Source organism: Roseomonas genomospecies 6, from assembly GCF_008365375.1.
Taxonomy (GTDB): domain Bacteria; phylum Pseudomonadota; class Alphaproteobacteria; order Azospirillales; family Azospirillaceae; genus Azospirillum.
In genome coordinates, this window is the sequence record NZ_QOKW01000012.1 from 111980 (window position 1) to 168241 (window position 56262).

The 56262-nt window shown below is 67.9% G+C and carries 56 protein-coding genes (1 of these 56 running past the window's edge); 34 read left to right on the top strand and 22 right to left on the bottom strand.

The window, feature by feature from the left end:
- From DS843_RS16440 to DS843_RS16475, 8 genes are all read left to right on the top strand, one after another.
- On the top strand, positions 1–290 hold the 3' end of the coding sequence (locus DS843_RS16440) for a sensor histidine kinase (RefSeq protein ID WP_286192141.1). Its footprint begins 1636 nt before the window's first position; only the last 290 of its 1926 coding nucleotides appear in the window; the start codon falls outside the window, past its left edge; it ends in the stop codon at positions 288–290.
- Positions 283–891, top strand: a complete 609-nt coding sequence (locus DS843_RS16445) for a response regulator transcription factor (RefSeq protein WP_149469961.1) — start codon at positions 283–285, stop codon at positions 889–891. The genes DS843_RS16440 and DS843_RS16445 overlap by 8 nt, the downstream gene beginning before the upstream one ends.
- A 175-nt stretch (positions 892–1066) precedes the next feature.
- Positions 1067–1816 (top strand): sulfate reduction electron transfer complex DsrMKJOP subunit DsrO, encoded by a 750-nt coding sequence (gene dsrO, locus DS843_RS16450; RefSeq protein WP_149469962.1) that lies wholly within the window; start codon positions 1067–1069, stop codon positions 1814–1816.
- On the top strand, positions 1813–2949 hold the full coding sequence (nrfD, locus tag DS843_RS16455) for an NrfD/PsrC family molybdoenzyme membrane anchor subunit (protein ID WP_208852258.1): 1137 nt from the start codon (positions 1813–1815) through the stop codon (positions 2947–2949). Before dsrO ends, nrfD begins: the two co-directional genes overlap by 4 nt.
- A 29-nt stretch (positions 2950–2978) precedes the next feature.
- Positions 2979–6086, top strand: coding sequence for a molybdopterin dinucleotide binding domain-containing protein (locus tag DS843_RS16460; RefSeq protein ID WP_149469963.1), 3108 nt, complete (start codon positions 2979–2981; stop codon positions 6084–6086).
- Positions 6087–6166: 80 nt separating this feature from the next.
- Positions 6167–6607, top strand: coding sequence for a plastocyanin/azurin family copper-binding protein (locus tag DS843_RS16465; RefSeq protein WP_149164657.1), 441 nt, complete (start codon positions 6167–6169; stop codon positions 6605–6607).
- Positions 6608–6853: 246 nt separating this feature from the next.
- On the top strand, positions 6854–7858 hold the full coding sequence (locus tag DS843_RS16470; RefSeq protein ID WP_149469964.1) for a c-type cytochrome: 1005 nt from the start codon (positions 6854–6856) through the stop codon (positions 7856–7858).
- 272 nt (positions 7859–8130) lie between these two features.
- On the top strand, positions 8131–9831 hold the full coding sequence (locus tag DS843_RS16475) for a methyl-accepting chemotaxis protein (RefSeq protein ID WP_149469965.1): 1701 nt from the start codon (positions 8131–8133) through the stop codon (positions 9829–9831).
- A gap of 279 nt (positions 9832–10110) precedes the next feature.
- On the opposite strand, the gene DS843_RS16480 is transcribed toward DS843_RS16475, so the two are convergent.
- The 9 genes from DS843_RS16480 to DS843_RS16520 form a co-directional block, all read right to left on the bottom strand.
- Complete coding sequence (locus tag DS843_RS16480) at positions 10111–10386, bottom strand: hypothetical protein (RefSeq protein ID WP_149469966.1); 276 nt, start codon at positions 10384–10386, stop codon at positions 10111–10113.
- A gap of 163 nt (positions 10387–10549) precedes the next feature.
- Positions 10550–11362, bottom strand: coding sequence for a DUF2243 domain-containing protein (locus tag DS843_RS16485; protein ID WP_149469967.1), 813 nt, complete (start codon positions 11360–11362; stop codon positions 10550–10552).
- On the bottom strand, positions 11359–12120 hold the full coding sequence (locus tag DS843_RS16490) for an MBL fold metallo-hydrolase (protein ID WP_149469968.1): 762 nt from the start codon (positions 12118–12120) through the stop codon (positions 11359–11361). Before DS843_RS16490 ends, DS843_RS16485 begins: the two co-directional genes overlap by 4 nt.
- Positions 12117–12584: a protein tyrosine phosphatase family protein gene (locus DS843_RS16495; protein ID WP_149469969.1), complete on the bottom strand. Its 468-nt coding sequence runs from the start codon at positions 12582–12584 to the stop codon at positions 12117–12119. Before DS843_RS16495 ends, DS843_RS16490 begins: the two co-directional genes overlap by 4 nt.
- A 70-nt stretch (positions 12585–12654) precedes the next feature.
- Complete coding sequence (locus DS843_RS16500) at positions 12655–13119, bottom strand: DUF2892 domain-containing protein (RefSeq protein WP_208852259.1); 465 nt, start codon at positions 13117–13119, stop codon at positions 12655–12657.
- 69 nt (positions 13120–13188) lie between these two features.
- Positions 13189–13662, bottom strand: coding sequence for a hypothetical protein (locus DS843_RS16505; protein WP_149469970.1), 474 nt, complete (start codon positions 13660–13662; stop codon positions 13189–13191).
- 6 nt (positions 13663–13668) lie between these two features.
- Complete coding sequence (locus DS843_RS16510; protein ID WP_149469971.1) at positions 13669–14352, bottom strand: DsbA family protein; 684 nt, start codon at positions 14350–14352, stop codon at positions 13669–13671.
- A gap of 197 nt (positions 14353–14549) precedes the next feature.
- Positions 14550–16703 carry a protein-disulfide reductase DsbD family protein gene (locus DS843_RS16515; RefSeq protein ID WP_149469972.1) on the bottom strand — a complete coding sequence of 718 codons (2154 nt, stop codon included), beginning with the start codon at positions 16701–16703 and terminating at the stop codon, positions 14550–14552.
- A gap of 127 nt (positions 16704–16830) precedes the next feature.
- Positions 16831–17274: a hypothetical protein gene (locus DS843_RS16520; RefSeq protein WP_149469973.1), complete on the bottom strand. Its 444-nt coding sequence runs from the start codon at positions 17272–17274 to the stop codon at positions 16831–16833.
- Between the two features lie 209 nt (positions 17275–17483).
- Between DS843_RS16520 and DS843_RS16525 the strand changes: the two genes are divergently transcribed.
- The 13 genes from DS843_RS16525 (at position 17484) to DS843_RS16585 (ending at position 29135) form a co-directional block, all read left to right on the top strand.
- Positions 17484–17882 (top strand): DUF302 domain-containing protein, encoded by a 399-nt coding sequence (locus tag DS843_RS16525; protein WP_149469974.1) that lies wholly within the window; start codon positions 17484–17486, stop codon positions 17880–17882.
- A gap of 32 nt (positions 17883–17914) precedes the next feature.
- Entirely contained in the window at positions 17915–19315 is a 1401-nt protein-coding gene (locus DS843_RS16530) for an MBL fold metallo-hydrolase (RefSeq protein ID WP_149469975.1), read from the top strand.
- A 49-nt stretch (positions 19316–19364) separates the two neighbouring features.
- The gene (locus DS843_RS16535) at positions 19365–20960 is read left to right on the top strand and encodes a bifunctional metallophosphatase/5'-nucleotidase (RefSeq protein ID WP_167525342.1); all 1596 of its coding nucleotides are present in this window, start codon (positions 19365–19367) and stop codon (positions 20958–20960) included.
- A gap of 18 nt (positions 20961–20978) precedes the next feature.
- The gene (locus tag DS843_RS16540) at positions 20979–21476 is read left to right on the top strand and encodes a DsrE family protein (protein ID WP_167525343.1); all 498 of its coding nucleotides are present in this window, start codon (positions 20979–20981) and stop codon (positions 21474–21476) included.
- Between the two features lie 55 nt (positions 21477–21531).
- On the top strand, positions 21532–22152 hold the full coding sequence (locus DS843_RS16545; RefSeq protein ID WP_149469978.1) for a class I SAM-dependent methyltransferase: 621 nt from the start codon (positions 21532–21534) through the stop codon (positions 22150–22152).
- A 126-nt stretch (positions 22153–22278) separates the two neighbouring features.
- Complete coding sequence (locus tag DS843_RS31235; RefSeq protein WP_167525344.1) at positions 22279–22479, top strand: heavy-metal-associated domain-containing protein; 201 nt, start codon at positions 22279–22281, stop codon at positions 22477–22479.
- Positions 22480–22490: 11 nt separating this feature from the next.
- Complete coding sequence (locus DS843_RS16555; RefSeq protein WP_149469980.1) at positions 22491–23309, top strand: DUF305 domain-containing protein; 819 nt, start codon at positions 22491–22493, stop codon at positions 23307–23309.
- 73 nt (positions 23310–23382) lie between these two features.
- Positions 23383–23808, top strand: coding sequence for a Cu(I)-responsive transcriptional regulator (cueR, locus tag DS843_RS16560; RefSeq protein WP_149469981.1), 426 nt, complete (start codon positions 23383–23385; stop codon positions 23806–23808).
- 260 nt (positions 23809–24068) lie between these two features.
- Positions 24069–24797 (top strand): helix-turn-helix domain-containing protein, encoded by a 729-nt coding sequence (locus tag DS843_RS16565; protein ID WP_149469982.1) that lies wholly within the window; start codon positions 24069–24071, stop codon positions 24795–24797.
- Between the two features lie 51 nt (positions 24798–24848).
- Entirely contained in the window at positions 24849–25577 is a 729-nt protein-coding gene (locus DS843_RS16570; RefSeq protein WP_149469983.1) for a hypothetical protein, read from the top strand.
- A 14-nt stretch (positions 25578–25591) separates the two neighbouring features.
- Positions 25592–26077 carry a hypothetical protein gene (locus tag DS843_RS16575; RefSeq protein WP_149469984.1) on the top strand — a complete coding sequence of 162 codons (486 nt, stop codon included), beginning with the start codon at positions 25592–25594 and terminating at the stop codon, positions 26075–26077.
- A 31-nt stretch (positions 26078–26108) separates the two neighbouring features.
- Positions 26109–27182 carry a hypothetical protein gene (locus DS843_RS16580; RefSeq protein ID WP_149469985.1) on the top strand — a complete coding sequence of 358 codons (1074 nt, stop codon included), beginning with the start codon at positions 26109–26111 and terminating at the stop codon, positions 27180–27182.
- 120 nt (positions 27183–27302) lie between these two features.
- Entirely contained in the window at positions 27303–29135 is a 1833-nt protein-coding gene (locus DS843_RS16585; protein WP_149469986.1) for a competence protein CoiA family protein, read from the top strand.
- Positions 29136–29257: 122 nt separating this feature from the next.
- Here DS843_RS16585 and DS843_RS16590 read toward each other — a convergent pair whose 3' ends face one another.
- A complete protein-coding gene (locus tag DS843_RS16590) occupies positions 29258–30721 on the bottom strand; it encodes a nucleotidyltransferase (protein ID WP_149469987.1) in 1464 nt (487 codons plus the stop codon).
- Positions 30722–30856: 135 nt separating this feature from the next.
- Here DS843_RS16590 and DS843_RS16595 point away from each other — a divergent pair, with 135 nt between their 5' ends.
- The 3 genes from DS843_RS16595 to DS843_RS16605 all read left to right on the top strand — a co-directional run bounded on the left by DS843_RS16595 (position 30857) and on the right by DS843_RS16605 (position 32884).
- Positions 30857–31990 (top strand): SAVED domain-containing protein, encoded by a 1134-nt coding sequence (locus DS843_RS16595; RefSeq protein WP_149469988.1) that lies wholly within the window; start codon positions 30857–30859, stop codon positions 31988–31990.
- A gap of 141 nt (positions 31991–32131) precedes the next feature.
- Positions 32132–32410, top strand: a complete 279-nt coding sequence (locus DS843_RS31590) for a FitA-like ribbon-helix-helix domain-containing protein (RefSeq protein ID WP_208852260.1) — start codon at positions 32132–32134, stop codon at positions 32408–32410.
- Positions 32411–32413: 3 nt separating this feature from the next.
- Positions 32414–32884, top strand: coding sequence for a type II toxin-antitoxin system VapC family toxin (locus DS843_RS16605; protein ID WP_149164809.1), 471 nt, complete (start codon positions 32414–32416; stop codon positions 32882–32884).
- A 253-nt stretch (positions 32885–33137) separates the two neighbouring features.
- Here DS843_RS16605 and DS843_RS16610 read toward each other — a convergent pair whose 3' ends face one another.
- Genes DS843_RS16610 through DS843_RS16620 form a run of 3 tightly spaced genes read right to left on the bottom strand, consistent with a single transcriptional unit; the run spans position 33138 to position 36888 of the window.
- Positions 33138–35087: an AAA family ATPase gene (locus tag DS843_RS16610; RefSeq protein WP_149164808.1), complete on the bottom strand. Its 1950-nt coding sequence runs from the start codon at positions 35085–35087 to the stop codon at positions 33138–33140.
- The gene (locus tag DS843_RS16615) at positions 35084–35635 is read right to left on the bottom strand and encodes a hypothetical protein (RefSeq protein ID WP_149469989.1); all 552 of its coding nucleotides are present in this window, start codon (positions 35633–35635) and stop codon (positions 35084–35086) included. Before DS843_RS16615 ends, DS843_RS16610 begins: the two co-directional genes overlap by 4 nt.
- Complete coding sequence (locus tag DS843_RS16620; RefSeq protein WP_149469990.1) at positions 35632–36888, bottom strand: dsDNA nuclease domain-containing protein; 1257 nt, start codon at positions 36886–36888, stop codon at positions 35632–35634. Before DS843_RS16620 ends, DS843_RS16615 begins: the two co-directional genes overlap by 4 nt.
- A gap of 207 nt (positions 36889–37095) precedes the next feature.
- Here DS843_RS16620 and DS843_RS31790 point away from each other — a divergent pair, with 207 nt between their 5' ends.
- The 4 genes from DS843_RS31790 to DS843_RS16635 all read left to right on the top strand — a co-directional run bounded on the left by DS843_RS31790 (position 37096) and on the right by DS843_RS16635 (position 38077).
- A complete protein-coding gene (locus tag DS843_RS31790) occupies positions 37096–37230 on the top strand; it encodes a hypothetical protein (protein ID WP_282187565.1) in 135 nt (44 codons plus the stop codon).
- A gap of 75 nt (positions 37231–37305) precedes the next feature.
- Positions 37306–37491, top strand: a complete 186-nt coding sequence (locus DS843_RS32045) for a hypothetical protein (protein ID WP_353618359.1) — start codon at positions 37306–37308, stop codon at positions 37489–37491.
- Complete coding sequence (locus tag DS843_RS16630; protein WP_149469991.1) at positions 37416–37613, top strand: hypothetical protein; 198 nt, start codon at positions 37416–37418, stop codon at positions 37611–37613. The genes DS843_RS32045 and DS843_RS16630 overlap by 76 nt, the downstream gene beginning before the upstream one ends.
- A gap of 161 nt (positions 37614–37774) precedes the next feature.
- Positions 37775–38077: a hypothetical protein gene (locus tag DS843_RS16635; RefSeq protein ID WP_149164805.1), complete on the top strand. Its 303-nt coding sequence runs from the start codon at positions 37775–37777 to the stop codon at positions 38075–38077.
- Positions 38078–38336: 259 nt separating this feature from the next.
- Here DS843_RS16635 and DS843_RS16640 read toward each other — a convergent pair whose 3' ends face one another.
- Positions 38337–39017, bottom strand: a complete 681-nt coding sequence (locus tag DS843_RS16640; protein ID WP_149164804.1) for a hypothetical protein — start codon at positions 39015–39017, stop codon at positions 38337–38339.
- A gap of 452 nt (positions 39018–39469) precedes the next feature.
- Entirely contained in the window at positions 39470–40030 is a 561-nt protein-coding gene (locus tag DS843_RS31240; protein ID WP_167525345.1) for a helix-turn-helix domain-containing protein, read from the bottom strand.
- A 213-nt stretch (positions 40031–40243) separates the two neighbouring features.
- On the opposite strand from DS843_RS31240, the gene DS843_RS31245 reads away from it, so the two are divergent.
- Both DS843_RS31245 and DS843_RS16655 read left to right on the top strand, forming a co-directional pair.
- Positions 40244–41668, top strand: a complete 1425-nt coding sequence (locus DS843_RS31245; protein ID WP_167525346.1) for a hypothetical protein — start codon at positions 40244–40246, stop codon at positions 41666–41668.
- Between the two features lie 1765 nt (positions 41669–43433).
- Complete coding sequence (locus tag DS843_RS16655) at positions 43434–44078, top strand: hypothetical protein (RefSeq protein WP_149164800.1); 645 nt, start codon at positions 43434–43436, stop codon at positions 44076–44078.
- On the opposite strand, the gene DS843_RS16660 is transcribed toward DS843_RS16655, so the two are convergent.
- The 3 genes from DS843_RS16660 to DS843_RS16670 form a co-directional block, all read right to left on the bottom strand.
- Positions 44063–44533 carry a hypothetical protein gene (locus DS843_RS16660; RefSeq protein WP_149469994.1) on the bottom strand — a complete coding sequence of 157 codons (471 nt, stop codon included), beginning with the start codon at positions 44531–44533 and terminating at the stop codon, positions 44063–44065. The genes DS843_RS16655 and DS843_RS16660 overlap by 16 nt on opposite strands.
- A gap of 578 nt (positions 44534–45111) precedes the next feature.
- Positions 45112–46605: a hypothetical protein gene (locus DS843_RS16665; RefSeq protein ID WP_149469995.1), complete on the bottom strand. Its 1494-nt coding sequence runs from the start codon at positions 46603–46605 to the stop codon at positions 45112–45114.
- Between the two features lie 192 nt (positions 46606–46797).
- Complete coding sequence (locus tag DS843_RS16670) at positions 46798–49710, bottom strand: relaxase domain-containing protein (RefSeq protein WP_167525347.1); 2913 nt, start codon at positions 49708–49710, stop codon at positions 46798–46800.
- A 559-nt stretch (positions 49711–50269) separates the two neighbouring features.
- On the opposite strand from DS843_RS16670, the gene DS843_RS16675 reads away from it, so the two are divergent.
- Both DS843_RS16675 and DS843_RS16680 read left to right on the top strand, forming a co-directional pair.
- Positions 50270–50887 (top strand): hypothetical protein, encoded by a 618-nt coding sequence (locus DS843_RS16675; protein WP_149469997.1) that lies wholly within the window; start codon positions 50270–50272, stop codon positions 50885–50887.
- 52 nt (positions 50888–50939) lie between these two features.
- A complete protein-coding gene (locus DS843_RS16680) occupies positions 50940–51359 on the top strand; it encodes a hypothetical protein (RefSeq protein ID WP_149469998.1) in 420 nt (139 codons plus the stop codon).
- Between the two features lie 52 nt (positions 51360–51411).
- Here DS843_RS16680 and DS843_RS16685 read toward each other — a convergent pair whose 3' ends face one another.
- The gene (locus DS843_RS16685; RefSeq protein WP_149164794.1) at positions 51412–51603 is read right to left on the bottom strand and encodes a hypothetical protein; all 192 of its coding nucleotides are present in this window, start codon (positions 51601–51603) and stop codon (positions 51412–51414) included.
- Between the two features lie 311 nt (positions 51604–51914).
- Positions 51915–53234, bottom strand: coding sequence for a competence protein CoiA family protein (locus DS843_RS16690; RefSeq protein WP_167525348.1), 1320 nt, complete (start codon positions 53232–53234; stop codon positions 51915–51917).
- Positions 53235–53565: 331 nt separating this feature from the next.
- On the opposite strand from DS843_RS16690, the gene DS843_RS16695 reads away from it, so the two are divergent.
- On the top strand, positions 53566–54015 hold the full coding sequence (locus DS843_RS16695; RefSeq protein ID WP_149470000.1) for a hypothetical protein: 450 nt from the start codon (positions 53566–53568) through the stop codon (positions 54013–54015).
- Positions 54015–54743: a hypothetical protein gene (locus DS843_RS16700; RefSeq protein ID WP_149164791.1), complete on the top strand. Its 729-nt coding sequence runs from the start codon at positions 54015–54017 to the stop codon at positions 54741–54743. The genes DS843_RS16695 and DS843_RS16700 overlap by 1 nt, the downstream gene beginning before the upstream one ends.
- A gap of 103 nt (positions 54744–54846) precedes the next feature.
- Here DS843_RS16700 and DS843_RS16705 read toward each other — a convergent pair whose 3' ends face one another.
- Together DS843_RS16705 and DS843_RS16710 are read right to left on the bottom strand one after the other, a co-directional pair.
- Positions 54847–55530, bottom strand: coding sequence for a hypothetical protein (locus tag DS843_RS16705; protein WP_149470001.1), 684 nt, complete (start codon positions 55528–55530; stop codon positions 54847–54849).
- Positions 55523–55831: a hypothetical protein gene (locus DS843_RS16710; RefSeq protein ID WP_149470002.1), complete on the bottom strand. Its 309-nt coding sequence runs from the start codon at positions 55829–55831 to the stop codon at positions 55523–55525. Before DS843_RS16710 ends, DS843_RS16705 begins: the two co-directional genes overlap by 8 nt.
- Positions 55832–56262: the final 431 nt, after the last annotated feature.

The window sequence follows — 56262 nt, forward strand, 5'->3', positions numbered from 1 at the left end:
CCGTGACCGTCCATTCTGGTCGTGATGAAGAGGGGCGGGTCGCGGTCGCCGTGGTCGACCAGGGGCATGGGATTTCCGAAGAGGCACGGGCGCGGCTGTTTGACCCCTTCTTCACCACCAAATCCGGTGGCATGGGCCTGGGCTTGTCGATCTGCCGCACCATCGTGGAGACGCACGGCGGCCATCTCTGGGCGACGGACAACGCTGGCGGCGGTGTCGTCATGCGCTTTACCTTGCCCATTGTGAACGAGGCCCGGCGGGCCGGAAAGGAGGAACAGCCCCATGGCTGACCCGGAGCGCACGGTCTATGTCGTGGATGACGATCCCGCGATGCGGCACTCGCTGACGTGGCTGATCGGCTCACTCGGGGTGCACGTCGAAGCCTTCGCCTCGGGCGAGGAGTTGCTCCATGCCCTCCGGCCGGACAAACCGGGCTGTCTGGTGACCGACGTGCGCATGCCCGGCATGAGCGGGCTGGAGTTGCAGGAAACGCTCGCCCGAGCCGGGTCGCTGCTGTCGGTCATCGTCATCAGCGGTCATGCCGACGTTCCGATGGCCGCCCGGGCCTTCCGGGCGGGCGCTGTCGACGTCATCGAGAAGCCCTTCAACGACCAGGTGTTGCTGGATCGGGTCCATGAGGCGCTCGAGAAGTCCTTCCGCGCTTGGGAGGGGCATGCCCGCAAGGCCCATGTCCGCTCGTTGCTGGCGCGCTTGACCCCGCGGGAGAGGCAGGTCGCCGACCTGGTCGTCGCGGGCAAGCCGAGCAAGGTCATTGCCGCGGAGATCAACCTCAGCCTGAAGACGGTCGAGGTTCACCGGCACAACGTCATGGAGAAGCTCGAGGTCGGCTCGGTGGCGGACCTGACGCGGCTCCTGCTCGAGGCCGGGTGACACCTCTCGCCTTGCACCGGTCCTATCTTTATCCCCGCGTCATGATGTCACTGGGGAAAACCCTAAGAAGTCTAGGATTCGCCCCAATGGGACCCTGATACCGGTCCGACTATCCTTCGCACGAGAAAGCCCGCGGAATGCCGCGGGCCACGGAATACGTGCGAAGGGGCCCGTCATGGACCGATCACGACGCAACTTCGTCCTGGGCGTCGGCGCCGCCACAGTGGGGGCGGCGACACTGGCCCCGGCACCGGCCGAGGCCGCCGAGGCACGCAAGGGCGGCGATGCGGCGCACCGCTGGGGCATGGTGGTGGACGTGCGCAAGTGCGTCGGCTGCCAAGCCTGCACGGTCGCCTGCATCATGGAGAACGATGTCCCGGAGAACAGCTTCCGCACCATCGTCTCGACCTACGAGGTGACCGAGCAGGGCAAGACCGGCACCTACATGCTGCCGCGCCTGTGCAACCACTGCGAGGACGCCCCCTGCATCCCGGTCTGCCCGACCGGCGCCACCTTCCAGCGCAAGGACGGCATCGTGGTGGTGGACAACACGGTGTGCGTCGGCTGCGCCTACTGCGTCCAGGCGTGCCCGTACGACGCGCGCTTCATCAACCACGAGACCCAGACCGCCGACAAATGCACCTTCTGCGTCCACCGCGTGGATGCCGGGCTGCTGCCCGCCTGCGTGGAGACCTGCGTCGGCGGTGCGCGCATCTTCGGCGACCTGAACGACCCGGATAGCACGGTGTCCAAGCTGATCCGCGAGGAGAATCCGAAGGTGCTGAAGCCGGAGCAGGGCACCCAGCCGCGGGTCTTCTACATCGGTCTGGATCCGAAGTTTCAAGGCAAGGTGGACGGTACGCCGACCCTGTGGCGCCCGAGCGCGCACACGGAACGGTCCCACGCCGAGAAGGAGCACGCATGATGGACACCAACATCGTTGAGGTCATCAACGTGACCCGCGAGGTCGCGTGGCTTCCCTGGGCCGTCCAGTATTTCTTCCTGATCGGCTTGTCGGTGGGCGGTGTGCTTCTCAGCCTGCCCGGTTATGCCTTCGCACGGGAGGACTGGCGCAAACTCGGCCGCGTGGCGCTGCTGGTCGCGCTGACCTGCGGGCTGGCGGCACCGGTGGCGCTGCTCTCCGACCTGCACCAGCCCGGCCGCTTCTGGCACTTCTACGTCGTGGTCCGTCCGACGTCCTGGATGTGGTGGGGCTCGCTCATCATCCCCTTCTACGTGACCGGGCTGCTGGTCTACGCCTGGGCCTGCTTCCGCGAGGAATTCCAGGAGCAGGGCCGGGTGGACAGCCGCCTCGCGGTGCTGTACCGGCTGGCCGCCCTGGGCGGTGGCCGCAACGACCGGCTGATCCGGGTCACGGGCCTCGTCGTCCTCGCCGGGGCCGCCTTGGTCGCGCTCTACACGGGCACCGAGGTCGCCGTGGTCAAGGCGCGCCCGCTGTGGCACACGCCGTTCCTGCCGGTCCAGTTCCTCACCACTGCCCTGGTCGGGGCCGCCGGTCTGGTGCTCATCCTGAACCGTTTTGCGGCAGACAGTGACCGCGATGTTGAGGTGCGGGCGAACCGTCTGCTCGCCAGCTTCCTGGGAGCGGTGATGGTGTTCGGCGGCCTGTGGCTGGCGCTGGGGCTGTTCGGGATCGACCGCACCCATGCCGAGGCGCTGGACAGCGTATCGACCTCCGAGGCCTGGCGCGTGACCGCCGTCTGGGCCGTGCTGGCCGCCGTGGTCCCCTTCGTCATCGCCGTGGGCAAGCCCATGGGCACCGGCCTGCTGACCGGCCTGATTGCCGTGCACAGCGCCTGGATGTTCCGCTGGACGGTGTTCATCGGCGGCCAGACCGTGCCGAAGACCGGCGCCGGGTTCTACGAGTACGCGCTCCCGGCCGGTCCGGACGGCCTGCTCGGCATTATTGGCACCGCGGGCCTATGGTTCTTCCTGCTCCTCGTCATCACCGCCTTCCTTCCGACGCCGCTCCGTCCGGCGCCCCATCCGGTCCGCGCCGTCATGGCTGCCGACCGTGTCGTGGCCGCCGCCGAATGACCGCCCGCAGGGCCTCCGGAGACACCGCCATGTCCATCACCCGTCGCCTCCTCCTGAAGACCTCCGCCGCGGGCGGCGCGTTTGCCGCATTCGTCGGCGGCTTCTCCGAAACCGGCCGCAAGCTCGTCAAGGGCGCCTGGGCCGGGGAAAAGCCCGAGAACGCCATCTCCGGCAACGCACCCAAGCCCGAGTTCCGCGTCGATCCCCACAGCGGCGACATCACGCTGACCCCCGGCCAGGTTGTCGCCTACACCGGCTGCATCGGCTGCACGACCCTGTGCGGCGTGCGGGTGCGCGTGGACACCGAAAAGAACAAGGTGCTGCGCGTCGCGGGCAACCCCTACACCCCGATGTCCACCGACCCCTTCCTGCCCTACGGCACCCCGGTCAAGGAGAGCTTCAAGGCGCTGTCGCGCTTCCAGGAAAAGGGGCTGAACGGCCGCTCCACGGCGTGCGGCCGCGGCAACGCGGTGCTGGAGAACGTTACCTCACCGTTCCGCATCACTACGCCGCTGAAGCGCGTCGGCCCACGCGGGTCGGGCCAGTGGGAGCCGATCGCCTTCGACCAGCTGGTCCGCGAGGTGTGCGACGGCGGCGACCTCTTCGGCGAGGGGCCGGTGGAGGGCCTCAAGGCCTTGCGCGACCTCAAGACGCCCATCGACCTGGCGGCACCGGAATTGGGACCCCGGGTCAACCAGGTGGCCATGATCACCGGCGTGCCCGACGGACGGGAATCGCTGGTGCAGCGCTTCTTCCAGCAGGCTTACGGCAGCATCAATTATGTCGGCCATGGCTCCTACTGCGGGGGCGTGTACCGGGCCGGATCGGGTGCGGTGTTCGGCGACACCAAGAAGCAGCCGCACGCCAAGCCGGACATCGCCAACGCCGAGTTCGTGGTCTTTATCGGCACCGCCCCGTCGAATGCGGGCAACCCATTCAAGCGCCAGGCGACCCTGATTGCAAAGGCACGCACGAGCGGCGCTCTGCGCTACGTGGTCGTCGATCCGGTGCTGACCAACGCCAAGGCCGCGGCGGCCGGGGAGCGCGCCGACTGGATCCCGATCCGGCCGGGCACCGACGGCGCCTTCGCCATGGGCATCATCCGCTGGATGTTCGAGAACGGGCGCATCGACGACCGGTACCTGTCCCAGCCCAACGGCAAGGCGGCCGAGGCGGCGGGCGAGGCGGGCTGGTGCAACGCCACGCACTTGGTCGTCGTGCAGAAGGGCCACCCGCGGGAGGGGCGCCTGCTGCGCGCCTCCGACCTGGGTTGGGTGACTCTGGACGAGAAGGAGCGCTACGGCGACAAGGACGCCTTCGTCGTCCTCGATCCCGCGACGGGCGCCCCGGTGGCGCACGACGCCCTGACGACCGCGGCCACGCTGTTCCACGAGGGGATGGTAGCAACCGGGACCGGCGACCTCGCCGTGAAGACCAGCCTCACGCTGCTGCGCGAGGACGCCATGCGGCTCGACCTGCGGGCCTACAGCGACGCCTGCGGCGTGCCTGCCGACGTGATCGCGGGTCTGGCCCGCGAACTGACCAGCCACGGCAAGAAGGCCGCCGTGAACGCGCACGGCGGCATGATGTCGGGCAACGGCTTCTACAACGCCTTCGCGGTCGTCACCATCAACACGCTGCTCGGCAACCTGAACTGGAAGGGCGGCACTATCGTCGGTGGCGGGCGCTTCCCGGAGAACGGCGACGGGCCGCGCTACAAGCTCGCCAGCTTCCCCGGCCAGGTGAAGCCGTCGGGCATGCCGCTCGGCCGCAACGTGCCTTACGAGAAGACGTCCGAGTTCCAGGCGAAGAAACAGGCGGGCAAGCCGTATCCGGCCAAGGCGCCCTGGTACCCGACCGCGCCCGGCCTGACGACGGAATGGGTGTCCAGCGGCATCGCGGACGGCTACCCCTACCCGGTGAAGGCCCTGCTGCTGTGGAACGCCAACCCGGTCTACGGCATCCCCGGCGCGCACCGCTTCACCGAACGGCTGGCCGACCCGAAGACGGTGCCGCTGATCGTCGCCATCGACCCCTTCATCAACGAGACCTCGGCGCTCGCCGATTACATCGTGCCCGACACGGTGCTGTACGAGACCTGGGGCTGGACCTCGGCCTGGGGCGGGGTGCCGACCAAGATGACCACGGCCCGCTGGCCGGTGCTGGCCCCGCGCACTGCAACCCTGACGGACGGCCAGCCGATCCAGCTGGAGCCGTTCCTGATCGCGCTCGCCAAGCGCCTCGGCCTGCCGGGCTTCGGCCCCGGCGCCATCCAGGACATGGAGGGCAACAGCCACCCGCTGGAGACCGCCGAGGATTGGCACCTGCGCGCGGGCGCCAACATCGCCTGGCTCGGCAAGCAGCCGGTGCCGGACGCCAGTGACGAGGACATCGCCTTTTCCGGCGTCGGCCGCGTGCTTCCCGCGCTGAAGGCGACGCTGAAGGAGGAAGAATGGCGCAAGGTCGCCTTCATCCTCGCCCGCGGCGGCCGCTACCAGAACCAGGCCGAGGGCTTCGAGGGCGACAAGGCCGCCCACCGCTTCGTCAAGCCGCTTCAGGTCTACAACGAGGCGGTCGGCACGTCGAAGAGCAGCATCACCGGCAGGTGCTGGCCGGGAACGGCCACCTGGATGCCCCCGGTCTTCGCCGACGGCACGCCGGTGAACCGCGTTCACACGCCCGAGGACTGGCCCTTCCAGCTGGTCAGTTCCAAGTCGGTGCTGGTCAGCGCCTACACGATCGGGGCGACGCGGCTGCGCCACCTGCACCCGGAGAACCCCGTCGGCGTGAACGTCGAGGACGCCCGGCGGCTGGGCATCCAGACCGGCGACCGCATCCGCATCGCCACGCCGGGTGGGGCCGAACTGGCGACGGCCATCGTCCGCCACGGTGTCATGGCGGGCGTCCTCGCGGTGGAGCATGGCTTCGGGCACAAGGAATACGGCGCCCGCGCCCACGTGATCGGCGACCACCGGCAGCCGGACGCGCCCGAGATCGCCGCGGGCATCAACCTGAACGACCTCGGCCTCGTCGACCCGACCCGGGCGGGTGCCTCGGTGTGGGTTGACCCGGTCGCTGGAACCGCGGTGCGCCAGGGCATTCCCGCCAAGCTCGAGCGCGTCTCCGCCGCTGCATAATCCCAACCGTGTGGGGCGGGTGCCCTGAGCCGCTTGGCTCGCAGGAGCACCCGGCCCGACCGGCAACGTTGGAGCATCCGATGATCCCTCTGTCACGCTACCTGCTGGCCGCCACGGTTGGGGCTATGCTGTCGACGATGTCCGCTTGGGGCGCCGAACGCACCGTCGACCTGTTTCCGCGTGGCCCGGCACACCGGGTTTCGCAGGACGTGGTGGAGGTGGCTCCGGGCGACACGATCCGGTTCGTTGTGGCCGAAGGCCACCGCGTGGAGTCCATCCGTGGCATGCAGCCGCCGGGCGGCGTCGAGTTCCACGGCCAGCCGGGACAGGACCTCGTGGTAACCTTCGACAAGCCGGGCGTCTACGCCTACCGCTGCAAGGAACACTACGCGCAAGGCGAGGTTGGCCTGATTGTGGTCGGTGACACGCGCAACATCGTCTCCGCCGCGGCCGTCCGCCACCCCGGCGAGGCGCAGAAGGTTTTCGAAAAGCTCTTCCGGAGATGGCGCGCCGAAGGGTGACGAGGGCGACGGACGCACCGCGAAAGCGTCCGTAGCGCCTGTGAAACGACCGGTGCGGGAGCAGGGGGGCCAGACCGTGGCCTCCCTGCTTCAACGTCTGCGGGCCTTGGTAACGCACACAGACTGGTGCTAGATTAGCATTTACTCATAAGATGGGCTGGGTGTATGTAACGGTCAACGGATAGTGATGCGGCGAAACGCCGCATGTGGCTGAAACAAAAAAGAACCTTACAGGAGGGTAGACCCATGAAGAGCATCAACGCCCTGGTTGGTGCGCTGGCCGCTCTGGCCATCGGCACGGCTATACACCCGCCGTCGCGCGCGGCACAGGCTGCGGAACCACAGTCGCAGGCCGTCGACCTGACCAAGTGGACGCCACCGGATCTGGCGACGGTGAAGGACGACGACCTCGGCAAGCTCATCAAATACGGCTACGCCCTGACGACCGAGACATACAAGCATTTGGGCCCGGAGGTCGCCGACCCGGCCAAGCGCTACTCCGGCAACAACCTGGCCTGCCAAAGCTGCCACCTGAACGCCGGGACCCAGCCCTACGCTATGCCGTGGACCGGCGTGCACGCGGTGTTTCCGATGTACCGGGCGCGCGAGGACGGCATCAGCACGATCGAGGAGCGCGTCAACGGCTGCATGCAGCGGAGCATGAACGGCAAGGCTCTGCCGTTGGACAGCACCGAGATGAAGGCGTTCGTCGCCTACATGAAGTGGCTGTCCACCGGCATCCCGGTCGGAGCGAAGATCGAGGGGGCGGGCACCAAGGCTATCAAGGAACCGGGGCGCGCCGCCAACCCGGACCGTGGCCGCCAAGTCTACGCCGAGGTCTGCGCCGCCTGCCACCAGCCGGACGGCCAGGGTGTGCGCAAGGGCCAAGTTGGCGACGCCGGGGGCTACCAGTTCCCGCCGCTGTGGGGGCCGGACAGCTACAACGACGGCGCGGGCATGTACCGCGGCCTGACCGCGGCGGCGTTCGTCCACAACAACATGCCGCTCGGCACGACCCACGAAGCGCCGGTGCTGTCGGATGAGGACGCCTACGACGTCATCGCCTTCGTCAACAGCCAGCCGCGCCCCCACAAGGAGGGCGTGGAGAAGGACTTCCCGAACCGCCTGCGCAAGCCCGTGGACATGCCGTTCCCGCCGTTCGCGGACGGCTTTTCGGCAGAACAGCACAAGTACGGACCCTATGACCCGATCCGCGCGAAGCTGAAGGAACTGCAACAGGCGACGCAGTAATCAGGAGTAAATTCAGCGGGGGAGTTTTCGGACTTCCCCGTCATCTTTGTCAGACCCTTGAGAGACATGTCAGGAGCGCGCCTTTTTGGGCGCATGAGCATCGTCAACCGGTCGGCCGCAGCCCTGGTCAGGAGCAGTTGAAACGGCGTGCAAAACTCCCGAAATACTGTCGAATGTAAACTGACCAGCAACAATTGCGTTCGACACTGACATCAGAGTGTGCAGCCCGTACTCCCACCGTCCGGCTGATTGAGTTCAAAAAGGTGCTTCCCATGTCCGTGTCGCTCACCCGAACCCGCCTTGTTACCAAGATCATCGGCCCGTCGCTGCTGCTGGCCGCCATCGCCGTTGGTATTGCGGTGTACGGTCTGGCATCGCTGTCCGCCTTGCACGAGCGGAACGTGCAATTGGTAGAGCGCGATGCGGCACGTTTGGAGATGGCGCTGCGCCTGAACAGCGAATTGAACGTCACGGCGATTGCCACATCGAACGCCGTGCTCGCCGCCAAGCCAGAGGATGTGAAAACCATCCGCGGGCGCTATCAGCAGCGCTTCGCCGCGATGCTGGACTTTGCGGCACGGATATTGGCGACTAGCCCTGCGCCTGCCATTGCAACGCCCGCAAGGGACATTCAGGCCCTGTCGAGCGAGTACGACCGGTTGGCGCAGCGGGCCATCGCTCTATCGGCTGAAAGCAAGAAGGACGAGGCGTTCCAGGTGATCTTCGGTGAGATGCGCGACGTGCGCTTCAAGATCACCGGCGAGGCGGAGAAGCTGGTCGCGGCCGCCAAGGAGGAGATGCAGGCTGCCCAAAGCAGCGGCGAGGCCGTCTACAACGCCGCTGTGTTCTGGCAGTCTCTGGGGTCGGTGCTTGGAATTGCGCTGTCGTTGGGGCTGCTGGTCTGGATCGTCCAGCGTCACGTCTCTCGCCCGCTGAACCGCCTGACGTCGGCGACCGAGCGGCTGTCGCGTGGCGACCTGGAGGTCGAATTGGAGGCTCTCGACGACGGGCGCCGCGACGAGGTCGGCACGCTGGCGCACGCGCTCCACATCTTCCGCGACAACGCCCGCGCGATGCGCCGTCTGGAGGCACAGCAGCATGAGGAGGAGGCGCTGAAGGACCGGCGCCGCCAGACCGTAGACGGGCTGATCGCCGACTTCGAGAACGGCATCACCGGGCAACTCGAGGTGCTGACCAACGCCGCCGACCAGATGCAGCAAACCGCGCACCTTATGAACCGCACTGCGGAGTCGACGCATGAGCGCACCGCCGCGGTGGCCAACGCCTCCGAGGTGGCGTCTGGAAACGTGCAGACGGTCGCCGCGGCGGCGGATGAGTTGACCGCGTCCATTGCCGAGATCAGCCGCCAGATTGAGCAGGCCAACGGTGTCGCGGGCGAGGCCGTGCAGCAGGTAGCGCGCACCAACACGACCGTCGAGGGGCTGTCTTCAGCCGCCGCCAGGATCGGCGAAGTCGCCCATCTGATCACCGAAATCGCCAGCCAGACCAACCTGCTGGCGCTCAACGCCACCATCGAGGCGGCGCGGGCCGGGGAGGCGGGCAAGGGGTTTGCCGTCGTGGCGCAGGAAGTGAAGAACCTCGCCGCCTCGACGGCGCGCGCGACGGATGAGATCACCGCCCAGATCCAGAACATTCAGGCGGTGAGCGCCGAGACGGTCGCTGCCATCCGGAGCATCGGGACCACGATCCGTTCCATCAGCCAAATCTCTGCCACCATTGCCGCTGCCGTCGAGCAGCAGAGCGCGGCGACACGGGAGATCGCACGCAACACCCAGGAGGCGGCACAGGGCACCAGCCAAGTGTCCTCACACATCGGCGGCGTGGAGGCGGCGGCCCGCGACACCGAGGCGGCGGCCGACCAAGTCGGGACCGCCGCCGCCGCACTTTCCAGCGAGGCGGCGTCGTTGCATGCCCAGGTCGCCCGTTTTCTCGCTTCCATCCGGGCCGCATAACTCGCAGCGTGCCAGCCCCCTCGGCGGAGCAGCCCCCGGGTTGCTCCGCCACCCTCTTTAGTCGCCGGAATGGACCTCCCGTTCGACGCGCGTCAGCAGGTCGACGAAGAACGCCGTTTCTTCCGGCGTCAGACCCAGCTTCGCGTGGCGCGGCAAGAATTCAGCGACCGGACGACCGCTCTCGCGGCTTTGAAGCACACCGTCATGGACGACCAGGAACTCACGCGCCAGATCGGCGGCGGATTGGTGGCAACGGCCGCACCGCTCCTTGAAGCGCGGTCACGTGCTGGCCTGGGCGAGCAGCATGTCGTACATCGGCTGCACAAGGTTCTGCGGCAGGTAATGGTGTTGCAGGAAGACGATCAGGTCGTCCGTGTGATGGCGGCCCTGGAGCTTGCCGTCCTTCACGGTCAGAAACCGGCGGGCCCAGTCGGCAGCGTGGGGGTGACAATCCCCGCAGGTCTGCTCCCAGAATCGGTGCAGATCGGTCGCCTTGCCCGACGACGTCGGAAGGAGCAACGGAACCAGGAACGCCATCACGACCAGGGGGTTCATGCCGCGCCTCCCTGTAGAGAGCCATCAGCCACCAGCATGCGGCGAATGGTCGGGTCGTCATTGGGCCGGTCGTCCGGCGCCGGGTATGATGACACGTTTCGGCGCCCAGGGATCCTGCCTCAATGACGCAAGGCGGGGCGTCGCCTCACGGACCGGACGCGGCCTACGCGCGCGACCAGGCGAAGCACCCGGCCGGAATGAGACCGTTGCTGACGAAGAGCGCACCATGCGCGTAGAGCGTGCGGGCCTTCGCGGTGTCTTGGAGATCGATGGCCCAGAGGCCACCCGAGGCGTCGCTCCAGACGACACGCCCGTCCACGGCGGCGGCCGCGGCGAACACTTCGGAAGCGCTGATCCCCGGCCGGAACAGGACCATCGCCGTCGTAACGTTCGGCGGTGGCAAGGCCGCCACGGGGCCCGTGATCAGCACGATGAGCGTGAGCGCGACCGGCAGCGCGAGGCGCCGTCCCCCGCCCAGCCGGTCTCCCGGCCCGGCGCCGCGCCGGAGGAGCCCTCCTGCGGCGATGAAGGCCACTCCGAAGGCGGCGAACCAGATCAGGTCCCAAAGCAAGGGGTTCGGGGAATCCATACGGATGCGGTGGATGCCAAGGACCCAGTGGGACAGAATGCTGTCCACGATGTGCCAGACGCCGAACCCGATCAGGGTGTTGGCGAGCATCCAGCGGTCGGCACCGGCCCCGGCGAACTCGCGACGGGTCTTCCAGAGCATCCAGAGCCCCGCCGCCGCGATGACGTACATCGCCATGTGGAACAGACCGTCGGCCAGCACCTGGACGCGAAGGTCCCGGAACGCTTCACCTTCGAGGGCGCTGAGCAGGTGGTGCCATTGCAGCACCTGATGCAGCAAGATGCCGTCGAAGAAGCCTCCCAGCCCGAAACCGAGCAGGTAACCCGCCCAGGAGAAACGGCCCGTGAAGGCGGCCGGTGCGTCGCTCTGGAGCGCGTGTTGTTTCATACTGGCACGCCCTGGAAGGACTTGTCCCCGATGCGGCGCAGCGCTTCCGGCGCATCGTCGGGGCAGTCGCCGCACAGACGGTTCGCAGGGACCGCCACGTCGATCTTCCTCGGGTACGGCAGGTTCAGGTTCGCCATGATCGCGGCGAACTCCTCCAGGCTCTTGTCGTCGCCCAGGCGCGGGTTGCGCTCCCGCTCCTGGAGTACGGTCGATACATGCCGGTGCTGATAGTCGTGGCTGGGGTAGACGAGCGTGTCGTCCGGCAGCGTGAAAATCTTCTCGCGCACCGACCGGTAGAGCGCCTCGGTGCTGCCGTTCTGGAAGTCCGTGCGGCCGCAGCCGTCGATCAGCAAGGCGTCGCCGGTGAACACCCGCGGCGTGTCCCCGCGTTCGACGAGGTAGCAATGGTGCGTGTCGGTGTGGCCCGGGGTGTGGAGCGGCTTGAAGGTCAGGCTGCCCATGGTGAGCGGCTTGTCCTCGGCGACCCCGACGTCGGCGCACGGCAGCCCGTCCATCGCCGGATAGGCCACCTTGCAGCCGGTCAGGCTGCGCAGCCGACAGGCCGAACTGATGTGGTCGGCGTGGATGTGCGTGTCGAGCGTCACGGCGAGCCGCAAGCCGAGTTGCTGGATCAGCGCCAGGTCGCGCTCCACCGTCTCCATCACCGGGTCGAGCAGGATCGCCTGGCCCGTGTCGCGGCAGCCGAACAGGTAGGTGTAGGTCGAGGATTCCGGCTCGAACAGCTGACGGAAGATCACGGCGCCCCTCCTTGCGTCGTTCCGCCGTCCACGTAGCGCGTGAACAACGCCCTCATCTCCGGCGTCCCGAACTGGAAGCCCATCGCCTCAGCCTTGGCCGCCGCCGTGTCGCCGGACAGGCCCTCGATGTGGGCGACATGCATGAAGGTGAAGAGACCAGCGCGGCGCCCCGACGCGCAATGGATGGCGACTGGACCCGGCAGGCCCGCGACCTCACGGTCGAAGCGTTCGGCGATGGCCTCGTTCATGTCCTGGGGGGAGACGGGGATGCTCAGGTAGGCGAGGCCGTGGCTCCGAGCAACCTCGCCCTCCTTGGTCGGCGACAGGACTTCGTCCTTCTCGCCGGGGGTGCGCAGGTTCACGATGGAGCGGAAGCCCTCGCGGGCCAGTTCCCCGACGCGCTCGGCGGTCGGCGGCGTCATTTCGATGGTGAAGCGGTCGTCCACTCTCAAGCGGTCCGTCATGCGATGCTCCGTTTGTGTGCGGGTCGCCGTGGAGCCCGGACCGATACCAGCCGCGGGCACCTCGGGTGGGTCATGCCCCGGCGGCGTCCAACGCCGCCTCAGCGTGCTGGCGCGGGGTCGTGTTCGGGGATGTCGTGTCAAGCCGCCGGAAGTCGCCGCGCAGAGCCTTGAGCGCGTACCGCTCGCGGTCGATCTCGGCGGCGGTGCGGACGCCCAGGCGGCGGAACACCGGGACCGGCGGGCACCAGCCTTGGAGGGCGTGCTGGAGCAGGAACCCGGTCACGACCGCGGGCAAGATGAGGAAACGGCGGTCCACGAAGGCGCCCAGCACCGTGCCGGTCAGCGCCAGCGTCGCCGCGTTGGCCTCGAGCGTGCGCTCGATGTCCCACTCGTGGTCGAGTTCGTCCAGGCGCTGGTCGATCGCCTCCGGGTGCTCGGCGTGATGGCGGAGGCTCTCCTCGATCTCGGCGGCGAAGCGGCGGTTGAGGTCCGCCGACGTGGCGTTCTCCACGCGCGACGCGGTGGCGGGCAGCATGGTTCCCTCCTGTGTCGGTTCCGGTGGACGGCGCCGCGACCAAGGGCAGCGCCGTCTGTCCCGCAAACATTAGGGCGGACTGATGCGTTCCCGGAGGGTGTGGTCCGAGATGTCAACCGTACAGACCACCGCGTGGCGGCGCTGCCTCCACTCCCACGCGACCGCCGCCGCGGTGACGGCGGCACCGACCACGGCCAAATGAAGGCGGTACGGCTCGAAGTGGGCGAGCAGCAGGTCCGCCCCGAAGACCAGCAGCAGGAGCTTGTTGCAGGTCGGGCAGGCGATTCCGAGGAACCAGAGAACGCTGCCCAGTCCGGCACCGCGGGGCGAACACATCGGCCGCCGGATGGCCACGTAGACCCCGACCAGCACCGCCTGGACGGCGAGCAGCCAGATCTCGAACCCCTGGGTCGGCGTCATGCGGATGAACACGGGGTTCGGCCACACGGCGGTGACGGTCCCCAGCACCAGGAAGGTGGCAGCGGCCGCGGCGGCGCCTCGCAGAGCGCGAAGCGGTGGCCGCAGGGTGTCGGTGAGCGTCATGCCGGGTCAGCCTTGCTTGCCGCCACGCTTCTTGGCACGGACGTCGGCGACAATCTCCTTCATGGTTTTCAGGTCGAGACCACCGGGAACCAGATAGCTGCCGATGACGAAGCCGGGCGTGCCCTGGAGTTGCAGCATCGCCGCCTGCGCCGAGACCTCCTTGAAAGCGGCATCGACCTGCGCGTCGCGCTCCTTCAGGTCCCGCTCGGCCCGCGCCAAGTCGAGACCGGCCTCGCTGGCTGCCTTGCGGATCTTCTCCTCGTCGAGGCGACCGGGAATGTTCATGAAGGCGTGATGGACCTGCTCGTAGCGATCCTGCCAGCGCGCGGCGAGCGCGATCTTGGCGGCGTAGATCGACGGCGCGCCGAACACCGGCCAGTGTTTGTGGATCACCCGGACGTTCTTGTCCTCGGCGACCAACTGCTCGAGGAAGGGGTGGACCTTGCGGCACACCGGGCACTGGTAGTCGAAAAACTCGACCACCGTCACGTCGCCCTGCGGGTTGCCCACGACCACCGCGCTGGGGCCGCGGGTCAGGGCATCCGGGCCGAGTTCCGCCACCAGGGGCGGGGCCGCCGTCGCCGCGGCGGAGCTAGGGACGACGAAGGATTGGAGGGCAACGGCCCCGGCGCCGAGCGCGACGGCGGAGACGGCGACGGTGAGAAGGGTCGTGACGAGGCGGGAGGTCATAATGGGACTCTTGGCTCCGTGTTGCGACTGGGGGACCGCCGCTCGGGGATCCCCGGAGGCGGCGATCGGGATTCTGGTGAGCGCTGCGCCGCACTCGGGCGTTTCGGTTGGCCAAGCTCGGCGCGGGGCATGGTGGCGGGAAGACCGTTGCTCGCCCGCCGGGTGAGATGTTTCGGAAGGCGTGAGAGACGCCGAGGTTACCCCGCCGTCCGGGCCTTCCGGATGGCGTCCAGCACGGCGCCTTCGGACAGCACCTCGGGCAGGACGATGCCGTGCGGCGCGCCCGGCCCGTAGACCGCGTTGAACGGGATGCCGTAGCGGTCGTGCTGGCCGAGGTAGGTAGCGATGGCCGGGTCGGGGCTGGTCCAGTCCGCCCGCATGGCGACGACGCCGTCGCTCGACAGGGTGCTGGCCACCGGCTCGCGGTCGATCACCAGCTTCTTGTTGACGATGCAGGTGACGCACCAGTCCGCCGTCACGTCGACGAAGACGGTCTGGCCCTGCGCGACCAGCTTGGCGATTTCCGCCTGCTCGAACCGCTGCCACCGCGCCGATGCCGCGGAAGCGGCGGCCGAGGCTGCGCGGTCGAGGACGATGGGGATGGCGACCGCCGTGGCGAGCGCGACTAGGGCCACCGGCCCGGCCGCGAGGCTCACGGTCCCGAAGCCCCGGGTGGCCAGAGCGAGAGCACCGACGGCCAGCAGGGTGGCCGCGACGACGCTGGCGGCCGTGCCCACGGACGTCTGGGCGGCGAGGACCGTCACCAGCCAGAGCGCCGTCCCCGCCAGGGCCAGGGCGAGCAGACGCCGGAGCGTGCCCATCCAGCGCCCCGGCCGGGGCAGCAGAGCGACCGCGCCCGGAAACAGGGCGACGAGCAGGTACGGGGCGGCCAAGCCGACGCCGAGCGCGCCGAACACGGCGAGGATCTCCAGCGGGCCGCGGGCCAACGCGAAGCCGACCGCAGTGCCGAGGAACGGCGCCGAGCAGGGTGTGGCCAGCAGGGTGGCGAAAGCGCCCATGGCGAAATGCCCGACCGGTCCGTCGCCGCCGACGGTGCCGAGGGCGGTGGACAGCGAGGACGGCAGCCGGATTTCGAAGGCGCCCGCCATGCTGGCCGCGAAGGCCATCAGGACGCCCACCATGACGGCGAGGAAAACGGGCTGCTGGAACTGCATGCCCCAGCCGACCATACCGCCCGCCCCCTTCAGGGCCGCCAGGGTGCCCGCCAGGACGAGCATGGCGGCGATGGCGCCGGAGGCGGTCGCCAGGAAGCCCAGCCGCACGCGGCGGCGCTCCTGGCCTTGCTGGCCGACCACCGACATCAGCTTGAGGGAGAGCACCGGCAGCACGCAGGGCATCAGATTGAGGACCATCCCGCCCAACAAAGCCAGGGCGAGCACAGGCAGCAGGTCGGTGAGCCGGTCGCCCGGCAAGGGCGCCTCCGACGACACGGTGACCTTGGCCTCGGCGGCGCGTTCGCCGTCGACGACCGTCACGGTGAGGGGTTTGTCGGCCATGCCGACGACGTCCGGTCCGGCGACTACAGGCAGCGAAAGCAGGGCGGCGCGCCCGCCGTCCTCGAACGCGATCTCGGGCTTGCTGAACGCCCAGTCGCCACCCTCGACGAAGGCATCGGGCGCCGTCAGCGGTGCCGTGGTCGACGCCACGCGGACGACGAGTGCCTCGCGCGCGGGATCGGTCCAGGCTCCCTCGACGGTGACACCCGACGCTCCTCCGTCGCCAGGGACTCGGGCGTCGAACCGCGCGATCAGGTTGCCTGCGGCCAGGTCGGGTGTGGCGGGGCCTGCGGGCAGGTCGAGGCCGACCTGGTGCGTGGCCGGGACACAGACCTCGCTGCACACCAGCAGGTCAACCTTGCCGCGGAGTGAAACCGGCTCGCCCGGGCGCTCGACGGTCACCTCGAGGGGGAGGACGACCTCGCCGGTGTAGCCTTGGGTCTCGATACCGAAGGTCGAGAAGCGGTGTGGCGCGGGCCAGCGGACCGCGACGGACGCGACGTTGGTGGAGCCTGTCCAGTCCATTCGGGGCGGCATGCCCGCGTCTCCGGGCGAGCGCCAGTAGGTTTTCCAGCCGTCGTTCAGGGCGATGCGAAGCCCCGCCGGAATGGTCTGTGCCTGACCAGCAGCGTCGACTGAGGCCAGGATCTGCACCGTCGAGGTCTCGGCCGCTGACGGGGTGCCGACCGCGGCGGCGGCGGCGGGGGGCAGCAGGGCGAGTATGGCGGCTGCCAGTAGGGCGTCCGGAAATCGGCCGGTCGCGGCCTTGAGGACGCCGCCGAGCACGGCGGCGAACGGCGCCGACGAGGGGCGCCGGGTGATGGTGTTCGACATCGCGTTGTCCGTCCGCTGAGGGAACAGGGCCATGCGCTCCGGAGTGGAGCGGCAAGTCTGCTGGGGATTGGCCACGAACGGCGTCGGCGGCGGGCAACGCCCGGCGAAACGGCGGATTCGTGGTGGCTCAGGCGGACAGGCGCGGGGGTGGCAGGTCGGGGAGCGTGGTGATGCCCCGTGACGGGTCGCTGACGACGCGCGCATAGCTGTCGGCACCCACGGAAGGTGGCGGAACGGCGAACGCGGCGTTCGGAAGCCCGCCACACACCGTGAGGCATGGAACGGCGGTCGGGCACCGTGCCGTCCCGGTCGGTGCGTCGCGTCTGTTGCAGGGCCGGTCGGTGCCGTCAGCGGCGGTCAGGAACGTCGGAACAACCGCCTCCCGTTCCTCCGCGGAGACGGTGTCGACGAGAGCAGCCGGGAACGACCGGAGTGTGTCCACGGGGGCAAACGCCCGGGCCCATCCGGGACCGGCGAACGCGACCAGCGTGGCCAGCACGAGCAGTGCCGTCCCCAGTGACCGGATCATGTTCGCCGTGTGTGGCACGCGCATCCTCTCGTCATCCCGCATCGAAGCTACGTTCGGCGGGGGCTTGGCGCAACCCGCATTCCGCTCACAGACTCGTGAGGGGTGGTTCGGAACTCCGATCGCCGTCGCCTGTTCCCCTGCCATCCCATGCGCATTAGACTTTACTACAATCTAATGGAATGTCGCCAGCGAATTGGCAGGCGTTTGCATGAGCCCATGAATCCTCAGCCGACCTCGCACGGAGGAGCGCAATGAGCTATCACTTTTCGAAGACCGTCGACATGCGGTTCGACGAGGCCGTCTCGACCGTCATCGAGGTCCTGAAGAAGCACGGCTTCGGTGTGCTGACCGAAATCGACGTCCAAGCCACGCTGAAGAAGAAGCTGGACGTGGATTACCGGCCCTACCGCATTCTTGGCGCCTGCAACCCCCAGATGGCCTACCAAGCGCTCCAGGCTGAGGACAAGATCGGCACCATGCTGCCCTGCAACGTCATCGTCCAGCAGCGCGAGGACGGGAAGGTCGAGGTCTCGGCGGTGGACCCGGTCTCCTCCATGCAAGCCATCGACAACCCCAAGCTCGCCAGCATCGCCGGACAGGTCCGGGTCATGCTCCGGCAGGTTGTGGACGAGGTAAGTCTACGGGTCTGAATCCGCATTCCTGAACAGCTGGAGGCAGCGACATGGGACTTGTTCTAGGTCGGATCGAGGCCGAGGGTATCGCCCAGTTGTCGTATCTCATCGGCGACGATGCGGCGGGTGTGGCGGCGGTCATCGACCCGCGCCGCGACGTGGACGTGTACCTCGAGACCGCTCGACGCCGTGGCGTGCGGATCGTTCACATTGTCGAAACACACATTCACGCCGACTTCGTGTCAGGGGCATGCGAACTGGCAGCCCGCACCGGCGCCGCGATCCATGGCGGACGGTCGGAGGATTACCGCTTCAACCTGCACCAACTCTCAGACGGCGCCGAGATCGGCCTTGGCACCGTGCGCTTGCGTGCTCTGCACACACCGGGACACACCCCCGAACACATTTCGCTGCTGGCCTTCGACGCCAAGCAGGGTGAGGAGCCGTTCGCCATTTTTACCGGCGACACGCTGTTCAACCTCGACGTCGGCCGTCCCGACCTGCTGGGCGATGGTTCGGAGCAGAGGCTGGCCAAGCAGCTGTACCGCTCCCTGTTCGAGCTCCTGGTGCCGTTGGGCGACCGGGTCGAGGTCTATCCCGGCCACGGTGCCGGGTCGTCCTGCGGCCGCGCAATTGGTGACCGCAACCAAAGCACCATCGGCAACGAGCGGACCTACAGCGAGGCCCTGCGCCCGCGTTCGGAAGACGAATTCGTGCGCTGGATGCTCGGCGGCATGCCGGAGCCGCCGCGCCATTACGCCCGCCTGAAGAAGGTCAACGCGGCGGGTCCTCCGTTGCGCGGGGGACTGCCCGTGGTGGTGCCGCTGCCGCCGGAGGAATTCCGGGAGCGCGCCTCGAAGCCCGACACCCTGGTGCTGGACACGCGCTCCATCCTGGCCTTCGGCGGCGGGCACGTGCCGGGCACCCTGAACATCGCACTGCGGCCCGAATTTCCCACCTGGGTCGGCTGGATGGTCGACCCAGACCGCGAGCTCCTGCTGATCGTCGAGAGCGAGCGCGACCTCGCCCTCGTCGTCGAGCACCTGTACCGGCTCGGCTACGACAACATCGGCGGCCACCTGCTCGACGGCATGACCAGCTGGCAGAACGCCGGGTTCGAGTTGGCGCATGTCGGCCAGTGGACCGTGCAGGACCTGAACCGGCATCGGCAGGACGGTGACCTGATCGTCCTCGATGTGCGCACCGACGAGGAATGGGCGGAGGGTCACGTGCCGGGTGCTCGACACATCTATGTGCCACACCTCGCGGAGCACCTGAACCAACTCGACCGCGACAAGGCAGTCGCGACTTATTGCGGCACCGGTTACCGGGCCTCCATCGCGGCCAGCCTGCTCAAGAGGAGAGGTTTCCGCGAGGTGATCAACGTCCCTGGCTCCTGGACGGCGTGGAAGGCGGCCAACCTGCCCGTGGAGAGCCCGAAGCGGGGCTGAAGCGCACGCCCAAGGCTCCTGCCACGGTCAAGACATGAGAGGCAAGTTTATGCGCCATCTGATCGCAGCGGCCATGGCGCTGCCGCTGTTCGCCGCGCCCATGGAAGGCGGTTCCGCCGCCGGGCCCAGGAACGGCACCGTCACGCTGCTTCACGTCAACGACTTTCATGGGCGGCACATGCCGGTCCGGGTCGCCCCCGGCAATGCAACCGCGCAGACTGGCGACCCGGGTCGGGAGCCACAGGAATTCGAGCGCGCCGGAACCGTCGGCGGCATCGCGCATCTGGCAACGGTCGTGCAGCGCATCCGCCAAGAGCGTGGGGCGGATCACGTCATCCTGGTACACGGCGGCGATGCCTTCAGCGACGACCTGCTCGGAAACCTGACCCGCGGTGAGGCCATGGTACGGATGATGGACGCCGTCGGGGTGCGGTTCATGGCCTTCGGCAACCACGACTTCGACTACGGCGCCGAGCGGACCCGCGAGTTGCAGGAGATGGTCCGGTTCCAGATGCGCGGGGCCAACGTCCTGGACCGCACGACGGGCCAGCCATTCCTGGGTGACCCGACCATGGTGGTGGATACGGGCGGCATCCGGGTGGGGCTGCTCGCGCTCGGCTACCACAACACCCCGCTCACGACCGATCCCGACAACGTGGCCAGCCTGTCCTTCACCGACGGCATCGAGGCAGCCCGCCGTCACGTACCGGAGATCCGGGCGAGGGCGGACGTGGTGGTCGTCGTCTCGCATCAGGGCACGAAGGTCGACCGTGAGCTTGCACCGCAGGTCCCCGGGATCGACGTTATCGTCGCCGCGCACTCGCATGATGACCTACAGAATCCGGACAAGGTGGGCGAAACCCGGATCGTCCAGGCCGCCTCCGACGGCACGGTGCTGGGCGAGGTGGAGATCCGGGTCGCCGACGGGAAGCTCGCGGGGGTGCGCGCAACCAACCACACGCTCTGGTCGGCGGACGTCCCGGCCGACCCGCAGGTCACCCAGATCATCGAGGACCTCCGCGCCCCATTCCGTGAGCGGCTAACCGAGGTCATCGCGACGGCGCGGGACCGCATCGGTCGGCGCTATCGCTCGGAGAGCCCCTTCGACCGTTTGGTTGGCGACATCCTGCGCACGGAGACGGGCGCCGAGGTCGCACTGCTTCCCGGCGTGGGCTACGGCGTGTCCATCGGTCCCGGCCCGGTCACGCGCGAGGATCTCTACGCCCTGCTGCCCCATCCCTCTCGGGTCGTCACCCTGAAGCTGACGGGCGCGCAACTGCGCGAGGTGCTCGAGCGGAGCGCGGCCAACCAGAAGCCGGAGCGCCCGCAGGAGCGCGTCGGCGGGCTGGTGCAGACCGCGGGGCTGCGGTGGTCAGTCGACCTGAACCGCCCCCGTGGCCAGCGCGTGGACACGCTCGAGGTCGACGGAAAGCCTTTTGATGATGCACGCCTCTACTCGGTCGTCACGCACACCGGCATGCTCAAGGGCACGCACGGCTACACGACCTTTCAAGGGGGCCAGGATGTACACAAGCTCGACCGCAAGGTGACGGAGATCGTCGAGACGGCCCTGAGGGCCATGGAAAAGGTGGCGTCCCCAGCTCTGGGCGACGTGCGCCTCGTCAAGGCTGCCTCCGGGCAATAACGCATGGAAGGTTCAGGAATGAGCATGGACAAGCCGATGCAGCGCGTGCAGAAGCCCGTGATCGACGGGTTCGGCGGCGCCTGGTTCTTTCCGCACGCGGCACTGCGATTCGACCCGGCGCTCGACTACAAGGTCGTGTTCAGCGTGACGCAGGCCCCTCCGGAGGAGGACCGGGTGAACCCCGGTCTGGAGCGGGTGGCCCGGTTCCTGAACCTGTACGCGGCCGATGTCGGCAGTGCAAAGCAGCTGGATGTCGTGGTGGTGGGGGCCGGGGCCGCAACGCGGGCGATGCTGGCCGACGACGCCCACCGTCGCTTGCATTCCGGTGGCAACCCGAATGCCCTCTTGCTCGAGCGACTTGACGAGCAGGGCGTCCGACTCTTCGTTTGCGGACAGGCCCTCGCCGAGCGTGGCCTGGAGCCGGAGGCGACACACCCCTGTGTCGGCGTTGCCCTGTCTGCCATGACTGCCGTGGCGGATTGCCAACTCCGGGGGTTTGCGCTGCTGTCGTATTGAGCCGCCTTGAAGCGTGAAGGGCCTGCGGGCGGGAAACCTCCAGGGACACGAGGGCATGAGCCTGTATCAGCATCACATACTGCCGCGGCTCACCGACTGGGCGATGGGGCAGGCGATGCTCAGGGATTTCCGCTCCCGCGTCGTCGGCGGTGCGCGGGGGCGTGTTCTCGAAATCGGGATCGGGTCCGGGCGCAACCTCCCGTTCTACGGCGGAGCGGCCGAGGAGATCGTTGGCGTGGACACGTCTCCGGAGTTGCTGGCCCTCGTGCGGCGAGCGGCGGCCGTGTCACCCCGCCCTGTGACCCTGATTGAGCAGACTGCGGAGCAGCTGCCTTTTCCCGACAGCAGCTTTGACACAGTGGTGGTGACTTGGTCGCTGTGCAGCATACCCGATCCGGTCGCGGCACTGCGGGAGGCTCGCCGGGTGCTCAGGCCGGGTGGGCAGTTGCGCTTCGCCGAACACGGCCTCGCGCCTGACCCCGGCGTCCGCCGCTGGCAACATCGCCTGACGCCGCTGTGGAGGAATTGCGCGGGAGGCTGCCATTTGGATCGGAAGATCGACGACCTCATTCACGCGGCCGGGTTCCGCATCACGGACCTGAAGGCGGACTACCTCCCCGGCATCAGGCTCCTGGGCTTCATGTACGAGGGCTGCGCATGCAGTCAAAGCGGATGAGGCATGCGTGCAACGCCTTGGGGAGGCTTCCACAAGACCGTTGACCTTCCAATGACTGGAAGGTGGACGCTCTCCTCCAGAGACGAACCGGACCAGTCCGGAAGGACCCCGTCGAGGAGGATACCCATGTTGCAGTTCACCGTTCCCGGCATGACGTGCGGCGGTTGCGCCAACGCCATCCGCAAGGCCCTGGTCGCTGTCCCCGGCATCAAGGGCATCCAGGCCGACCCGCCCAACCGCCGCCTCGCCGTCAAGGGCGACGTCGGCGCCGACCTGATCATTCGCACCCTGGCTGATGCGGGCTACGACGCCGCGCCCGCCGCCTGAGGAGACGCATCATGTCCATGAAGAAGCACGCACTGCTGGGCAGCGCCTTGGCCCTCGTCCTGACGCTGTCGGCAACCCCGATGGCCATGGCGGATGGCGGTGGTGGCGGGGACTGGCACGAGACCGTCGTCTACGAGCTCGAGCTGGTCTCGGGCGGGGCAGCCGACCCCGCGGTCCTGAGGGCCGACCTCGACTACGTCATCGGCATGCGCGAACACCACGCGGGCGCGCTGACCATGTCGGAGGAGTATCTGGCCAAGGGCCGGAATCCGGTCCTGCGCCGCATGGCGGGTGCCATCATCGCCAACCAGGAGTACGAGATCGCCGTGCTCGACGAGGTAAAGCGCCAAGTCGAGCAGCCGCCCAAGGTGCTGGTCGACTTCGGCGCGACGAAGCTCATTCGGCGCCCGGTGGCCACAGAAGGGCTGGAGCACCAGTTGGCCTACGTAAAGGCACCGCCGCCGACGGCCCTCGACCTTTGGACGACGCGCGGCGCTGTGGACGAGTACGACGTCCGCTGGGCCATGGCGATGATTGCGCACCATCAGGGCGCGCTCGACATGGCCCGCGCCTACAACGCCGACCCGAACGGGAAGAACAGCTTCCTGCGCGAGATGAACTACGACATCGTCCAGGACCAGACCTACGAGATCGGGCTTCTGGAGAGCGTCGTCGCCCGCTACCCCGGCGATGCCAGCGCCATCAAGCTCGACCCGTCCATGGTGCACGGCATGTCCATGCACGGTGGGCACGGCACCATGGACCACGGCGCGATGAACCACGGCGCCACGGGCCATGATCCGATGAACCACAAGACGAAGGCGCATTGAGAACGCCGGGTGCGCTGGGCGCAGGAGCCCGTTGCACCCGGCAGAACAGGGCGTCTTGGGCAGGGAGGTGAGCATGAACATCGGGCAGGCGGCGAAGGCGTCCGGCGTGAACGCCAAGCTCATCCGGTACTACGAGAGCATCGGGCTCATCCCCGAGGCGGGGCGCACCGCCTCGGGGTACCGGGTCTACACGAAGCAGGAGGTAAACATCCTGCGTTTCGTGAAGCGGTCGCGAACGCTGGGCTTCAGCATTGAACGCATCCAGCACCTGGTCGGGCTGTGGCGGGACAAGGACCGCGCCAGCGCCGAGGTGAAGCGGGTGGCGCTGGACCACGTTGCCGAGCTCGAGGCGAAGATCGCCGAGATGCAGGTGATGGCCGACACGCTGCGCGAGCTCGCCGATGCCTGCCACGGCGACCATCGGCCGGACTGCCCGATCCTGCACGACCTGGAGAACCCAGAAACGACAGGGACCTGCCACCAAGCGCATGGCCACTGAGCGGGCTCACTCATCGCATCACAGGACGCCTCATCATGCTGCTAACGCTTCTCACCACGGCCCTCCTGCTGCGTTGGAAGGCGCGGACCCGCAGAGCAATCAGTGTGCACACGTCTCACCGGGCGGACCATAACGGTCCCACGCCGACCATAAGTGCTCAATCCGTGACGGGGCATTCCGTTCACTGAAGGGTTTTCCGGCCTCCTTTGGTTCGGCCGACCACGGCATCCTCCTTGGCAGTTGATCACCATGGAGAGGATATGATGGGCTTCCACGATCCGAACTTCACCGGCCGCACCGACGACGCCGACCACATGGACGACCCCAGCGCGCTGTTCACCCCGTCGCCGCAGGAAATCGCTGCACTGGTCACGGCGTGGCGCCGCCTGCGCGGCTGGAAGCAGGAGACGTTGGCGCAGTTCGCGGCCGTGTCCCTGTCGACAGTGGAGCGGATCGAGCGCGGCGAGGCGGTGAGCAACGAGTCGCTGGATCGCGTGGCGGTGGCGCTCGAGTTCAAGGAAGGCGACTTCCACCGCCCGCGGTCGCGCCGCGGCTTCGATGAATCGCTCCTTGAGACCATGCGCTTCTTCGAGGGCAGATTGGCCGTGCCCTGCGCGCCGCTGAAGACGCAGCCGCAGGCCGCTGCGCTGCTGGGCTGCCACGCCTACCTGGTCGATGACGGCCGGTGCACGCCGGACGCGGCCGAGGCGGTCGCCATCCTGCGCGAGAACCTGGACTTCTACTCGTTAGTCCTCAGCGATCTGGCTGGGCCGGGCGAACCGGTGAAGAAGCGCGAGATCTACACCTCGCTGCTGGCCGACGTGCAGGCGGTCGAGCGCCGGGGCTACACGGCGCTGCACACCACCTACGACGCAGACTCCCGCTTCGGCCCGGTGAAGGTGGCGGTCATCGGCTTCTTCCCCCGGCTCACCGACCCCGGCGCGGTGAAACGGGAGTTCGTGTTCGTCCCGGCCAACATCGGCGGATGAAGGTGTGTGGGACACCGCATTCACCACTGGGGATCGCATGCCGGAACGGGTATGATGACGTCCCCGATCCTGCCCGAGGTGCTCATGCGTAAGTTTGAGGTTCTCCACCGCGTTGAACCCGGCATCCAGTGGCCCGATGCGGACGTTTTGGAACTGCATGCGGACCTTGGGCGCATGTTCATGGACGCTGTCGAATCGGGTCTGCCGGAGGACGGCTTCATCCCGCAGGAGCACGTCGTGCTGGCTTGGGATAAGGTGTCCTTGCCCAAGAGCATCCTGCTGGTCGCGAACTTCACCGCCTTCTACCGGCCGCCCAGCGTCTTCGACGACAAGCACGTCCTCGCGAAGTGGAGCGTCTGCACCAAGATGTCGTCGATGACCGGCGCAACGGGCGCAAGCTGGCTGAAGTCCCCAACCGAGAACCCGATGGCGGTCTACGGCGAGGTGGTTGCCGACGGCTTCATCGACCGCGGCGAGGCGATCCGCGCGCTCGGCGAGATGGCCAAGATCCGGGAATGTGGGTGGGCGCGCGAACAGCTGGCCGCGAGCGCGCGCAGGGTCCTGGGCGAGCCGCCGGAGGACACCCCGGAGTGCCCGCCGCACTGGCTGCCCCGTGATCGGCACGAGGTCGAAGACATCACCTCCCGTCTCATCCCCTGGTTCGAGCCGGTGAACGAAGCCGATGTTCGGCGCCAGCTGGACGAAGCCGTCATGACGGTCCTGCGCCAGCGCGCCGTGCGCGTCGGGGAAAAAGACCGCTTCCCCGAAAGCGTGGCCTGAGACGGGGGACCGATATGGAGGACGGACTGGCGTACGTGTGGCCGGAAGGTGCGACTGCGTGGACGGAAATCCCGTGGTCAGACTGGGTGGCATTCACGAGGCGCGAAGTTGATCGCCTGCCCGGCGTCGTGGGGAAAACGCACATCATCCTGTGCGTGGTCGACGCGGGCGTGGTGCTGAACATGCTCTGCCACCACGACCTGTTCGGGTCCGACGGCCGGTTCATCAAGCGCCTGACGGTGTTGTCCGATGAGGAGAAGGTCCGGCAGGAAGCCCTGATGGTGAAGGGCATCAAGCAGGGTGACCTGCACGGTGAGGAGAAGCGGGTCTACGACGAGCTCAATGAGCAGGAGTGGGAAGGCAGCCTGCCGTCCCGCGACCAGCTGCGCGCAGTGGTCGGCGCACTGAGCCTGCCGGTGTCGCCTGACCACGGTGCCCAACACCTCCTCCGGAAGGCCGGGCTGGACCGGGTGAACTGGACAACCGAAGCCAGCTGCTGATCTCCGCCATGCGGGCCTCCCGGAGGACGTCGTGCACCTCGCCAACACCGTCATAGAGCTCATCGACGGCTACCTGAAGGCCCATCCGGAAGACCGCGATCTGGGGCGTCATCGCCAGCGCATCGTGATGTCTCCGCGCACCGGCGACGGCCAAGGTCTGTGGCTCCATGTCGCCCTTGAGGCGCTGTCCAACCCACGGTGCGGCCGCTTCGAGATCGGCGCGGACGTACTGGCGGCCGCGCATCAGGTGATGTCGACCAAGCCCGCTTCCATGCTGGCAGCCCTACACCGGGCCCGCGCGCCGCACCCGCTCACCTGGGTGGAGTGGACCACGCCAGATGACCGGTCGGCGTCGCGTCGGGGCTGGCTCGTCCTTGAGCAGCAGGTGGGCGCCATCGCGGTGCCGTTTGCCCGCGGGCGCCAGGACGGCGCCATCAAGATCCAGGCGTACGCGCTGGCCATTGGCTGGGAACAGGAAGTCCGGGCGGCGGACCTCCTCGCCAACCCCGATATCGCGGAGATGGTCCGTTACCACCGAGAGACGGCGGCAAACCCGGAAAAGCTAAAGGCGGTGCTCGAGAAGGCTGAGCCCGGCGCCGGAGCCGACAACGACGATACCGCGGCGCTGAGCCGATCGTTCTCGGACGAGGACTTCGCGGCCATCATCGGGTTGGACGATAGGCTGCGCATGATCCCGATGGACCAGTACGGCGCTTTCCAGCCCGAACGTGGCTCCGAGCGGACCACAACCCGGCTGATCCGGTGCCGTGAACTCGTTGCGCTCCTGCTCCTCATCAACAGCCGGAACGCGGTCCACGTCGGCGAGAACGAGGACCTCACCAAGCTGAACCGGGCGCGCCAGCGGAAGGCGAAGCCCGGCTTGGTGCCGTTGCGGCCGGTGTCGCTCGACCTGTCCCGCCGTCTGCGCGCCGCCCGTCGTGCCGGAGGCGGCGTCGATGAACGCGAGGTCCGGGCGCACATCGTCCGCGGGCACTTCAAAGTCAGGGCGTCCGGCGTCTTCTGGTGGTCGGCGCACACCCGGTTTGGTACGCCCGCGGCACCGCGCGACTACGCCGTTCACGGTCTGCCTGAAGGCGTTGGGTGAGGCCATCCGATGCTCACATGTCCTGTCCGAGCCGCCCCTAGCACCTCAGGACGCCGCCCCGGCGACGTCCAGCTGGCCTACGGGCAGGCGGCGGACGGACGCATCCTGCACATCTCAGAGGTGCCATCCGGGCTGGCGTGTGGCTGCGCCTGCCCGGAGTGCGACAGCAAGCTGGTCGCCCACAAGGGCGAGGGCCTTGCGCACCACTTCGCCCACTACGCGGTGACCAACTGCTCCGGCGGCACCGAAAGCGCCTTGCACAAGCTGGCGAAGCAGGTGATCGCCGAGCACGGCGTAGTCGCCACCCCCGCGGTGAAGGCCCAGCACGCCGACCAGGAACGCCTCGTCCACCGGGAGGCGCTGTTCCGCCCTGACAGCGTGGTGCTCGAGAAGGGAATGGACGGCATGCGGCCGGACCTGATCGCGCGCAGGGGCGATCATGAACTCCTCGTCGAGGTCGCCGTCACGCACTTCTGCGGGGCGAAGAAGATCGCGCTCATCCGCGAGCGCCAGCTGGCCGCCATCGAGATCGACTTGGGGCGGGTAGCGCACGACGCGCCGAAGGAAGAGGTGGAGGACGCCATCCTCTACTCGGCCCCGCGCAAGTGGCTGTTCAACCGGTACGGGGACGAGGCTACCGCCGAACTGAGGGCCGTCGCCGAACGCCGAGAAGCGGACGAGAGGGCGCGCCAGGAGCGCGACCGGCAGCGCCGGGAGGCCAAGCGGAACGCCGACGTGCAGCGGCTCGCCTCGGCGTACCGGCAGGCCGGTGACAGGCCCGCCAGCACCCCGGCCACCGCGCCGTACACCGCCCGGATCCGCGATGCCGCGCTCGAACGCTTCGTCGGTGTGCCGGTGAATGGCGGCGCCTGTTTCGCCGTCGGCGACACCGCGTGGCAGTCGGTTGTGGTGAGCGCCTTCCTGCTCACCGAGAACATCCGCGTCCAGCTGGGGTTCCAGACCAAAGAGGTCCTGAAGGTGCTGCGTGATGCTGGTCTGGTCCGGCGGGAGTTCACCGGCTTCCTCAGCGAGGACTTGGCGCAGGCGGTGCGGGAGCAACTCCCCGGGTTCCGGTCGCCCTATGAAGCCATTGAGTCCTATCTGGAGACGCTGAAGACGTCCAACCTGCTCCATCACATCCGGTGGCGGTGGTCGATCGCTGACTACCAGCACACGCTCGAGCACGCCCGTAAACGCCTCAAGGAGCTTGCCGCCGAGCGGGGGCGGGTGGCCAGCCTGCGGAAGACGCTGGTCGCGCTGCTGGCCGAACTGCCGGAGGGGCACTGCGTCGACCCGGATCGGTGGATGCGCACTCGGCACCCGGGGTTGGACCGCTCCCCCGCGGAGATGGCCGCGTTGGGAGACTGGGGGCACACGGAGATGTGGCGTCACCTGACGCGGTTGCGTCGGATGCGTGATCCCGGTGCCTCCGTCGAAGAGAACCTGCTCGGGCTGCCGTTTGAACAGGAACGGGAGCTTCGCCGCGAGGAGCGGCGGCTGGCCGACGAGGAGAAGGCCAGGAAGGCGGAGGCGGCCGCCCGTCAGGCCGGTGCGCAGCGCCTCCAGGAGCTCTCCGAGCGTGCCGTGGTGCTCCTCGGCCTGGAGGAGGCGCGGCGGTGGTTGAACACGCCCTTGCGTCTGCTGGACGACGCGGCCGCCGCCAGCCTGGAGATGATGACGGCCGAACAGTTCACCCGCGCCAACCACGCGCTACGCCTTGAGCAGGCGCGCCTCATAGCCGAGGGTGAGCGCCAAGCCCGCGCCGAGCAGCACCGCGAGCGCCTGCGACGCGAGGCTCAACGGGTGCTGGGGGCCAAGGCCGACCTGTGGATGCGCTCGACGAACCCGCAGCTGCGGAACCGCCGCCCCATCGAGGCTTGCGTCGACGAAAGCAGCTTGGCCGAGTGCTTCGCCCTGCTGAAGCCGCAGGGCGCTCGTGGTCGGCGCGGCTGACGGTGGCGGTGTCCGCGGAGGTCCCCTTTAGAGTCAATGATTCTCCCGGATTCCGTCGGCTAAGCCCTTGAACGGGATCGACATTCCTTTCGTCGATCATCCCAGGCCGCCAGCACCCCAGGTCAGGCCGCCGACGCCTGCCGGTCCTCGATGACTACGAAGAACGGCTCGGATCGTCCAATGCACCAGCCCTTGGTGTCGACGACGAAGGCCTCCACCCAATGGACGCCGACGTACGCAGTGTGCTCCCAGTGCGTGGTGCTGCCCTTGTTCCACTTGGCAAGGTCACCGCGCAGCTGCTTCTTCGCCGCCGCCTCCGCACCGGTGTTGGTCACGCGCCAGCGGACCCTCCAGCCCTTCGGCACGCCGCCCATGCCGACGGCCGCGCTGAACCGGATGTGCCAGCCGCGGCCGATGACTTGGCCGTTGAGAAGCCGCCCGGCTTCGGCGCCGCCCTCCTCGTGGTGCAGAGTCGCCGTCACCGTTACCGGGATGCGCCTCGGCGCGTCCCGCCAGGGAACTGGCACGACGTGTGTAGCCCTGGACATGAACCTCTTCAGGAAGTCGATGCCATGCTGGGCCGCGGCGAGCACCAACGAGCGGTCGTCGGCGAAGCCCGCGGATTTCGCCACGGTCGCCGACTCGGTGACGGCGCCGGGCGCGAACTCATCGCCGAAGACGTCGCGCCACTTCTTCAGGCTCTTCTGCTCGTCAGCCTCATTGTAGGCGTCGTCCACCCACTCCCGGTACCGATGAATGCAGTTGCGGAAGTTCTCGTACTTCTCCTGGTCCCAGTGCCGGGTGAACGTCTCGCCCGGAACCTTGGGATTCTCGACCACGGGCATGATCGGCCGGGCCTGGAGCCAGTCGTCCAGGTCACTGAGGATCGTGCGGAACGCCGTCGGCAGGTCCGCCCAAGGGTCGTTCCAACTGTCGATCGCCAGACGCTCCTCGGCCCGCTGGCAGACCAGCGTGGTGAGCAGGATCGACTTCACGGAGAACGTGCCCTTGATGTCGCGAAGATACTTCAGCAGGCGCGTCGACTGGCGCAGCATACCGCTGGTCGCGTCGTCAAGCTCGCCGACCCAGGCCGTGTATGCCTCGGGATCGGTCGCCTCCTCCTCGTCGGTCAGCCGGTTGCAGACGGCGAAGGTGGTCTCCTTGCCGAGCAGCTTCTCCCAATCCGTCGGCTCGCGCCGGACGACCGGCACGACATCGAGGTCGAAGTCCTTGGCGTATTCCAGCATCACGCAGCGCGTGTTCCGGCTGACCTTGTCCTTGTACAACCCGGACGCGCGGAAGACCCGGTACAGATCCTCGACGTGCTGCTTGGGCGTCCAGTCCGCCCTGGGCTCCACGAACATCACAAGATCGGCATCGAACCTGTCCTCGCTCGTGACCGGTCGGATGATGGTCTTATGGGCCCAGGATCCCTGCGGGCTGAAGCTGTGGATGCTGGCCCCGTAGTCGCTGCGCGACAGGAAATCCTCGATGGCCGCAACGTGGCCCTCGAGCCGTGTGATGCGGGCCTCGTTCAGGTTGACCACCGCGGTGAGGAACGTCGTGAAGGCTTGGGTGTGGCGCATGAAACGGTTCCGGGGCGCTGTGCCCGGCCAGTGAGCGACCATCCAGCCGGTCCTTCACATTGAGGGATTGTGGTTAAGAAAATCGTAAGGACGCCCATGGTTTGTTCAGGTCCGACTTAACCGGGCGAGCGGGCCATGAACTACTATCTGAGGACCATCTTTGGATGGCTCGACTTCGGGGTGCGGCGTTTCATCGAGTATTGGACACGCCGCCGCTCGCCCGCGATCACCACCATGCGGACAGGAGCCTATTTCGTTCTGGCGGCGCTTGGCGGCGCGCTGTGCCTGAACCTGGTGTATGCCGACGCGAACGTCTTCCTGACCATCAAGTTCGAGGCCATTGGCGGGGTTCCGGAGTTCCTCGTCTTCGCCGCGTTCTGGCTGGGCGTCTTCGCCTTCGTGGTCGGGCTCGTGTGGGAGATCTGGCGCGACGTCCGGGAAGGGCGGGCGAACGCGCGCAAGCGGGTGCTGGTCATCGAGCAGCGCGGCCTGCTGCGCGGCACCGACAGCCCGCTCAGGGACGCGGTGCCCGAAACCCTGATCGGCCACCGGCGGGCCATTCCGGTTGACCTGACCCCGTTCGTCCACGACGGCCGGGTGACGGACCCGGAACGTGCGCTGGCCAAGACCAAGTTGATCCGGCACGACCTTGAAACAGCCGCTGACGACGCCGACCGTGCGGACGTCTCCATCGTGTACGGCGGCGTCGCCCCGGTGCCCATGACCTTCCTGGCGGGCTTCCTGATCGGCGACGAGGGCGCGATCACCATCATGGACTGGATGCGCGAGCCGGGCCGGTGGCGCCCGCTTGACGGTATCGACGACGGCGATCGCTTCAAGCTGGACGGCCTTGATGACGTGCCCCGCGGAACGGCGGACGTCGCGGTCGCGGTCGAGGTTTCCTACAAGCTCGACGAGCCCGGCTTCCGCCTCTCGACGGGCAACATGCCCTTGGTGCGGATCTACCTCCCCCAGGGAAGGCCGGATTGCCACTGGTCGGAGGAGAAGCAGCAGGCGCTCGTCTCCGACTTCCTGGCCGCCATGGTCGCGCTCGAGGGACGAGGGGTCCGGCGCATCCACATGACGGTTGCGGCGCCGAACAGCGTCGTGTTCCGGCTCGGCCGGGCCTACGACAACCGGAACCTGCCCGAGCTCCTCGTCTACCAGTACGAGCGCTCGGCGATGCCGCCATTCCCATGGTCGGTCCGGATGCCAACGCATGGGGTGCCCGAGGCCGCTCTGGTTCGGACGGAGCCGGTAGCCGCCTGAAGCGCCCCTTCCGCCCGGGTCGCCGGGCGGTGCACACTGTCAGGAACGGACCTAGCGAAACCGCGTGGCGCACCCACTTGCCCGGTTGACGGGCAGAGCCGAAATGATTGCAATGCATCGCATGCAAGCAAGGAGAGCGCCATGGCCAGCTTGACCGTCCGCAGCCTCGACGAGGGGCTTGTCCGGCTGCTGCGGATCCGAGCGGCGGAGAACGGCCGATCCGCCGAAGCCGAGCACCGCGAGATCCTCCGGCAGGCTCTCGAGGGCGACAGGAAGGCGCCGAGCCGGGCTGAGGCCGCCAAGCGGCTTGCCGCGCTCCAGGATGAGCTGCGGGGGCAGAGCTTCGACGCGGCCGCGGATCTGCGGGAATCCCGGCGGTCGCGCATGCAGCAGCTGACTGGCTCCGACGAGGGTATGTGATCCGTGTCGCTGGTCGTCGATGCGTCGGTCGGGTTGAAGTGGGTCCTGCCCGAACCGGACAGCCCCCAGGCGCTCGCGCTGCTGGACAGTGACGAGGATCTGTTGGTCCCCGACTTCTGGCTGAACGAGGCCACCAACGTCCTCTGGCTGCAAGTCCGGAAGGGCCTCATGACCCCGGACCAGGTGAGGACCCGGTTGAAGGCGCTGATGATCGCCCTGGCCCCGACGCCCACGGCGGATCTCAACCTCCACACGGCCGCGCTGGAGATCGGGCTGGCGGTGAACCACTCGCCGTACGACTGCCTTTACGCCGCGTTCGCCATCGCGATGGGCGCCAACCGGGTCGTCGTTGCCGACGGCCCGTTCCTCAAGGCCATGCGAGCCCACCCGGAGAGCAGGATGCAGGGGTTGCTCTTACCGCTGGCCGAGTGGGCTCAGGCAGCGGGCGGCCGAGCCGAGGGGGGCGGGGGCTGAGGCTGGCCACACAGCAGAAGACGGGGCAGGCGGTGCCGCGTTGCCGATATGCTGGAGGCGGTGTTTGGTGCGACCAGCCATGAGGCTCCAGGGTGCAGCGAGTTGATCGTCTCGTCGCCGTTCCAAAGGCGTGGGCAAAACCAGCGACGCGCTTGGCTCTTGGTGGTGGCCGAGCGCATCAAGGCGGGCTTGGTGCGAACAGAATCCCAGTGCCCCTGCGGAGAGCACAGAGTGTTCCGGTGATACCCTGCGGTCAGGGACCGTCGTAGTAGCCGATCAGCGGGGGGTTCTCCGGATCGCCCCGACGCATCATCCGGTCCAGGGATGGCGCGACATCGGCTGGTGGCGGCGCGAAGGTCTGGTCCACGATGATCACCTGCCAGTCGGCCAGCACGCTTCCGAGCAGGGCGTACAGGTGGGCGTAGAAGTTCTTGAAGATGTCGGGGTTCACGTCCGGCGTGATGTTTTTCATCGGAGAGTCGATGATGAGCACCCGTGGAACCGGCAGGCGCTGCTCCGCGGCCGTCTTGTGGAGCGCCAGCGCGAAGGCGATCTTCATCAGGATCTTCTTGCCGCCGCTGCCTACGGTGAAGAAGGAGAAGGCCCGGCTTTCGTCGCCCTTCGGCCATACTGCGGGGATCAGGTTGCGGCGTCCGAGCACAACCTGGTCGTCGGCCGAAAACGCCGGGAACTTGATCTCACCGAGCACGTCCGCGTAGTTCGCCTCAAGCCTCATCAGGTTCTGTTCGGCGCCGACGAGCCTGGCTTCCTCCTCCTCGAGCTTGCGCTGCACCGCCTCGATGTCGGCCGACAGCAGGTCCGCTTGGCCATTGAGTCGAGCGATCTCGGCGGGCAGAGCCCGAATACGCTCCAGGAACGATGAGCGTTCGCGAATGACGGCAAGCCGCTGCTCGCCAACACGGCTCCGTGCCAGGAAGTCCGATTCATACCCTTGAAGTGATTCCGATACCCGAACGTCCACCTCTCGCCGGGCTTGCCGTGCCTCCGCCAGTTTGGCTTGCAGCGGGCCGAGTGACTTGCGGTGCCGCGACACCGAGTCCTGAAGGTCGGCGATACGCGCATCCAGGTCCTGGCGCACGACATCCGCGGTGAGCGCCTCCCCGCGCGGCTGCTGGCCGGACGGTGTGTGGCACAGGTAGCAGGCGTCGTCCGTGTGTTCGGCTTTTGCCGGGAGCCCGGACCCGCAGCGCGGGCAGCACTCGAACTCCACGCCGTCGAGGACGCGGTGGGAAATGTCCACCCGCGCCGCTTTCATCTTGAGCTGCATGAGCTCGGCCGCCAACGCCTCCTGTTCGCCGATGCGGGCGCTGACCTCGTCGATCGCGTCCTCAAGGGTCGCCACCTGGGCGGCCAGCTCCTTCAGCCTCCTGCGGTTTTCATCGGAGATCCGCGTGTCCGGCCGATACCCCGCGCGCAACGCAGCAAGCTCCTCTTCGATCCGCCTTGCTTCGGCGTTCAGCTCCTCCAGCTCCGCGGCAATGCGCTCCTCAGAGTCGAACCCGAAGGGGGCCAGGAACGCGCGAACCTTCGTGATGGAGTCGCGTTGGGCGCGCTGCTCCTGCTTCAGGCGTTGAAGCGTGATCTGGAGTTCGTTCAGCCGCTCGCTCAGGTGGCCGACGAAGAACCGCAGGGTGTCTTGGCTCTTCTCCTTCCGGATCGGCACGTCGAGCAGGAAGAAGTCCGAGTCGAGGTTGTCCTGGTCGAGATAGACGAACTTGAAGATGTCACGGATGCTGAGGCGCACCAGCGGCGAGTCGCTGTCGTAGGTGCGCCGCCGGACCTTCACGACCGGGATCCCCAGGAGCCGGAGGATCAGGTCGCTGAAACTGAAGACGTCCTCGCCGAAGATCGGCTCCGCCCTCGGCTTTATGGGCGCCGACACCATGTAGGTTTCGCCCGCGGCGCTCTGCCAGGTGACCTGCGCCGAACCGGCGTCATGGGCGACCCGCTCGATGACCACGGTGTTCGTGTCCATCCGCGCCTGCAACGCGACGGAGACGAGCTCCTGCTTGAGCGCCGGGGTGCCCGGGAACCTGCCGCCCAGACAGAAGTCGATGAGGGCCGGTATGCTGGACTTACCGGCCGACATCTCGCCGTGGAAGAACGAGACCCGCTCGGCGAAGCGAACCGTCTCGACGCTCGCCCGACAGCGCAGCTGGAGGTACTCGAAGCGCAGCTTCATGGAGTGATGGCCTCGTCGTAGGCGAGCGTCGCGATCTCGGGGAAGGTTGCGTAGATGAACTTCATGATGTCCGTCGCCCCGATGTCGATCTTCTGGCGGAGCATGCGGGCACGGGCCGCCAACGGCTTGGTGGCGTCTTCGTCCGCCAACGCGGCCGCAACCTCCATCCCGCGCGCCGTCAAGGACAGCCGGACGGTGCGGCCGTCGGTGTCGACCCGTGCCAAGCCCTTGGCGGACAGGATGTTGATGAAGCGCCGATAGCGATGGTCCCACGGCCCGAAGCGGTACCGCACCATCGTCGCTTCGACGCTGCGGCGTTCGTAAGGCTCCACCGGCACGCGCTCGGGCGCCACCCCGCGGGCGACCATCGCGCGCTCGAAGTACGACGGGTACCTGAGCAGGAAATCCAGCTTGGCGAGTTTGGTGATGCCGTGGATCGCCGCGTCATCCGGCCTGCTGAACGCCAGCAGGAGGACGAGCATGCGGGCCAGGTGAACCGGCTCGTCGCGATCGAGGCTGGTCACGATGTCGGCGAGCGTGAGCCTCATCGGACAGCCTTCAGATCGAACCGGTCACTCCACCAGACCGTACACTCCTCGGTCAGAATCCCGGCCGTACCAAGCAGGTGCTCCCGTGCGCAATCGAACACCGGCAAGGTACTCGTACGCAGCCGATCTTCCAGCATCTGCCGAAGGGCTGTGTACATCGCGCTCGCATACTTCTGGCCCGGCTGCTCAACGGACAGCTGAGCTTCGACGCAATCGTCCCTGACCAAGGTTTTCAGATGCTGCAAACGCCGGTTGGCCTCGTCGAGGCCGTAGCGGTGAACCCATTTGACATACAGTGTCTCCATGGACTTCTTGAAGTCCTTCAACGAGTCGACACGCGCCATCTGGAGGCCACCGTGCTCGAGCTTCTCGACCATGACGTCGAACCCTGGCGGAAGTGCGTCTGCCGAGACGCCGCCTGACGAGACCAGAAGGTTGTCGGCCCCTTCGACCAGGGACTGCCGGATAACCTCTTCCACCCGGTCCGCGGTGATCGTCTTGCCCGCCAACAGCAGGGCGTCCCGCTGAGCATCGAAATCCATCACCAAACTGTACAGGTCCGCGACGCTGCCACCGAGAACGCAGCTGGAGGCCTGCTGGCAAAGGTAGATGAGGTTATCGGCAACCCTGGTGAGGGTGTGGAACGTCTGCGTTCGCCGGTAGTCCCGGACATCGCCGACGTTTTCGCGCAGATCCTTGTACGGCCGCTCCAGATCCGTTTGCTGACCGAGAAGAAGCAGCTTGAGCATCGCCGCAACGACGTGTGCCTCGTCACAGCCGTGCTCACCGCACAGGCCGGACACAAACTTCTTGAGCAGATGCGCCTTGGTCAAGCCATCGAGGTTGCCACGCTCGCAGATTTGGGCGCGAATGTAGGAAAGGTTGTTCCCGTTCTCCTTCTCACCCCAAAACCCGTGGTTGGTGATGAAGTGGAAGTTGTCAAACCGCGCTGGATAGGCTTTTTCGAGTTTGGCAAAGCGGCCGATGCTGTTCTTGACGGCATCGTCGGTGGCCTTGAAGGGCTCCAGATCGAAGCGGCGTGTCTTGACCTGGAGGGCATCGTAGGTCCCGCCCGGCTTTCGGAGCAGGATGTCTTCGTGATTCTCGCAGTAGACGGCTTCCAACTGGCCGGACAGCAGCCGAAGGCATTGAAGGGCCGCGAAGCAGTGCTGGTACGAGAACCGCGCTTGGGTGTCAGCGCCAGGGTCCGTCTTGTCGAGCACCGCGCCTGGATCCAGCGACGCCGTCGTCACGTACCACCCCTTGCCGTTGCGCCCGTTGGCTCATTCTGCCTTTAGGGCATGCCGCAACTTTCGGGTATGCAGCAGGAGAGCTGAGTTCACAAGAAATTCCTTTATAGGTAGTTGATTGGCACGCCGGGGCGAGCGGCGTGGGTCGTGTCCCAGCGGCGATCGTAACGGAGCCCGCGTCAAGGGCGACCACGTCGACCCAGCGCCGAGATGACCGCGCTGTTCCGGGACTGGATCGCCAAATACCCCATCGTGTCGTTCAAGGACGGGCTGGCCGAGGACCCCTTGGTGGGCTGCCGCGAGCAGAGAACGGCGCAGGAGAGACCGGACGCAGATCGTCGGTGACGACATGTTCGACACCGACACGGCGTTCATCCGGCACGGCATCGCCGAGGGCAGCGCCACCACCAGCTCATCACGCTGAAGCCGATCGGCACCGTCACTGAGACGATCGACGCCATCGGCATGTGCCGCCAGGCGGGCTGGGCCTACGTGATTTCACACCGCTCCGGCGGGTCGAGGGTGCCTTCATGGCCGACTTTGCCTGGGCCATGGCCGACTTTGCCTGGGCGTCGGCCAGATCTATTCCAGATTGGCGTTGCGTAGCGAGCGCAATGCTCGAGCGCAATGCTAAGTACAACCTCTTGCTGGAGATCAAGCGCGAACCCAGCGCCGCGGCGCGCTTCCTGGACCTATCCGCCCAGCGTTCCCTGTTTGGCAGCGAGTAGGGAACCCGCTGCGCCCGTCGACAGTGTCGTTCCACATGGTCTTGGGCCGCCGCGGCGATGGGGTCGAACACGATCATAGATCGCATAAAACATGTTGACTCCAACCTATGATCGCATCAACATCACGTCCGATGTTGATCTTTGAGCATAGGAAATGCGGAATGATGAAGGACAGAGAAGAGGTCGGCCATCTCCGTTGCGATTGCCCAATGTATCTGTACGAGCAGATTCGAGAATTCACCCACAAAAATCGCATGACGATCATGGCCATGATTGCCAATGCTCTTATGCGCGCTTATCCGGATGACTTTGACATCGCCCCTGAGGACCTCGTCGCCGACAAGCGCCGGTTGCCGAAACCGGCCGCTCCGGAAACGCGCGGGGCCAGCCCGGGGGCGATGCTGTTCCCGATGGCACCGTCCAGCATTCAACTGTCTCGACGCTCACGCCGCGGACGGCGGTGAGAGGACAGCGGTTCGAACTTGACGAGGCGACGTCTTGTTCGAGGACATCACCATCAGGCTGACCGCGCACGCGAACAGGCCGCGTGCCGGATCCGCCGCGCCGACGGGGAGTGCGGCGCCGCCGCAGCCGATGTCGACGCGCGCGTTTTGGGTTGGCGCCAGACCATGGCGGCATGCCAAGGCGGCGTCCGGGTGCCCGCGCTGTCCACTGCCGTGGGTGTTGGCCGCGTCGAGGACGGTGCCGACCCGATGGGGGTGCTCAAGCGGCAGCTGACTGGAGACTCCGACAACGGTCGTCGGCGCCCGCCGACCGGTGGGACGGACAATGCCTGAGCAGGCCCATCTCACGCAACGCCTGACGAACGCGCGTCGCGCGGATGCCGTAGTGATCGGCGATGGCCTCGAACGACCAACCCGCTTCAGCCTTGCTGATGAGCTCGGTCTTGGGCGTGTAGCCGCGAGAACGCAGGCGCGCGAGGTCATAGCCCGCCTGCGCGACGTGGTAGGTCAGAACCCGGACCGAGACGCCGAAGTCGGCGGCGACGTCTTCGCGGCGCTCACCGGCTGCGAGGCGCAGGGAGGCGGCTTGCACGTCGTACGGCGGCGTGCCGCGCCGACGGCGTCGCCACGCTTCGAGCAGATCGCTTCTGCCCGCGCGTTCCAGAGCCGCGGCCAGGCGGGGGCGGCCCACGCCCAGGTGCAGCGAGGCCTCGCTCCACACGACGTCGCCGCGGTCGAAGAGCGCCTCGGCGTGGGCGACCAAGACCGCGTCGGGGCCGTTGGTTCCAGGGGCCCACAGGGCGACCGAGTGGCCGCGGGCGAGCAGGGCACCACGCAGATCCTTGTGGTCGACGTCCAACTGGCGGGCGACGTCCGGCAGAGTCAGGCCGTCGGCGAACAACGCCAGGACCGCGCGTTCCCTTGTGTCGTTGAGCAGCATTGCAGATCTCCCCCGTGTGGCCGCACGGTGGACAGCGCGGCCGTCGCTCTCACAAGGAAACAGTAGCCCCGACGCACGCGAGGATCGCGGCGAGCGCGAGCCAGTTCCGCACCGCCCCGCCCGAGCCGTACGTGCTGGGCACGGGGGAGCCGTGGCGGCGGGCCAGGGCCTTCTGCCCCGCAGTGTCCGCCTTGCTCGGACAGGCGGAAATTGGCGTCCTCGACGCCCGCTGCCGATAACGGCCAGCCTTCGCCTCGCTTACGGCCAACCGGGCGCTGACCGCGGCGCTCAGAACCGACAAAACCCACAGCAGCGTAGACACCGCGCCCTCCTGGAACTGACGGATGTCCCAGGGTACGGCGGCCCCGCACAACAAAGTGTAACGGGAAGTGGCGCAATTTACTTATGCGTCCTGTTTGTCAACCGCCCGAGTATTCGCCTTGAGCGGTGTTCTAACCGTTGTCGGCCAGAACCGAGCGCTGTCTGTCCCGCTCAGCGGCGATTTCGGACATGGTTGCCTCGGCTTGGTCGCCGACAAGCGCCTCCAGGATGCGGGCCGCCTGCACCATGGTGACGGGCTGAGCGAAGCGCAGGAACAGCCTGCCGTCCTTCAGGAACGAAGTCTCGAACTGGCGTGGGTCGGATTGCTTGGCGCCACGGCTTTCGACCATCGCCTGGTTTGGCAGGAGCTCGTCCGTCGTCACGCCGAAGGCGTCGGCGATCTTCTTCAAATGGTCGTCGCCCGCGATGTTCTTGCCGTTGACGTAGTTGTGCACGCTGTCACGGCGCAGCCCGGACGCTTTCGCGAGGTCGGCCTGCTTCCAACCGCGCTCCTCCAGGAGCGCCTTGAGCTTGCGGCCGAACGCAATGCGCAGGTACTGCACCGGATACTTCATGACCGGAGCCGCAGGGGCGTTCTCGCGGGCCTCGGCCCTGGCTTTCTCGAGGCGGCTCTGCGGGCGCGAGCGCTTCTTCGGGGCGTCCGCGGCGGCGCGCGTGGTGTCGTCGGTCATGGGTCGCTCCCGTCGGCCGATGGATCCGTTCTCCTTGTCGAGGATAAGTTCGCGCAACAAATCCTTCAATGCAGCAGAATTCCTTGCAGCGACTTCCCGAACCGCCAAGCGGGGATGGGACATCAAAGCCTTCGGCCGTATGCGTTGCAGCCAGCAAGCGCGGGGGCTACGATTCTTCTGGGGGTGGAAAACAAGCGGGGCGAGGCCGACGGAATGAGCATTGGTCTGGGAGCAAGGGACGGTGAGGCGCGGGAACGTTTCGAGCTGGTGTTCGGCGATCCGTCGCTGGCACCCGCCCACCGTTTTCTGGACGCGATCGCCATTCCGCTGCGCCTTGTCCCCGGAGCCGCGCTGCCACGTTGGGAATCCACCGACCCACGCCGACCCTGGGCAGCCTCGACGCTGACGGTCGGATGCGCGGCTGACCTCAGCGCCGCCCGGTGCGCCATCGTCCAGGCGGCGGGCCGCATCGCGGACGGCCTGCTGCCGCGCTTGTTCCGTGACGCCATCCTCCAACGCCTGGGCATCGACACCGCCGTGGCCGACCGCACGTCCAAGGCGGCGGCGCGCGCCGAGCTGGAAACCGAGGCGCTGGCCAGTGCCGTGCTGAGCTCGTGGCGCAGCGACGGCGTCCTGGCCCGGGACATCTTCGACGCGGCCGCCGCGCGCGCCGCCAACATCGCCGCGTCGGGCGCCCAGGCCCTGCGCCAAGCGGCGCAGGTCTTGCGTTCGCCATCTGGAGCGGCGGACACGCTGGCGCGGCTCGACGAGGCCGATGCCGTGGCGGCCGCGGTGGACCGGGGCGCTTGGCGGAAAGAGTCGGAAGGGTTCGCGGTTGGTGCGCGCGCGCACGCGGCAGCGGTCGAACTCCGGGTGACCGTCGACGTCGCCGAGCAGCTGGCGCACGCGGTCGGGCAGGACGCGGCCGAGACGCTGTGGCTGGCCTGCGTGCAGGTCGAGCGCGCCGTGGCCGCGGGCAGAGGCGCCGTGCCCGCGGCCGCTGGCGAAATCGTCGAAGCGCTGCGCATCGTGCAGAACGAGCCGCACCTTGTCGCCGTGGCGGAGCGCGCTGCGGCGATCCTGTGGCACCGCCGCGCCGACGGCCCGCCGGGCCCTGCCCAGCGCGCGACAAGCGCCCTGCGCCTGTTCATGGCCACGCGAGGCCGCCCGACACGCCTGCCGCTGGCCATCGACCAAGCGGCGGCACCGGTGCTGCGCCAAGCGCTCGCAACCCTGCCGCCGACGCGGCCACGCCCGCTGCCGCCCGAGGTCGAGCATGGGCTCCAGCGGGTCGCTGAGGCCATCCAATCCCTGCGGTGCGGCTTGGTCAGCGAGGACGGCCTGCACGGGCTGGTCGACAACAGCGCCATTCTGATGGCGCGCCTGCGCGAGACCGACCGCCTGGGCGGCGAGGCGGCGGCGGCCGCGCGCCGCGGTGCTGCCGAGGGGCTGGGCGAAGCCCTCAAGGGGCGGGGCACCGAACTCGCGCGTGACCTGCCCACCGACGACGCCAAAGAGATCCTTGATCTCATCAGGCCGCTGGCGGCAGAGGACGCTCGCCTGCACCCGCTGACCCACCTGCTGGCGGCTTTGGAACGGGCCGCTATGCCGCCCAGATGCCGCGGTCTGAGCCGATGAACGGCGCAGGCTCCAGGGGTGGCCTGTGGTGAAACCGTTTACGCTTCGTAGCCCTCCAGCTTGCGAGATCTTGGAGGCGCTTGGCATGTCGGTTGCGCACGGACCTGAGCGCGCTGGGCGCCCTCACCAGGGGGCCACCGCGCGCTGCCTCCGGCGCCGGAGGCGGTCCTGGGGCAGCGTCCTACGTCCTGGCCTGGACGCCATCCTGAACGGTGCTGACGAGCTGAAGGACCCGCACTTCGTGCGCGCCGACACCGACCCCCAGCGTCGAGCAGGCGTTCGCCGACGTCGGCATGGTCCTGTGGCGCGGCTCCACCGCGACCTTTCCCGTGGCGGAGACAGGAGCTGCGGTGGCGCCGGACGACTGGCGGTGGGTCCTGGCGCTGGTCCGCACCGTGCCCGAGCTTAACCCCGACACCAACGCCGACGGCGCCGCCGACCGGACCCGCCGCGGCCGGAGCATCCGCGGTCTCCGGGACGAGACGCTCGAGCACGAGGTGGACGGGATGGCTGCCGCGCCGCCTTCCGCGAGGCCGACGAAAAGCGCGTTGCCGCGGTCGTCGCCGTCGTCGGGGCGGCCGTCGGTGCACGGGCGCCGTCGCGGCGACCGGGTGCTGTCCGGTGACTACCAACCATCGGATCCGCCCGCGTTCTCATCCTACCCACCCCGCAGCCGACCGGTGGAAAGCCGACTGGACAAGGCTGGCTCTCCACCAACAGCCCTCAGACGGCGGGATTCTGTTCTCGTCGCGCGGCCGTTACCCTCAGAGCACCGGTTACCCGCGGCATGGTCACAGCAGCGCGCGACGCGCGCCCGTCTCGGACTGGGCGAAGCCCCCCCACGCGGAGCGCGCCGCTTCACGGCCTCCCATGGGTGTACCTGCCCCATCGCGGGAGTTCCGTCCTCCAGCCGCAGGGTCGCGTCCCGCGACCATCGGTGCGCATGGTCGGCCGTCCACATGGCGCTCGGCACACGGCCCACTTTCAGGGATGGATTCATCCGGGACCAGGTGCTTGTCGACGGCAAGGGCGAAGCGGCGCTTCGTTCGGTGGGGCCGTGCGCTTCGGGACCGGCGCGTTCCGCGCCGAGGCGGTGAGCCACCTTCGGCGAACAGAACCCCGTGCAGAGGGCGCTGGAGCCATCCAGGAGCGGGATTCCTCTCCAAGACGGCCCCGACATCATTCAGGGACAGACCCGTGCTCAGCGGCCGCGTATTCGCGCTCAAAGGGCATGCGAGCGGCACGGCGGACACGGTCGTCTTCGGCGTGAGGGCGGAGGCACCACGGTGGTCCGTCCTCAACGGGGGAAACGGCCAATCCAGGGGAGTGACATAAATCCCCAAGGGGCACATGCAGTCCATCGGATCACGTCGTCCGGAACCCCGGTCCCCCTTATATTATACTTTGTCGAGGATGCATCGCGTAAGCCTTGGATTTTCCACGCTAATCCAGGATGAGATTCGACGCTGGTGCAGAGTGCGGCACCGCTTAAAGGGCTTCGGTGTCGTGCGGGGGCCGGTGTCATCGGCAGGCTGTCGGCAATGCCTCAGGGACATGAGCAGTCCATCGGATCACGGAGTCCAGTGGGTCTCGGCCCCCATTAATTATACTTTGGAAGACAGACATCGAAGAAGCTCCTGTTCCAAAACGCTTTTCAGGAACGTGATTTCCCGGTGATGCAGGAGTCGCCCTTGCGCTCGGCCGACCCGTGACGCACATCGGTTAAGCTGGAGCGTGACGTCACGCTGGAACGCAGGAGGACCCCATGACGCTGGTCGAGTACAGGAACCTGGTCGGCCACGTGCGGGCGCTGATGACGACGATTGAGATGGGTCTTGCGGGCGAGCCGTTCTTCTGGACCGAAGCCGAGCGGCGGGTCAACACGAGGGCCTTGGCGATGCTGAAGCTGAGCATGCACACGGCGCGCGGTGTCGCCGAGCGGGGGCTGACGCTGAAGCGCGGTGTGCAGCCCGTCGGCGGGGTGCAGGTGGGCGAGCCGATCGGCAGGCTTGATGATTTGTACTTGGTCCCCGTGCAGACCAAAGGGGGTGATGCGGTGAGCATCTCGCCGTCCGCCCTGACGGCCCGGTTCAACGTCCGGCGGCAGATCCTGGACACTCTGGACGAGGGGCTCGATGGAGATCGGTTCGTGTGGTCGGACGGCGAGCGCAGCAACTACATCGCCATCCTGCACCAGTTCGGCATCCAGCTCGTCACCGCGACCGAGGCCAAGCGGCGCGGCCATCGCGTGACCGGTTGTCCGGTCGGCGAGGCCTACTTCAAGGCTCCAGCGTCCCGCTACGCCAACGTTTACATTTTCGGGGTGCAGACGTCTGAGGACGAGCAGGCGATGGCGGCTGCCGCCCGCCGCGCCGCCAGGGACGCCCGATACGGCTACCAGGAGGCGTGACCATGGCGGCCGCCCCCCAATGATCCGGGAACCCTAAACCGGTTGTGGTAGTACGCAGGACGCGCCCTCAGCGGCTGCCGGACGGCGCGCTGGCAGCCCTCTTCGTCAAGGTGGTGGACGCGGCTGGCAAGGCGGCCCTGGAGCGTCTGGCGGCTCTGCGGGCGGACCCTCGGGCGGCCCTCGCTATGCGGGCGGCACCGCGTCAGTTTTCTGATGCCGCCGTCGAGCAGCATGCCGGGCTGGCTGTTGGCAGGCTCAATGCGGCGCAGCGTGCTGTCCTCGGCGGCGGTGATGCCGTGGTCGGCCAGCCAGCGGTCGACAGCGGCATGGGGCTGGTCCTCGGTGAGGTCGGGCGGCCAAGCGCTGGCGCGGGCCCGCGTGCTGGCCAGCACGGCCACGGCGTCGTCGAGGTCCCAGCGGGGCGACTGGCCCTGCTCGGCGGCGCGCGTTGTCACGGTCCATCAGGGTGCGCGTCTGGTTGACGTAGGATTCCTTGTACCCCACCCACCTACTGTCTGCACTCAGACGCCGAAGCACGTCTCCGCCAGCCGTGATCCGCTCCAGGGCGTCGACGACGGCCATAGCGACCGCACCCTCGGCCTCGACGGTGCCGCGCACGCGGCGGACGGCGGAGGCCAAGTCGGCCAGCCCGGCGGCGGAGACGGTGCGGGGGCGGTCCTTCGGCGGCTGGGAGCGCCTGGGCGGCCGCGTCCGCCTCGGCGGTGTGACGGCCGACAGCGTCCGTCAGGGCCGCGGTCGGCGGCGACGGGCGCTCGGCGGCCCAGAGAACCGCCTGGGCGGCGGCCCTGGTCTCTCAGGCGGCCACGGGCGCGCCGTGGCGGCGAAGCACGCTCCCGGGCGGCGGGCGCCATATGGGCGGCGGATGCGGCCCGCGCGGGCGGCGGGCCGAAGGACCGGCTGGTCGCAGTGGGCGGGCGAGGTCCGCGGCGAAAGCGGATGCTGGGGAGCCCGGAGCGGGCGACCAGGGCGGCGGGGCGGCCCCGGTCGCCCGCTGGCTGCGGAAAGGCTTCGGTCAGCCGAGGCGGCTGACGGTGACGGCGGGAGCCAGCAGCGGCTGGCGGGCCCCCGCCTTGCGGGCAGCGGCGCCCTTCCCAGGCATCACCGCCTTCGGCACGGCGGCCGTGGATGCGGGGCGCGTGATCCGCCACGCTTGGCCGAGGACGGCGTCGATCTGGTCGACGAGCTCAAGGACCCGCCGACGGCGGGCGGCGAGCTCGGCGGCGGCGTCAGCGGCGGCTTGAGCGGCTTGTGCGAAAGCCTCGGCCGCCTGCTGGTCGCCGCGGCGGCGGGCGGCCTGGGCCTGGGCGGCGGCGATCGCCTGCGGAGAGCGTTTGCGGAGATCCTGCTGGCGCTGGGCGCGGGCCGCCGCAGCGACCGCAGTGGGCGGCGGTCCCAGGGCGACGGCGGCGAGCTGGTCGAGCTCGATGACGGCGGGCTGGCCCGGGTCTCGGCGGACCCGCGGCCCGCGGCGGTCTTTCGCGGCCGCCTGCGCCTTGGCCGCGGCCGCCGCCACTCTCTGTGGCCGCCGAACGGCGCAGCAGAGATAGCGGTGCAGGCCGCGCGCGGACGGCGGCAGCAGGGCGCGGTCATCAAGGTCGATGATGGCCGCCCCGCTCGGCTGCCCGTCGGTGAGGCTGCGCGCCAGCCGCCAGCACAGAGCCAGCGATGTTCCGCCGTCGGCGGGGCGGGCGTCGAGCAGCCGCTGCGCCGTCGCGCGGGCGGTTGTCTCGTGCACCACGCCGTCCTCGTCCACGTACCGGACGGCGTGGGCGTCGGCCGCCTGATGCGGCTCCTCGCCGTCTGTGGGCCGGTCGGTGACGAAGCTCACGCGGACGTCCGCCAGGCGCGTCAGCGAAGCCTGCACGGCTTCCGCCGCCCCTGTGCGCGGCAGCGCGACACCCGTGGCCCGCAGGGACGCCAGCAGAGCCCTGGCTGCCTCGCACGCATCGGCCAGCCCGGCTCCCGTGGCCGCCAGCGGCAGGCGGATTTCGGCCAGCGGCAAGGGGCGGCCGACGTGTCCGAGGCGGGTGGCCAGCTGCGGCCACCGGCCGTCAGCGGGACCGACAACGCGGACCGAGAAGGCGTCCCGGTCGGTCACGGCGAGGTGCAGGATGGCCAGCAGCACGTCTTCGTCCACGACGGTTGGGCGCTCCTCGGCCGCCACCGACAGCACGCCCCAGCCCGCGGCGAGGTCCCAGAAGCGGCGGGCCCCTTGAAGGCGCGCGGGCGCCGTGCCGCCGAGCGGCAGCAGCCCCAGGCCGACGTCCAACCGGACCCGGCGCGCGATGCAGGCCCTGGGTTCGTTGGCTCGCGCCGTCGGCAACATGGAGGGGCGGCGGCGCGGCGGCGCAGGCGCGTCCCGCGCGAGGTCGTCGTCCTCGAGCGCCAGGGCCAGTGCGCGCTGCACGGCGGCGTCCTCGACGGCGGCACCGGACGGAACGGCGACGGACACGACGCCGAGGGCGTCGTGCTCCCCGTCCACCATGCCATCCCCGCTGACCGCCATGATGCTCTCCGCCGTGCGTGATTTGCGTACAAGATTACATCACACTGAAGGCCGCTCGGCGGCGGGAAATCAATGTCATCCACGCAGGTGTCGGGCAACACAACGGAGGAGGCGGCGTTCTCCCCGCGGACGGTGGTGAGCAGGAGGCGCGCCCTGGGAATTCTTCTTGGGTGGTGACCACGCTGGCCATCGTCATGCGTCGCGCTCCCGGGCGGTGGACGGCTTGCGTAGACGCAGGCCCAGTGCCTCGCCACCGCGCTCGGTCGCCTCCGCCTCCGGGTCGGTGGTCTCGAGCTCGGCGGTCGCGGGGTCGGGCGTCTCGGGGTCGGGATCCAGCTCCGGGTCTTCGATGGCAACGTATGTGAGGCCCTGACCAGACAGGCTGTGGAAACGGAGCTCGCCGAGACGGGCGAGCAGCGACTGCGGGTGCAATCGGGACAGCGCGGCCACGGCTGCGGTCTCCACCTCCTCGGCGAGAGCTCCGGCGGGCCGGGCGCGGGCCGCGGACACCACCTGCGCGGCGTCGAGGGTGCGCTCCAGGAGGACGGCTTCCGTCACGTCGCGGCGGCGGGCGAGCTCCGCGACTGCCCGCAAGACCTGATCCGGCTCGTCCGTCTCGATCTCGCGTGCCAGGGCGGCCTCGTCCCGGTCGGCGAGGCCGCCGCGCAGCACCGCCTGCACGGCCGCGCGCGCCGCGATTTCGGCCTGCTCACGCCGCCGCGCCCGCTCGCGGTCGCGCTTGCGGCGCTCCACGTCGTCGCCGAGCAGACGCGGGTCGGCCAGCACCGTGACGTCGGAGCCGAGACGCCAGGCGGTCCGCAGCGCGTTCGCGGTGGCGCGGTGGTCGGCGATGGCCACCACCATATCGGCGCGCCGCGACGGCGTGATGCCCCCAGGCATGTCGGCCCAGGCATGGCGCAGCAGCTTGGTCTTCTCGATGACGGTATCACCCGTGCCGTTTCGGCTCCCCGGCCACACGATTTTGGCCGCGACGTCCTTGACGATGGCGCCGTTCGGGTCGGCCTCGGCGTACGTGATCTTGCCGACTGCGCCGTCGGGAAGACGGACAAGGTCGCCGCGGGCCAGCGGCATCGGACCGCGCTCGCCTTGCGCCACGCCGATGTCCGCTTTGAGCACGCCGTACGCCCGCAGTTTTTCACGGACCCGTGCGTTGACCGCGTCGGCCGTGGTGCGGCTGGGGACCACCACCGCCACGTCGCGGCGTTTGCCTTTGTTCAGCGCCGCCTGGAGCACGCGCTCGGCCGCCTCCTCGACGGCGTCGCCGCTGGCCACAAGTTGGCCTTGTGCGTGCAGAAGCCGTGCCGTCGGCTCACCGAGCGACAGCCCCAGTGCTTCCGAGAGCGTGTTGAAGCCACTCGGCCGCCCCGGGTCGACCGGGGTGTTCGCGCCGACCAGGATCAAGCGGGATCCAGCCTCTTCGCGCGCCATCACTGCCTCGGCGATTACGCCGAAGGGCAGCGCATGGGCCTGTTCGACGACCGTAACCTCCGCTCCGCCGCCCTCGAGCTTGAAGGCGGCGCGCAGCGCATCGGCCACCCCGGATCCGCCCTCCACGCACACGACGCCGTCCGCGCCCAGCGCCCGCTTGGCGACCGTCTGCGCGACCGCGTCGGGCATGCTGCCGATCTGGCGCAGGCGCTGGGCGGCCAGCTTGACGATGGGCTCGGGCATCGGGTCGAGGGTGTCCTGGGCGGTGACGGCGAGCGCCGCGACTTCGCGCTCCTGATCCAGCTGGCGTGGCATGTAGTAACTTTTTGACCCGTCATGCTCGGGTGTCGGCAGACGCTTCAGCACGCCGTCCTCGATCAGGGCCTCCCCGGCGGCCACCGCGGTCCTCAGGTCAGCCCGCCCGAGCGCCTGCGCCATCACGGTGGTCCAGACTGCGGACTCGGCGTGGATGTGCTCGCGCGTCAGGAGGTCGGCCTCGGCCGCCTCGGCGACCTGCGCGGTGGTCAGGCGCTGGCGGCCGTTGCCGCCGCCGAGGCGCGCGCAGGCCTCCGCTTCGTCGTGCCCGAACCCGGACCGTGCCAAGCGCTCGTGCCACGCGCCCCGCCAGTCGAAACCCTCCGGCGCCAGCGAGCTTTTGGGTTTGCGCGTGGCTTTGTTGCGCGCGTTCGTCCAAGCCCCTTCGTTGATGATGGCGTCCGGGTCGGCGCGGCGGGCGGCGTCGATGTGTGCCCGGAGTTCCATGCAGCGGCGGCTGAACTGTTCCACCAGCTCGCGGCTGACACCGGCGACGTCGAACAGTGCTCCTGGATCCTTCTCGCCCATCCCGCCGCCGACCAGGCCGTGCGGCGACGGCGCCGCCCAGTCCGCGGCCGACCGCGGCACCACCTGGAAGCCGATCGTCTCCAGGCGGTCGGCCAGCGCGACCCGGAACGCAGCACCGCCCAATTTTTGCAGCTGGAGCTGGCGGCGAGACTCGCAGGAATGCCACGCCATTGCCGCCACGGTGTCGTGGTCCGGGTCCTCCCCCCACGTCGCCAAGTATTTGGCGATTTCCTCGTGCAGTCCTGCGGGGTCAAGGCCTGGGGTGAAGGCATTGTCGTGGAGGTGGATGGACGGGTCGCCAAAGCGCGTGTCGGCGTGCAGGAATGAGGCGCCGCAGAACAGTCCCGGGCGCTCGATCAAGCCGCCCTTGCCGCGTCTGACGACGCCGCCGAGCCGCTCGAGGAGAGTCCGGGCCTCGTGGGCCGCCTCGCGCAGGCCGAGCTCGATCGCCGCCTTCGTCGGGCTGTCATCCGTCACGCCTGCCCAGACCAGGGTCGGGGTCTTGGGCGACGAAAAGGTTCGGTCGATGCCGACGACGCGCCGCGGGCTGCCTGCGTTGCGGGCTAGGGGGATGCCGCGCTCGAAGGTCGGGGCGTAGCCCCGCGCCAGGCGGCGCACCAGGTTGCGGCCACCGTCGTCGTCGATCAGGTCGCCGTGGCGGATGCCCCACGGCGCCAGCAGGCCGTGCGGATCGTTCCAGCGGCCGCGCGGGCCGCCGTCAGGCGACGCCTCGTACCAGCCCTGGCCCTTTACCGAGGTCAGGTAATATTCCATGGCGCCAGCGCCCCCGGTCTTCTTCGCGATGTTCAACATGATGGGTGTCTCCGGACGGTGATGTGTTCGGTTCAGGCTGCGGTGGAGGCTGGCGAGGGAGGAGGGGCCAGTGTCAGCGGCGGCCGCCCTTGGCGGCGTTGCCCGCCAAGCCCTTCTCCATGCCCTCGACGAACCGGAGGAACTCCTGGCGCAGGCGCCGGATGCCCACGCTCTCGGCCAAGCGGTCCGCCGACGCGCGGCCACCTCGCTGCGCAGCGCCACCACGTCCCCGGAGCCGTCGCCTTCGGCGTCCGGAACGTCGTTGCCGTAGAAGTGGCCGCCGTCATAGTCGCTCGGCTCCGGCAGCGGCGCCGAGTTCGCGTACATCTCGTCGAGGAAGGCAGCGGGGTTCGGCAGACCTTCAGGCTTCGTCGGCATGGCGGTGTTCTCCCAAGCGGGTGGTGACGCAGGCATGGCCTGCCTTCCGCCAATGCTCGGGCGATCGCGGTAAACGATGGATGTTGCAGCAGGGTGGGTAGGGTGAACGCCCCAGGTCGCCGTGGCCCTCAAGCGTAGCCAGGAAGCGCGAATTGATGGACGGCGCGGCCTGGACTAAAAAGTGAACATGGAGGTGGCCTGTTCGCCGATGGAGGCGCCGATGTGGAGGGGTGAACCGGATGCCGAGGCCTGCGCTGTGGCCGTGTCGGGCAGCGGCGGGCAGGAAGCAGCGGCGCAGCGGAACACCCAGGACGCGGCGTCTGTCCCCGCCGATGTCGCTGGGTGGGTCGCGCGGATGGGAATGCCCATGGAGGCCGTCGCCGTGCTGATCGGCGTGCCCGTGACGGTTCTGCGGTCCTGTGCCGAAGCGGGCAGGGCGCCCCTGACCGTGCTGATGGCTCTGGAGTTGCTCGAGCTCAGGATGGCGCCACGGGCGCCGCCCCCGCGGTTGGCGCCATTGCCGACGCCGCGCCCGGAGCTTACCGAGCCCGTGCGCCTGCTCCTGTTGGCGGCGTCCGTCGCCGACCCGGTGGACGCTCACGACATCCCGGACATCCTGGGTCCAGTACCCGGACTGCTCGGCCAAGCGGGCCCAGCGCTGACCGGGGATGCCAGCCGTATCGTAGCTGAGATCCTCGTCATCCTGAGCGAACTGGGCGCCAGAAGCGGTGACGCCATGATGAGCATGGCCGCGGCCGCCCGACTGAAGCGTCTGGCGTTTGCCCTGGCGGTGCTGTAACGGAGCTCAGGTGGTTCCGCAGCGGGTCTTGATGCGCGCGTCGGAGGTGGCGATGGAGCGGCAGGAACTGACGGCCATCCTGGCGTCGTGGCAAGCGGGAGAGATCGGCTACCGGGACGCCATGGGGCGCAGCGGCATTGGAAGCCTGTTCGGGCTCTACGAGGCCGCAAGGCAATGCAACATTCCACTCCGGAAGGATCTGCTTCCGCGTGAGGAACGCGCGGTGGCGTTGGCGACCATGGATCTGCTCGGCGAACGTCCGGTCAACACACACGATGTGCTGGAGCGGTTCAAGACGATGCTCCGCCGCCTGGTGGCCCGTGCCGCCGCGCGCGGGATCCCGCTGGACACGACTGACCTGGTCCTGCGCCGTCGCATCTACCGTGCTGCTAAGCGCATCGAAAAGTCCAGGGCGCGGCGCGGCGACGACCGGCCGTACCTGGATGGGGACGACGGACCCGCTCCACGTTGAGCGGACGCCGTGGCAACCCGTGCCCCGGCCAAAGGGAGGTGGCCGGGGCTTGTCATGCGCCGGGCGTCTGGTCGGCGCGCAGCGCCGCGGACGCGAGCGTGCCGTAGACCCGTTTCGCGTCGCCCTGGCGGCACGGCCGCACGGTGTCGAACCTCACCACGCTCTTGCCCAAGCGCGCCTCCAGCAGGGCCATCGCCGCCTTCACGTCGCGCTCGTCCCCGATGAATCTGATTTCGAGCGCCATCGGCATCCCCGTCGTTCTGAAACGAGTCTTAGCATGGCGCGCTTCGACGCAAGCGTCACGGTGCTGCCGGGTCTGCCAACCGGTTCCCGCCAAAAGGCGGCTGACCCCGAGCAGTAAGGGCTGTGATCCCCTTGCCCCTGGACCGTCTATGGAGGACCTTCGTGGTTGTCTACGCGAGCTGGCCCTGACCTTTCGGCACCACGAAATGACGACAGGATTGGCTCCCCGCCACATGGCTCATGAGTATCATCCTGTCCATTGGCGAAAGGCAACCGCTCACGGTTTCTTTCGCCTGTATTCACCCCCGCCAACTATCCGAACATCAGTCGGCAAAGTCCTTCCCAGGCTCGTTTCAAGCTGCTGGAGGACGCCGGTAATGCCGTTGTCTGGCGGCGGGACTTCCTCAACTGCTTCAAGTTCTTTTTCGGCAACCCGCACTGCTCTTCGGTGAGCCGCTCGCTGCCATCGAGCATGCGAATGGCAAGCGCCGTGGCGGCACTGTGTGCCACAGGCGGCAGGCTATGGCATGCCCATACATGTTGCTGGACCACAGCTCTGGGAGTCTTTTCACCAAGAATGTCGTTGGCACGATCCAGCCAAGCCTGGGTGCCGGGCGCTCCCAAATGCGGGTCCAACATCTCCGTCAGAAGAGACAGCTCAGCGGCCGTGGCGGATCTGATCGCCTCAGCTCTTTCGGCCTCCATGCGCCGCCGCTCCTCGGCCAAACGCTTCTCCCTCGCGATTCTCTGCCGTTCGGTTTTGATGGCGTTGATACCCTGTTCAATGACCGCGGCCCACTCAGCGTCCGACCAATGCTCGTCAGCCACCGGGTTCCGCCGCCACCACCATCCAGGTTTGAGCCCAGAAAAGCGCCGCATGTCGCGGTGGCCCGAGATATTCCGAGCCGGAGCCCTCAGTGCCACCTCCGGCGTGATGAACTCCGCTTCTGGGGCGGTGCCGCAATGGGGGCACAGTAACCCCATGCCCCCGGGCGCAACGCGGCCGGTTGCTTTGCCGGTGCGCTCAGCGAGCGTCTTGAGGGCTTCTGCTGGGTCACCAAGAGAAGCCAGCGGAACAGCTACTGGATGAAGATCGCCCCGGATGCGGTTCGGATAGAGCCCCGCGTAGGACGTTCTGTACCAATCCCGGCCACACCCACCGCAGGGAAAGTCGTACCCAATGACGGTGAAGGGGACTTTCGCCAAGTTGGACAGATCATCAAAAACGATCACGCCCCGTAGAAACGCAGACAGTTTTTTTCTTAGAACGTCAATCTGGAACTCGATGTCGCCACTCGGAAGCCGGACTGGATAAACATACCGTTGGTCCTTGGGAGCATCATCAAAATCACGCTTATTGCCAAAGAACCATACTGTGTCCAGGTTTTGCGCCGCCCGAGCTGAGGTTCTTTCATTGGTGGTGTAGCCGGTTTGCCTGGACAGCTGGATCTCGATGGCCACATTCTTTTTGGTTCCCCGCTGAACCACCTCGACATCCGGTCGTATTGTGCCGCGATCATACTCCGCAATGGCATCGAAGCCGAGTTCGTGGGCGACGGTCAGCGCCTCGATTTTGAGGCGGAGGTGGGCTTCGCTCTCCTGGGAGCCGACCGAGCAGGCGCTGCCGGGCATATGCGCAAAGTGCCTGAGACCTCGAGGCGACCGCGTTGCCTTTGCGGGGTGATCGCAGCAGCACATGAGCAGCTTCCCGGACTTGCTCAGCCCCTGCACCCGTGTCCAGGATTCGGCCGTCTCTAAGTACGCTCTAATGTACTCCAATCCGTTTCGAGCAATCAGCTGCATTTCCACCCCAGACACTTCTGCATGGTTGCCGAGCAACCTGCATACCGGGGTATTCTTGAGGGTTGCCGACACCACCAAATTCAACAAAAAAAGTTGCGAAACCGTTATCGAAACAGGTAGTTGCGATGGGTTGGGTGTGAGGATGGCTGGAGCCGGTTGAATGCATTTCAAGATTGATTCGCGAGCGGAAGATGTGGTGCGGGTGGTCGAGCAGGGCGGGTTCCCAGGCTTGGCCGACGAGATCCGCTCTGTCCTGTTCACCGGACGGATCTCCGAAGAGCTGGAGTCTCCGGCCGACGGTCATGATGCACCGCGTGTCCACATCAGCGATCCCCAGCCGTATGACGCCGACGAGCAGTTCGATATCGCACTCGACATGCTGGTGAGCGCGACGATTGGCCGGGTGCGCCTGCTGAAAGCGGCTGAGGACCGGCTGAAGGATGTGACCGACAACCCTAAGGCGCGCCTGATGGCGTGGGTCGATCCTGAGGTGGGCGCCGTTCCAGCCGTGCCCGACGATGCCGTCCGGATTGCAGACAGGCTCGAGCATCTTCTCGGCCTTGCACGGAATATGCGGACCCTCGATAGCCTTCCGTCGAAGAGTTCGTAATGCGTACCCAGATCATCGACCTGCTGACCCAGCTTGGCGCCGCGTTGCCGCCCGGCTTCGCCTTCAACAAAGCGGGGACGGCCTACGAGGCGCTTGTCGCTCTGTCAGTCGCCTACCAATTCAAGTCGCCTTACTACCGGACCACGGTGGAGGTGTGCGACCATACTGGAACCCCCGCCAGTCACTTCGTCATCAGGCAAAGCCCTGGTAAGATCCACCCGGCGACCGCAAACGCCCCGCGCCCAGGTTTCATCCGCCTGACCTTCCATGGGCGTCGGGTCAAGCGCGTTTATGAGATCCACAACAGCGTTCAGTTCGAGGGACGCTCCGGAAGCAACCACGAACAAGACGTGTCTGTTGTTGCCCAGAAAACCGGCGACGACCTGCGCAATCTGCCGGGTGGCGGCCGTCCATCCGGCAAGGATCTGAAGGTCGCAGTCGAATGCAAGGACATCCCGAAAGGGGCGGGCGTCGGGATCGCCCGAGGCAGCGTCGGCAACGCTTTTGATTTGTCGCCGAAGCGCAGCCGCGGTGGCAGCTACAAGCAGGCGTTCAGCAAAACTCGCATGTTTGCGGTTGCTGTGCTTGGAGGGATGTCTGTGGGAGGAACACGGGTGCTGGATTACTACGGGATCAGTGTGTATGCGAACGCCAACCCGACAACTCCCGGCCCTCACCCTCTGATTGTGGATGTCGCGGCACGCATTCACGAGGACATGAAGCGATGACGCCCACGCCTCGACCAAGGCTTTGGCAGGCAAACCGATCAGAGCGTCAGGAGCATGTGCCGCACCGGCATCGGGTCACAGGTGCCGCTGGCTGCCGCCGGGCTTACGGGAAGCTCTGGCCGCCGCGCCGACGGACGATGTCGGGGTGGCCTTCGACCACCGCCGTCAGCGCGCCACCGCGGTCGAGCAGGCGGTCGGACAGCGCGACGATGAGCGGATTCGGCGTGGCGCAGGGGCGTGCCGCCAGCACCCGGTCCAGCGCCTCGGCTTCCCGACCCGGTCCGAGGCCGTCGGCGACGACAGCCAGCGCCATGGCGGTCGAACGCGCGATGCCAAGATGGCAGTGGATCAGCAGCCTGCCACCGTGCTGACGAGCGAAGCCCAGCGCGGCCTCGACGTGGTGCTGACGGGGTGCGCGGGGATGGGCGGCATCCGCCGTGTCTTCGCACTCGATGACCAGCTGCGGCACCGTGCCTACACGCGGCGCGCCGCCGCCTCCGTCGACGGCCCCAGGGGATTGAAGTGATAGCACCGCGGCGATCGGCTGCCCTGCGCGCGCCGCCGCCGCCATCGCCGACTGCACCGCCAAACAGCCGCAGATCAGCAAGTCCTCGGTGCCGTGCACCGGGACCTCCCAGGCACGCAGCCGTGTCGTCGACGGCGCGCCACACACCGGGCACTCCAGCTGTCGCCCCAGGTTCCAGAACTCGCCGCAGGCGCAGGCGGCGTGGTCGTGGGGGTGGTCATCCATCGGGTGCCAAGGGTACGAGATGGAGCCTTCAGGCATCGCTCATCCCCCACGCCGCCGTCATGCAGTCCCGCAGACACTCGGACGCCTCCTCCAGCTCGCCATCCGCCACGGCGCCGAGAGCGGCGCCGACCAGCGCGTCCACCGGTCCGAGGGCGCCGCGGATGAGACCGCAGGCTTCCACGCGGCCGTGGTCGGGGTCGAAGCGGCGCGCCAGGATGGCGACGCAGCGCCCGTTTCCGGCGACGTAATCCGCCGCGTCAACCTCCTCCATCAAGATCTCCATCCGCTTCCGGGGCGACGCCTGGGGGCGGAACTCTTCGACCGTGACACGCAGCACCGACGCCCCCTCCCCGGACTTCCCGCACCGGGTTTTGTTGATCACCTGGAACGCGATGTCGATTGCTCTCTTCGAGAGATGCCGTCCGGTCGGATTGAGCACAAAAAGCGAACATGCTAACGTGCCGTGGGCGGACGTCGCACCGGTTGGCCACAGGATTCGCAGCGGAGGCGGAGGCGGGATGGACTGGGTGCGGATCGTGGCGGGAGTGCTGCTTGCTCTCGGCGGCCTCGGGGTCGCGTGGTACGCACCGCGCGCTGTGAAGGCTTGGGCGATGATGGCCAGCACCCGCAGGGAGCGCCAGCACCTGCTGCACCGGTTGGACCGCCTGGACGCCGACCGCAGGTGCGAGTAGGCCGCCCGCAGGACTGACAACGGCGTCTTGGAACCGGGTCGCCAACGCCTTACTCTCCGCACCCGATCAGCAGGGA

Bases quoted from the DNA above. Each gene is read 5' to 3' on its own strand.
- DS843_RS31245 (WP_167525346.1), top strand. From the start codon at position 40,244: ATGAGCATTGGTCTGGGAGCAAGGGACGGTGAGGCGCGGGAACGTTTC.
- DS843_RS16685 (WP_149164794.1), bottom strand. From the start codon at position 51,603: ATGGCGCTCGAAATCAGATTCATCGGGGACGAGCGCGACGTGAAGGCG.
- DS843_RS16570 (WP_149469983.1), top strand. From the start codon at position 24,849: ATGATGACGTCCCCGATCCTGCCCGAGGTGCTCATGCGTAAGTTTGAG.
- DS843_RS16555 (WP_149469980.1), top strand. From the start codon at position 22,491: ATGTCCATGAAGAAGCACGCACTGCTGGGCAGCGCCTTGGCCCTCGTC.
- DS843_RS16565 (WP_149469982.1), top strand. From the start codon at position 24,069: ATGATGGGCTTCCACGATCCGAACTTCACCGGCCGCACCGACGACGCC.
- DS843_RS16670 (WP_167525347.1), bottom strand. From the start codon at position 49,710: ATGTTGAACATCGCGAAGAAGACCGGGGGCGCTGGCGCCATGGAATAT.
- DS843_RS16590 (WP_149469987.1), bottom strand. From the start codon at position 30,721: ATGCGCCACACCCAAGCCTTCACGACGTTCCTCACCGCGGTGGTCAAC.
- DS843_RS16500 (WP_208852259.1), bottom strand. From the start codon at position 13,119: ATGCTGCCCGCCACCGCGTCGCGCGTGGAGAACGCCACGTCGGCGGAC.
- DS843_RS16485 (WP_149469967.1), bottom strand. From the start codon at position 11,362: ATGAAACAACACGCGCTCCAGAGCGACGCACCGGCCGCCTTCACGGGC.
- DS843_RS16525 (WP_149469974.1), top strand. From the start codon at position 17,484: ATGAGCTATCACTTTTCGAAGACCGTCGACATGCGGTTCGACGAGGCC.
- DS843_RS16445 (WP_149469961.1), top strand. From the start codon at position 283: ATGGCTGACCCGGAGCGCACGGTCTATGTCGTGGATGACGATCCCGCG.
- DS843_RS16460 (WP_149469963.1), top strand. From the start codon at position 2,979: ATGTCCATCACCCGTCGCCTCCTCCTGAAGACCTCCGCCGCGGGCGGC.
- DS843_RS16690 (WP_167525348.1), bottom strand. From the start codon at position 53,234: ATGCCCGGCAGCGCCTGCTCGGTCGGCTCCCAGGAGAGCGAAGCCCAC.
- DS843_RS31590 (WP_208852260.1), top strand. From the start codon at position 32,132: ATGGCCAGCTTGACCGTCCGCAGCCTCGACGAGGGGCTTGTCCGGCTG.
- DS843_RS16610 (WP_149164808.1), bottom strand. From the start codon at position 35,087: ATGAAGCTGCGCTTCGAGTACCTCCAGCTGCGCTGTCGGGCGAGCGTC.
- DS843_RS16540 (WP_167525343.1), top strand. From the start codon at position 20,979: ATGAGCATGGACAAGCCGATGCAGCGCGTGCAGAAGCCCGTGATCGAC.
- DS843_RS16655 (WP_149164800.1), top strand. From the start codon at position 43,434: ATGACGCTGGTCGAGTACAGGAACCTGGTCGGCCACGTGCGGGCGCTG.
- DS843_RS16575 (WP_149469984.1), top strand. From the start codon at position 25,592: ATGGAGGACGGACTGGCGTACGTGTGGCCGGAAGGTGCGACTGCGTGG.
- DS843_RS16665 (WP_149469995.1), bottom strand. From the start codon at position 46,605: ATGGCGGTCAGCGGGGATGGCATGGTGGACGGGGAGCACGACGCCCTC.
- DS843_RS16545 (WP_149469978.1), top strand. From the start codon at position 21,532: ATGAGCCTGTATCAGCATCACATACTGCCGCGGCTCACCGACTGGGCG.
- DS843_RS16630 (WP_149469991.1), top strand. From the start codon at position 37,416: ATGGCCGACTTTGCCTGGGCCATGGCCGACTTTGCCTGGGCGTCGGCC.
- DS843_RS16470 (WP_149469964.1), top strand. From the start codon at position 6,854: ATGAAGAGCATCAACGCCCTGGTTGGTGCGCTGGCCGCTCTGGCCATC.
- DS843_RS16705 (WP_149470001.1), bottom strand. From the start codon at position 55,530: ATGCCTGAAGGCTCCATCTCGTACCCTTGGCACCCGATGGATGACCAC.
- DS843_RS16695 (WP_149470000.1), top strand. From the start codon at position 53,566: ATGCATTTCAAGATTGATTCGCGAGCGGAAGATGTGGTGCGGGTGGTC.
- DS843_RS16640 (WP_149164804.1), bottom strand. From the start codon at position 39,017: ATGCTGCTCAACGACACAAGGGAACGCGCGGTCCTGGCGTTGTTCGCC.
- DS843_RS16535 (WP_167525342.1), top strand. From the start codon at position 19,365: ATGCGCCATCTGATCGCAGCGGCCATGGCGCTGCCGCTGTTCGCCGCG.
- DS843_RS16495 (WP_149469969.1), bottom strand. From the start codon at position 12,584: ATGACGGACCGCTTGAGAGTGGACGACCGCTTCACCATCGAAATGACG.
- DS843_RS16505 (WP_149469970.1), bottom strand. From the start codon at position 13,662: ATGACGCTCACCGACACCCTGCGGCCACCGCTTCGCGCTCTGCGAGGC.
- DS843_RS16480 (WP_149469966.1), bottom strand. From the start codon at position 10,386: ATGAACCCCCTGGTCGTGATGGCGTTCCTGGTTCCGTTGCTCCTTCCG.
- DS843_RS16475 (WP_149469965.1), top strand. From the start codon at position 8,131: ATGTCCGTGTCGCTCACCCGAACCCGCCTTGTTACCAAGATCATCGGC.
- DS843_RS16635 (WP_149164805.1), top strand. From the start codon at position 37,775: ATGATGAAGGACAGAGAAGAGGTCGGCCATCTCCGTTGCGATTGCCCA.
- DS843_RS16680 (WP_149469998.1), top strand. From the start codon at position 50,940: ATGGAGCGGCAGGAACTGACGGCCATCCTGGCGTCGTGGCAAGCGGGA.
- DS843_RS16700 (WP_149164791.1), top strand. From the start codon at position 54,015: ATGCGTACCCAGATCATCGACCTGCTGACCCAGCTTGGCGCCGCGTTG.
- DS843_RS31240 (WP_167525345.1), bottom strand. From the start codon at position 40,030: ATGACCGACGACACCACGCGCGCCGCCGCGGACGCCCCGAAGAAGCGC.
- DS843_RS16520 (WP_149469973.1), bottom strand. From the start codon at position 17,274: ATGCGGGATGACGAGAGGATGCGCGTGCCACACACGGCGAACATGATC.
- DS843_RS16510 (WP_149469971.1), bottom strand. From the start codon at position 14,352: ATGACCTCCCGCCTCGTCACGACCCTTCTCACCGTCGCCGTCTCCGCC.
- DS843_RS31790 (WP_282187565.1), top strand. From the start codon at position 37,096: ATGACCGCGCTGTTCCGGGACTGGATCGCCAAATACCCCATCGTGTCG.
- nrfD (WP_208852258.1), top strand. From the start codon at position 1,813: ATGATGGACACCAACATCGTTGAGGTCATCAACGTGACCCGCGAGGTC.
- DS843_RS16595 (WP_149469988.1), top strand. From the start codon at position 30,857: ATGAACTACTATCTGAGGACCATCTTTGGATGGCTCGACTTCGGGGTG.
- cueR (WP_149469981.1), top strand. From the start codon at position 23,383: ATGAACATCGGGCAGGCGGCGAAGGCGTCCGGCGTGAACGCCAAGCTC.
- DS843_RS16615 (WP_149469989.1), bottom strand. From the start codon at position 35,635: ATGAGGCTCACGCTCGCCGACATCGTGACCAGCCTCGATCGCGACGAG.
- DS843_RS16465 (WP_149164657.1), top strand. From the start codon at position 6,167: ATGATCCCTCTGTCACGCTACCTGCTGGCCGCCACGGTTGGGGCTATG.
- dsrO (WP_149469962.1), top strand. From the start codon at position 1,067: ATGGACCGATCACGACGCAACTTCGTCCTGGGCGTCGGCGCCGCCACA.
- DS843_RS16515 (WP_149469972.1), bottom strand. From the start codon at position 16,703: ATGTCGAACACCATCACCCGGCGCCCCTCGTCGGCGCCGTTCGCCGCC.
- DS843_RS31235 (WP_167525344.1), top strand. From the start codon at position 22,279: ATGTTGCAGTTCACCGTTCCCGGCATGACGTGCGGCGGTTGCGCCAAC.
- DS843_RS16530 (WP_149469975.1), top strand. From the start codon at position 17,915: ATGGGACTTGTTCTAGGTCGGATCGAGGCCGAGGGTATCGCCCAGTTG.